A 57,671-nucleotide genomic window follows, 5' to 3' on the forward strand; every position below is an offset into this window, starting at 1 on the left:
GTCCGGCTTCAAATCGGAATCGTGTCCGGTATGCGATCGGAATACCTGTCCGGCTTCAGATTGGAATAGCCGTCCGGCATCATCGGAATACGCAGTCCATCACGAAAATGAATCGGTGAGGCCTGATCGATTCAAAAGTGTCGTTGGACAGGCGCGCTCGCACGCGCGACTCTGCATGCATAATCACACAGCCCTACCACCTGTACGTCGAACGCAAGAACGCGACCCGGAACCTGGCGCGTTTCGACGCGATCGAGATCGTGGCGCGCTCTTCGGTAACGTTTGCCTCAGGCGTCGTTGCGGACGGATCGGAGCCCGCGGGCAATCGGTGGATGATCACTTCAAAGACGAGAAGCAAGCGGTCTCGCTCTTTTTTCATCTCGCGCGACGAAGGCTCCGGCGCGGATATCCACCGCGGTAGCCAGAATGAAAACCCGGGGCGTAGTTGTGCTACGCCTGAAATTTCGCCCGCAGCGCCAGCTGCGGGCCGATTTTTTTGAGCACGACAGGTCGTTTCCCCAATTGCGGTATCGCGATCACGGCGCAGCAGGCGTAGTAACGTTCACACGGTGGTGACCGTGGGGATATTCGGGACACCGATACGAGGCGGCGCACTCGAATATCCCTTGGTTGTCTCTGCTCATGCGGCGCTCTGAGCAGACGCAGTTTCGTGATCGGTATGCGTGGCCGCCGCTGTCTGCAGCCCATGCAAGAATCCGACGGCGCGTTCGGCATGGGCGGCCATCTGGAAGACGGCGCGCTTGTCGTTCTTCAGGACCTTCAGCCAGGAAGCAATGTAGGCGGCGTGATCCTCGCGCGGCTCGATCGCAAGTCCGAGATCGGCAGCCAGAAACACGGCTCCAAGTTCGGCAACGAGCTCCTCCTTCGCATAGCCTTCATCGCCCCACTTCTCGCGCCCGAGATCGCGATCAAGCCGCGTCCGGTTCATCGTCCAATGGACGCACTCATGTCCGAGCGTCGTTGCGTGGGCCTCGGCTGAAACAAAAGACTGGAAAGGCGGCATCTGAATAAAATCGCCACCGAGATGGTAGAACGCCCTGTTGCCACCTTCCCGGATATCGGCGCCGAGGCCCGCGAAAAACCGGTCGGCCGCCTCAATACGCTCGTTCATCGTCGCCGAGGCTCCCGCCGGCTTTGCATGGAAGCGCTCAGGTATCCCGTCGATCTGATCGGCATTGAAAACACTGTATCCCTTCATGAAAGGAATACGACGGTCGACTTCTGCGCCTTCGTCGTCGGTTTCTTTGCGATCAATGGCGTTGGCATAGACGACAAGCGTTCCCTTCTCACCCTTGCGCACATTGCCGCCGATTTCCTGCGCCTGCCGAAACGTCATCCAGTAGCTTGAACTGTAGCCGTGTTCGGCAGCCGTCATCCAAAGCAGGACCGTGTTGATGCCGCGATAGGCAACGCCGTTGTGCCGCAGCGGCCGGACGGGCGACCCACAAGCACCCCATGGCTGCATCCACGGCCGCGTGCCGCCCTCCAACTGCTCGATGATGCGCTGGGTGACGCGCTCATAGATGTCACTGACACCAGTCGTGGTCTCGTTTGCTTTTGCCTTGCCCATGTCCTTGCCCTTTCCGTGGTCTCGCGAAGCGGGAGCCCTTCGCTCCTGCTTCCGAGCTCGTGCGGAACAGCGAGGGATTGGGGTGCAAGCGCCTGCGCGGGGAACCGGCTGCACGGAACGGAACGTCAGTGGAGTGGAGGAAGCTGGGCGGCAGGTGCTTGAAGGGGCGAAGGGGGCAGAGCCCCCCGGCCCCTCCCCTTCAAGAAAGGTGGCGGCATAAGCCGCACAACAGAAAATCACCACGTCCGACGAGACGAGGATCAATCGCGCTCGCCTGGCCGACTTGCCACAGTCTCGGCGATCGACGGAGGAGGCCTTCTGTGTGACGGTCAGAATGTCAGCTATGACGTCGGCCAGGACCGCATGACCGGAAAAACGAGAGCTGAGAACGCCAGGTCCGTCTGAGCCGCCCGTCAATCCGACCGATACGAGCATCGGGCAAGCGACCAGAGCGACCGCGGTAAAGCGGAACAGCGCTTTACCGCCTTGATCGTCTCGGGGCGCACCAGGGCGCTAGGCATTCGAAATTTGCGACAATATACTTGTAATTGCTCACCTACAAAGCACACGTTAGAGATGAATCTCGCTCCCCTGTGAAGGCTCAAGCATTTGCATGAGGCCACAACCGACTACGGTCAGCGTCCCCTCGTTTTGCTCCCTCTCCTCACTTGACCGGCCGCGCCAGCGACCGGGCAATGTCGATGATGTCGTCCCGTGACGCTGTTGGGTCTTCCTTGCTCCAAGCAACCCCAAGCCCGATCTTGAGATCGACGCCGCGCACGGGCCGTAGCTCGAAGTTGCGGTTCGGCAGATCCTTCGTCCATTCCGGAGCAAAACCGACACCAAGGCCGGCGGAGACGAGTGAGACCAGCGAGAAGGTGTCATCACAGCTGTACGCAATGTTGCCGGTCAGCCCATGGGTCTCGAACATCTCGGAGAAATACCGCTCGGAATAGGAGAGGTTCTGACGGGAAAAGGCGATGATCTTCTCTCCCCTCAGGTCATCGATGTCGATCTCGCTTCGAAGCGCCAGCGGACTGTTCTTCCCGACCGCCAGCAGATAGCGCTCATGCGCAATCGAGAAGAAGCGCAAGGAACCGATGTTTTCGACCGGACGGATGAAGCCGAGATTGATCTGGCCGTTCTCTAATCCGCGAATGATGTCGCTGGTCGAGCCGCTCGTCACATGCAGCGCGACATCCGGAAACTTCCGGCCGATACGAGAAAGAAACGCCGGCAGCACGCCGATAGTCGCTGGATAGACGGTTCCGATCTTGATCGTCCGCGCCCCTTTGCCGGCCACCGATCGCGCGACATCCATCGAAAGCCCGACATCACCAATAATCCGGACCGCCCGATCGTAGAACGCCTCCCCTGCCCGCGTGAGTTCGACCCGACGCGTCGACCGATCCAGCAGCCGAACCCCCAGCTCCTTCTCCAACGCCTGGATGTGCGCACTCAACGCCGGCTGGGCGATGCACATGCGCGCCGCCGCTCGATTGAAGTGCAGTTCCTCGGCCACCGCAACGAAGAACGAGAGTTGGCGCAGTTCCATCGTCTTTCCTCACTGGCGCGGATGCACACGGAGAAGACGGGATCAGACCGTCCCGGATGCTCCGATTGTCGAGAATACTCCGTGGATGAATACTCGACAAGTCCGCTGTGCTGAATGCATGGACATTCGAGAGATTTTCGCGAAGAACTTAAGGTTGGCACGCCAGGCAAAGGGCTTGTCGCAGGAGGAGCTTGCGCACCGCGCTGATATTGACCGCACCTACATCAGCTCTCTCGAACGATGTGTCTACAGCCCCAGTATCGAAGTGCTTGATCGCCTCGCGCAGGCTTTGGGGGTCGAGGCGGCCGATCTGATTAAGTCGCAGGAGAAGTAGCTTCCCGGCTTCCCACGCTATCAGTTTCAGTAGTTACATTATGCGATCATTTTGGCCTGAACCGTGAACAGTTCGGCAACGCGCTGTGGAATAGCGTCGTAACCCGAAGTCGCGCTAGCGGCCGGAAACTGGTTCGTCCATGCTAAATCGCTTAACGCGCCCGTGCTAGTCACGCGTGCCGGATCGAATTTCCGCTGACGTTGTTGTGCAGGACGACAACGAAAAAGGAAACAGCCACTGATTTTGAAGTCACTCGGGGTTGGTTGGTCAGCGGCCACGCACGGGTTCTGGGGTGTCGCCCTACCGGTTAACTTCGCAGTGCTTTTAGTATTGCACTGGCGCGCGCCAATGAGGCTTCGGCGGCTCGCAACTCAAGGGAGACCGAAAGTAGGTCTCGGCACGCCAGCGAGAGCACAACCTGCAACACCTTGTCGGAGTGCCTGGCCAGCAGAATGAGATGCCATCCGTCGGGTGCACGATCACCGGCTAACCAATACTTCGCCGTCCGACCACTCGCGCCTGTCCAGCGCATGATCGTCTTTATCGCACGGCCTCCCCCACCCAAGTCTTGATGCAGTGCCGCAGCAATGGCGGCAACGTAGTCGTCTCTAGCGGCGCGCGTTGGCGTTGGAACAATTGTGCCCGTATTCGGAACCATACTGCCCACCTCCCCGGTCTATACTCCGACATTCTGACCTCAACCACACGTGATTTACCGGCACGTCATGGTCATCGTTTGGACTGACAACGGCGACGAACAACCACCTCCGAGCGAGCGACCCGAGGTTCGCGCGGCTGCCTACGTTCGGATGTCGACCGAGCATCAAAAGTATTCGACCGACAATCAGCTCGCCGCCATCGGACGCTACGCTGCCAAACACCACTTCGAAATCGTGCGGACCTACGCCGACGAAGGCAAAAGCGGTTTGAGGCTCGTTGGGAGAGATGCACTGCAGGCGCTGCTTCGGGATGTTGAGGAGGAGGCCGACTATGAAGCCATCCTTGTCTACGATGTCAGCCGATGGGGTCGGTTCCAGGATCCTGACGAGGCGGCAGAAATCGAACTGCGCTGCAAACGTCAGGGCATTCGCGTGCACTACTGCGCCGAGCAGTTCAGCAATGACGGCAGCATCGGCTCTTCAATCATAAAGACCGTCAAGCGGGCGATGGCCGGCGAATATAGCCGCGAACTCTCAGTGAAAGTCTTCGCCGGCCAGGCAAATCTCATCCGGCTCGGCTTTCGCCAGGGCGGCGCTCCCGGGTACGGCCTAAGGCGTCGTCTTGTAGACCAGGCAGGGAACTCCAAGGCGCTTCTCACGCGAGGAGAGCATAAAAGCATCGCCACCGATCGCGTCATCCTCGTACCTGGTCCCTCAGACGAAATACGCGCGGTTCGCCAAATGTATGAGCTGTTCGTGGGTGAAGGACGCACCGAGGCCGAGATCGCCGAGGCCTTGAACAAGCAGGGCCTATGCACCGATTTGGGGCGTCCATGGTCCCGCGGATCGGTACATCAAGTCCTAATCAATGAGAAATATGTCGGGAACAACGTTTGGGGTCGAACCTCTTTCAAGCTGAAGCAGGAGCACGTGAAGAACCCCGAAGCGATTTGGGTTCGAGCCGACGGTGCGTTTGAGGCAATCGTCGACCTCGAGACCTTCTGCAAAGCACGTGAAATCATCGCGGCAAGGTCCGCACGGTTGTCTGATGAGGCCATGCTCGACAAATTGGCGACAGTGCTTGCGCACCACGGATATCTGACGGGATTAATCATCGACGAGTCGGAGGACTGTCCCTCGAGCAGTTCATACGCTGGGCGGTTCGGCACGCTTCTCAGAGCCTACGCCTTGGTCGGGTTTATCCCCGATCACGACTATCGCTATCTGGAGATTAACCGAGCTCTCCGCCGTCTGTTTCCTGACGTGCTGGCGACAATCGTCGCCGGCCTTCAATCAGCAGGTGGCACCGTTTCTCGTCACTCCGGCACGGATCTCCTGACGATCAATAGCGAGTTTACCGCCTCCGTCTTGATCTCACGATGCTTCCAGACGAGTGCGGGCACGTTGCGATGGAAGGTGCGACTGGACGCGGCCCTCAAGCCCGACGTGACGGTGGTGGTACGCATGGATGCGGAAAATGCCACGCCCTATGACTATTACCTACTTCCGCTGCTCGATATGCACGAGGCCGTTCTGCGCCTCTTTGACAGCAACGGACTATCCCTTGACGCCTACCGATGCGAATCGCTTGAGCGCTTCTATGCAATGGCCTCTCGCACGAGCCTTTCGGAGGTTGCCTAATGGTTGCAGTTCCAGCTCAGAAGATCGAAATGATCCCGATCGAGCGGGTGGTTGTGGTCAATCCGCGAATTCGCAACAAAAAACAGTTCAAGGAGATCATCGCCAACATCGGCCAAATTGGCCTGAAGCGGCCGATCACGGTAACACGCCGAATGGATTCGGAGGGCCCGTTCTACGATCTTGTGTGCGGACAAGGTCGTCTTGAGGCCTTCATTGCCCTGGATCAAAAGGAAGTACCCGCAATCGTCGTGAATGCAAACTCGCAGGATTGCCTGGTCGCGAGTCTTGTCGAGAACTGCGCACGGCGACGACATCGCGCCCTTGACCTTCTGCGTGATATCGGCGGTATGAAGGAGCGTGGACACAATGTCCCTGCTATCGCTCGGATGACGGGATTGTCGACCGAATACGTTTATGCGGTCGTCCGTCTGTTGGAAAAGGGCGAAGAACGCCTTCTGCGAGCCGCGGAAGCCGGGCAAATCCCATTCACTGTCGCATTGGAGATTGCTGAGGCTGAAGACCATGAGGTGCAGTCCGCTCTTCAAACTGCCTATGAAAACAAGCTTCTACGCGGCAAAAAGCTGATGGTTGCCAAACGGATTGTCGAATCACGCCGCAGTCAAGGGAAATCGCTCAACTATCGGCACAGCCCTTCCCCAAAATCCATCTCTTCGGAGGCCTTGCTGCGCGCATTCCAGGACGATGCTGACCGCAAGCGGATTCTCATTCGGCGAGCCGAGGCTGCAAAAGCGCGCCTGACCTTCATCACAGAAGCCGTGCGTCGGCTGATCTCGGACATCGCATTCAAGAACATTTTGGAGGAAGAAGGCCTCATCAGCCTTCCGGAGGCGCTCGCCAAGCGACTTACCGCCGAGAAGGGGTCGCAGCATGAAAGACACTGACCCCAGAAAACCTGTTTCGCTTGCGTTCGAGACCACGAGCCTGCGCATTCCCGTCGCGGAGATCTCACCACTCAAGGAACTCACCCAAACGGCAATCCGGTCGATCAAATACACCCAAATTGCAGCGTCGATTGCTGAGCTCGGTCTGATTGAGCCGCCCGTTGTCATCCGCGACCGCGAGGACCCCGCCGTCTTTCATTTGCTCGACGGCCATGTTCGTCTCGACGTGCTCAAAAAGCTTGGCCAAAGTGAAGTCGTTTGTCTGGTTGCGACGGAAGACGAGGCCTTCACCTATAATCGGCGCGTTAGCCGGCTGGCGACGATCCAGGAACATAAAATGATCCTGACTGCGATCGAGAAGGGCGTTTCAGAAGAGAGAATAGCACGCGTCCTCAACGTCAACCCTTCCAGCATTCGGCAAAAGAAGAACCTGCTCGATGGTATCTGCCCGGAGGCGGTAGAGCTGTTCAAGGACAAACACGTGCCGATCAACACGCTTGTCCAGTTCAAGAAGTTGAAGCCGCTGCGCCAGATCGAGGCGGCCCAACTGATGGCGGCAATGAACAAGTACACGATCGCCTATGCTCGCTCGCTGGTCGCAGCAACCCCAGAAGCCATGCTCGTGCGCCCGAAAAAGCCCATCAGAGGCCTAACCGTGGACCAAATCGCCTTGATGGAGAACGAAGCAGCCAGCCTTGACCGTGAATTCAAGGCGATCGAACATGACTATGGAACGGATCATCTCGATCTCGTGCTGACGACTGGGTATCTGGCCCGCCTACTCAGCAACGCGCGCGTCATTGGCTACCTCGCACAGAAATTCCCCGATATCTTGGCAGAGTTCCAAAAGATTTCGGAACTTCGGAAGGCGGCTTAGAGATCAACGTCCTGTTTTGTCCGCATCGCCAGCGGGAAATCTCTGCCCGCGATGTTCTATCTGCCCTCCCGCCTGGTGCACTGGTTCTCCTGCTTGATGCAGGCGATCTCCGCCGTCGAGCATTCGGCGACGCCGTTGACGACCGCACAATGCGAGCACTGATCGGTGAACTCCAGGCAATCCGGATTGGCCTTGATGAAGTCCTGAAGGTTGGCATTTTCGGTCTGTCGCGGCTCGGGAACGGCGTCGCCAACGGGCGCATCCGCCGCATGAGCGGTCGCCAGTCCCGTCGTGGCCATCGCTAGGCAAAGCGCGACACGAAAGCTGAAATGCCTCATTCCCGCTCCTTTGAGAAAGAGAAACAGTACCGGAAAGGCCTCAACATTTTTCCGTCCCGGGCTACACGTTTTCAGAGAGTGCCGTCCCGGCGGTCGCAGCGCAAGCGGCGACGAGCTCTCACCCCAGTTCGTTGCGGATCGCGCGCATGAAGACCTTGGCGCCAATGCCGATCAGGTCGTCGGGAAAGTCATAGTCCGGATTGTGCAGCCGCGCATGGTTTTCACCGGCGCCGAGGAAGAACATCGCGGCTGGCGCAACGCGCCCGAACAGGCCGAAATCCTCCGAACCCTTCATCGGCAGCACGCCCTCGCCCTTGTCATGGCTGACGCCCTCCTCGTCCATGGCCCGCTCAAGCGCCGTCACGGCGCGTTCCGCATTGCTGCACTGGTGGAACACGTCCTCGTAGCTGATCGCTACCTTCAACCCGGCAGCACCGGCCACTTTCGCAACCAGCGCCTCGGCACGGGCGACGAGATCGGTCATGCGTTCGTCGGTGAGCGTCCTGAGCGTCACCCAGATCTCGGCGTAGCCCGGGCTGATGCCGAAGGCGGCTTCGCCGAGACGCGCATGCGTCACCGTGACAAGCGTGTAATCGCGGTCAAGCGGCCCGTTGTTGCCAAGCGCCGTCAACCCGGAAAGCAACTCGGCCATCGCAAAGGTCGGCGCGACCCCGTCCTCCGGCGTCGAAGCATGCGCGGTCTTGCCGGAAAGCGATATCCGCATGCCGCGCGAGGCGCAATTGACCGGACCGCTGCGAAGCGCGGCATGGCCGAAGCTCAATCCCGGAAAATTGTGCAGCGAAAAGACGAGATCCGGCCTAATCTCTGAAAACTTCGGATCGGCAAGCACGGCAGCAGCACCGGCGCCGTTTTCCTCCGCCGGCTGGAACATCAGGATAGCCCTGCCTTTGGCCGGCCGCTTCTGCGCTAACACTTTGGCGAGCGCCATCAGGATCGTCATGTGCCCATCATGGCCGCAGAGATGCCCCTTGCCCGCAATCTCGGAACGATGGGCGACCTGTGAAATCTCCTCGATCGGCAGCCCGTCGAGCTCGGCCCGCACCATCACCGTCGGCCCCGGTTCGCGCCCTTCATAGATCGCCGCCACCCCGTGCCCGCCAAGACCGGTGATGACCGCATCTGGCTTCGTCTCGGCCAGCACCGCAACGATCGTTTCCGCCGTCTCGCTCTCCTCGCCCGAAACCTCCGGCCGCCGGTGCAGGTCGCGGCGAAACGCGGCAAGCGCCTCCAGTTCGTGCTCAATAAGATACAATATTGACCTCCGTTAGCGCTGTCCGCCATCTTAAAAACTCAGGCAGATACTAGCTTAAATCACCAATCCTCCACTGAATGAAGGGGCGCAAGGCAGTCGGCGTCGAGGATGCGTTGCAGCGAGATCACTCGCCACAGTTAGTTCAGAGCTTCCATGCTATTCTTGAGGGGATATCACAGTCAGTTAGACCCGCCGGAGACCGTTCGCCGCCGGCTGACAAGCCGGTCGATCCTAACCCGCTGGCGGGGCTTAAACGGTTCCTTCGACGGACCGTCGCTCAAGTCGGCGCTGCGTCTTGGCGTTCGCGCGAGCGGCCGGCCGCGGCAACGCAAGAGCAAAAAAGCGGTGACCGGCGATGTCCTGGAAAAGCTGCTGGACGCCAGCGAACGACTGGCGGCAAGCTATTACAACAACGCGGAACGAAAGAATGGACGAGCGGCCCGGCTCATCGTCCAGGCGGAGACTACGCGCCGAACAATGTATCGGCTCGCTTCTCAAACGACTCCCATTCTTCTCGCTCCGCTTCGCCTTCGATCTGTCGCGCGCGCCCGTGGCTATTGCGACCCGGATCAAGGGACACCATCTCTGCCTTCAGTTTGATGCGAGCGTTGGAGGTCGGCGGCGCGATCGGCATTCTGGCGGGGATCGTAGAACATGCCAATTGGCGCACCGGCCGCCTTGCGTTCCGCTTCCAACTGCGCGGCCAGTTCGGCTTTAGCCGCAAAGCATTGTCTCATCACGACGATGAGTTCACGGTCTTCAGTTTCCATGAAACCTCCCGCATGTTCAGATCGGCCTCCAATTGTCCGCCGACATCGCGCCTGACTTGCGATCCGCCGCCAGTTCGTAGGTAATCTTCTGACCATCTTTCAGCTCTCGCAGCCCCGCCGCTCTCCCGCAAAAAATGTGGACGAAGACATCAGCACCGCCTTCATCCAGCTGGATGAAGCCGAAACCCTTTTGTTCGACGCCTGTCGGTCGCAAGTTCAAGCAGCCTGCTTCCATTGCATGGCTGGCGTGCTTCATTGTGCATTGCAAAAAGACCGGCTGAACCCCATCTTTTGCTCATCAAAGAGTAAACGAAAGCGAGCAAGAAGATGACTACCACAACTTATCACAAGGGTTTCATCGGTCGTGCATTCGCAGTTCTCGGCGCTGCTAGCGCTGCCGCCGCGGCTGTTGAAGGTCACCGCCGCCCGAAGGCAAGCGACCTGCGCACGCTGGGCATTGATCCGGCGAACTTCCCGGACACGCGCCGCGGCTAACAAATTCCAGCGCCCCGAGGGGCGCGTTATCCTCCCAAGGATCAAAAAACGGCTCGGGGTCGAGAGACCACCGGGCCGCTTTGCATTTGAAGGTATCAGCGAGATTTTGCGAACGGCAGGAAATCCCGCAATCGCGTCCGAAGGATCTGGGACCAAGGAACCTCGGCATCGATTGCTGCGTAGCCGGCCCGCGTCAGCGAGAACTCGACACGACCGGCACTGTCTTGCCGACGGATCATGTACTGCATGTTGAGCGCACGGAAGACCGCCGCATGCAGGTCCTGCGGCCAATCGACGTCTTCGGCCGGCACGCGATGGGCACCTGCCCTGTATAGCTCCTCAAGCACATTCTTCAGATCGTCAGCCAGCATTCGTTACTTATCCGGTCTACTGTCTGATTTGGCAACGCGACGCGATCGATCCGGGCCCAAAGAAAAATGGCCCGGCGTTTCCGCCGGGCCGTTTCCGATTTGAAAGGGAGGCTCTCCGCTTAGGCTTCCGCGCGAGCGCGCTCTTCCTGATGTGCGCCAGCAAGCTCTTCCTCGCGTTCCCGCTTGTTGTAGCGGATCGACGACCAGAGCGAGATGCCGATGAGCGCAGCACCACCGAGGCCGGTGATGACTTCCGGAATGTGGACGAGCGTCTGGAAGTACATGACCACCGAGAGGATCAGGATCGCATAGAACGCGCCGTGCTCCAGGTAGCGATATTCGCTGAGCGTACCCTTTTCGACGAGCATGATTGTCATCGAGCGCACATACATGGCACCGATGCCGAGGCCGATCGCGATGATGAAGAGGTTCTGCGTCAGCGCGAAGGCGCCGATAACGCCGTCGAACGAGAAGCTGGCATCGAGAACTTCGAGATAAAGGAAGGCACCGAAGCCGCCCTTTGCTGCAGCGCTCATGGTTTCCTGCTGCGCATCGAGCAGGCCACCGACCACTTCGACCACGAGGAAGGTCAGGAGGCCATAGATCGCCGAATAGACGAAGGTGTGAACGTCTGCCGGCTCAAGCAGCGTCGAGAAGCCGAGGATAAGCGCGAGGACAAACGCGATCTCGACGCCCTTGATGGTCGCAAAACGCGCCATCTTGGTTTCGACCCACTTGATCCAGTGCACGTCTTTCTCATGGTCGAAGAAGTAGCTGAGGCCGACCATCATCAGGAAGGTGCCGCCGAAAGCCGCGATCGGCAGGTGCGCGTCGTTCATGATGCGCGCGTATTCTTCCGGCTTGCTTGCCGCCAGAACGATCGCTTCGATCGGACCGATCTTCGCTGCGATAACGACGATCAAGAGCGGGAAGACGATACGCATGCCGAAGACGGCGATGAGAATGCCCCAGGTCAGGAAGCGATGCTGCCACTCGGGCGTCATGTCCTTGAGCTTGTTGGCATTGACGATCGCGTTATCGAATGACAGGGAGATTTCGAGCACCGCAAGCACGGTGCAGATGAAGAAGACGGAGGCCATGCCACCGATGGTGCCGGTCGACTGCCAGCCGAGCCAGGCGCCGAGCAAGAGGCCGACGCCGGTGACGATGAAGGCCCAGGTGAAATAGCCGAGCGCGCTCGAATGCGATTGAGGCTGGTTCATCGACGTGCCTCCTTCGCGCGGACGACGCCGGATTCGGTGAAAAGATGGGGTTTCAAAACAGAAATGCGCACGGCCGAAGGGGCACATGCGTGAGGCATGAGATCAGTTTTCATGAGAGCTAATCCGCCGGCTAATTTGCTGGCGGTACCGACATCACGAGAGCGCCGTAAAAACTCTCGCCAGAGGGGCCCGGCACCAGTGTTCGACCCGCGATCCGATGTCTGGACGGCGGGAACGATTGACTAATTAGCAGTGTCGGGCGGAACGTCAAGGGGGCCGCTTCGCGCTTTGACAAAGGATCACAAAACGGTTGTTACCAAGCTCTGCCTTGGTTCTGCTACCGCCCCTGGGCGCCCGAGCCGATTCATTCGCAAAACTTATGGTTCCATATGCACACGGCAATGGATCGGCCGCGCTGAATGTGGCATGGCGTGCGCAACTTATTGAAGGCCCTGACATGACCGTGATCTCCGCCCCCATAACCGCCCCGAACGCCGCCCGTACCGGCGTTCTCATCATGCTCTTGGGCATGCTGATGTTTTCGCTGAACGACGTCATGGGCAAGTGGCTGGTCGCGACCTACTCCGTCAGCCAGCTGATGGTGATCCGAAGCGTTGCGGCCCTTCTGTTCCTGTCGCCCTTCATTCTCAGGCGCGGCCTGCGCTCGATGTTCCAGGTCGAACGTCCCGGCCTCCAGGCTCTTCGCTCGCTGCTCTTTGCCATCGACGCCTCGGCCTTTTATTTCGCGGTCGCCTACATGCCGCTTGCCGATACCATGACCTACTGGCTGGCAGCGCCGATCTATGTGGCGGCGGCCTCGCCGTTCCTGCTTGGCGAGAAGGTCGGCTGGCGGCGCTGGACGGCGATCCTCATCGGCTTTGCCGGCGTCTTGATCGCGCTCGAACCCTCCAAGGAAAGCCTCGGCCTTCCGGCCCTGATTGCGCTTGCCGGCAGCACCGCCTTCGCCTTTGCCCTCATGCTCGGTCGCACGCTTCGCTCCACGCCTGACACCACGCTGGTCTTCTGGCAGATCGTCGGCGCGCTCATCTTCTCGCTCGTCGGCGTTGCCGCCAATCCCTCCGGCTGGGCACCGGTCGATGGCGAGGCGCTGCTGCAGCTCGGAGCACTCGGCATCGTCGCAATGCTCGCGCATATCCTCGTCAATCGGTCGCTCAAGCTCGCCGATGCCGCCACCGTCGTCCCGCTGCAATATACGCTGCTCTTCTGGGCCGTCGTCTTCGGCTGGTTCTTCTTCGGCGACACACCACGTCCGACCGTGCTCGTCGGCGCGGCACTAATCGTCGCCTCGGGCCTCTTCATCTTCTTCCGCGAACAGCAGTTGAAGAAGCGAAAGGCAAAAGCCTGACCTCCACCCCCGGCGGGGTTCCATCATCGGCGACACTCTGCTACGCCGCCGAGGTCAAAGCGTGAAGGAGATGCCCGTGGCCAAAGCGATCCATTCGATGATCCGTGTTCTCGACGAGAAGCGATCGATCGATTTCTATCGTGTGGCCTTCGGGCTCGAAGTCGCCGAACGGCTGGAGTTCGAAACTTTTGTGCTGATCTATCTCAGCAACGAGGAAGGCGAATTCGAGCTGGAGCTGACGGTCAACAAGGACCGGACCGAGCCCTATGCGCTCGGTGACGGCTATGGCCATCTGGCGCTGTCGGTCGACGACCTCGGTGCCGAGCACCAGCGGTTGACGGACGCTGGCCTTAACCCGGGCAAGATCGTCGATTTCAACCGCGACGGCGCCCTGCTTGCGCGCTTCTTCTTCCTGGTCGATCCGGACGGTTACAAGGTCGAGGTACTGCAGCGCCACGGTCGCTACAAGTGACCGGGCGGGCCATGGCAATCAACGAAAACAATAGCGATTATCGCGCCTATCTATTTCGCTTATAGGCGAGCGCGACTTAGTCTTCCCTGGAAGCATCAAGAATGATGCACAACAGGGGAACGCGAATGAAGAAGCGGATTGCAGCAGCAGTGCTCGCCATCATGGCGACAACGGCGGTCACGGCCCAGGCCGCCGAGAAGATCAAGATCGGCACGGAGGGCGCCTATCCGCCCTTCAACTTCATCGATCCCGCCGGCAAGATCGGCGGCTTCGACGTCGATATCGGACTTGCGCTTTGCGAGCGCATGAAGGTCGAATGCGAAGTCGTTGCCCAGGACTGGGACGGCATCATTCCGGGTCTGGTCGCCAAGAAATACGACCTGATCATCGCCTCGATGTTCATCACCGAAGAACGCAAGAAGCAGGTCGCCTTCACCAACCCCTACTACCTGGCCGCCATGACCCATGCCGCCCCGAAGGGCGCCGGCATCACTGAGTTCACCAATGAAGCGCTCAAGGGCAAGGTGATCGGCGCGCAGTCGGGCACGACCCAGGCCGAATACATCACCGCCACCTATCCCGACGCGGAGATCAAGCTTTATCCGACCCAGGACGAGGCCAACCTCGACATGGTCAACGGCCGCCTCGACCTGCAGGTGGGCGACATGCTGCCGCTGCTCGACTGGGTGACGAAGAATGCCGACGGAAAGGCATGCTGCGAACTGATCGGCGAACCGATCACCGACAAGAAATTCGTCGGTGAAGGCGTCGGCATTGCCGTGCGCCAGGAGGACAACGACCTTCGCGAACGGCTGAACAAGGCGCTGGACGAAATCCGTGCCGACGGGACCTACAAGAAGATCAACGACAAGTACTTCACCATCGACGTCTATACGATGAAGTGACGCATGGATGGCCGGCCGACACGGCCCCTACGAAAGACCGGCCGCGCCCCAAGGGCGCGGCCGGCCTGTTATGGCTAGGCTTCGTTTACCGCGCGCTGCTTCGCCACGATCGCCTTGAATTCGGGATCGTCGACGAGCGATTGCACGGCCCAGTAGCCCTCGAGCCACTCGGCCTCGCCCTCCCAACCGCCATCGACAAGCTGGCGAAGATTGGCAAGCGCCCGGGTGCGGTCGCCGGCAAGCGCCCAGGCTCCGGTTGCGTGGAAGCGATACCAGTTGATGTGATCGCTTGCCCGCTCCAGATGCAGCCCCCATTCCCGGCAAGTATCGAGATCGAGATCGCCGACGTTCTCCGCCGGCAAGTTGCCGCTATAGGCGACATGCCGGTCGCGTTCGATGAGGCCGATGCCCCTGGCAATCGCGATCGATCCCTTGTTGGAGGCGTGCGTGTGCCATTCGATATCGGGCCGACCTCGCTTGACGCACTCGGCAATCGTCGCTGCCGCTGCCGCCTTGCCGAGCCCCAGGCGCCGATAGGCAGGCTCGGTCCCGACACCCACTTCGCAACGGGTGCCGCTGACGCTGTCGGTTGCGCAATGGCTGACGATGGATCCGTCGTGAAGGACGCAGAAGCCGATGGCGTTCTCCAGGAAGACTTCGGGGGAGGCCCAGCCTTCCATGAGATCGGTCACGGTCTCGATGTTGCCGGATCCCAGATCGAGCAGGGACTGGTCGATCGGCACGAGGCGGAAGCCGTCAGGCAACGCCGTCGCCGTGAGGCCATGACTTACTGCTGGCAAGCCCATCCTGACGCGCGGATGCGGGCGGGCGAAGCCATTGGACCAGATATCGCCCAGACGATTGGACCAGCGGTCTTCGACGAAGAAATAGGCCCAGTCGGGGATCAGTTCCTTCAGCTCGGCAAAGCTGTCGGCCGCCTCGTCCGGCACGCCCGCGAGATAGTAGGCATCGCCATTGGCGAGCAGCGCAACGCGCGGCTCTACCGCGCGATGGACCCAGACTTCACCTTCTATGATGCCGTCGAGTACGGCAGCGATGGCCACGTGGGTGGAGGAAAGGTCCTTTAGGAGGGATTGAGCAGCCGGATAGGCGGCTTGTTCGAGTAGAAACATGAAAATGCAATCCTGTTGCGGCGGGATATCCCATCCCTGCCGCCAGAAGAAAGAGTGGAGACGATCAGGTCGTCCCGTTTCAGACCGGCTTCAGCCGACCGGCGCACGGCGTTGGACACTGTCATCTTGCTACCTCTCTCTACCTGCGCCCTCGGATCGGGCGCGATTGCAATCGCCGAACTAGACAGCCGGGCCGTGCAGCGCAAGCGCTTTACGGTACCCGCGCCCGACTGGTCTGCGGTCCAGCGGGCTAGCGCCATTGGCGGCGGCAACGGCAGGCGCTAAAGCTCTCCTGCCCGGATTTGGTGTAGCCTCACCCCAGAATCGGCGGAAAGCATCGGAGACCGACATGTTCGACCTCAGCGGAATGACGGCATTGGTAACGGGCGGTGGCCGCGGTCTCGGCCTTGAAATGGCAAAGGCGCTCGCGCGGGCCGGCGCGGTCGTTACGATCAACGGCCGCAATGAAGCGGCCCTCGATCTGGCGCGCCACGAGGCCGCCGCCGAAGGCATCGCACTCGACCTTGTCGCCGGCGACGTTTCGAGGGATGCGGAAGAGATCGTCGCGGCGGCCGCGGCCAAGACCGGCCAACTCGACATCCTCATTCATGCCGTGGGCGAGCGCGATCGGCGTGGGACCGACGTCATGGACCCTGCGGCCTTTGCCGCCCTCGTCAACACGGACCTGACGGCCGCCTATGCCATGGCGCGCGCGGCACTTCCCCATTTTCGCCGATCCTCGTCCGCCCGGCTGATCTTCGTCACCTCCATCGCCGCCTCCGTGGCGCGGCCTGGCGACCCCGCCTATACCGCGGCCAAGGGTGGTCTCGATGCCCTCACCCGTTCGCTGGCGGTGGAGCTTGGATCGGCGACACTCACGGTCAATGCGATCGCGCCCGGCTGGTTTGCAACCGAGACCAATGCCGCCCTTGCCGCCGATCCGGCGCTGCAGGCCTTCGTCAATGTCCGCATTCCCCTGAAACGCTGGGGCCGACCGGAGGAGATCGCGCCAGCCGCCGTGTTCCTGGCCTCGCCCGTCGCCAGCTTCGTCAATGGCATCACCCTGACCGTGGACGGCGGTATGACCGCGCAGATGTGAGCGTCATCGTCGACAATTTTCCGGTGCAGCGGCGGCTTCGGATCTCGCTTTGTCGCTGTGTGCTCGGATCTGAAGTGCCCGTAGATCAGCGCGGCCGCGCCGCAGTCTTTCCGGGCGATCGTCGTCATCACCGCTCGATACCAACCGCCAAGCCTTCGGCAAGCAGTGCCGCCAGGCTCGACGCCGGCTTATCGGCCTTTGCTTTCAGCCGCAGGCTGAATTCCGCATTCGGCAATGCCGGTAGCGAAAGTGCCGGGGGTGCAAGCGCTATGCCTTCTCCGAGGAAGCGCGGCGTGCGCGCGGTAACGGCGATGCCGCTTCGCACCGCTGCGCGCAGACCAGAAAGGCTCGGGCTAGTCGCCGCGATGCGATAGTGGCGCCCCGCCTCGTCGAGGGCCGCCGTCGCAGCCGCGCGGAAGCCGCAAGGCGGATCCAGCACAGCAATCGGCAATTCGCCGTCAGCCATGGATGGAACATCCGATGCCGATAGCCACAGCATCGGTTCGCGCAGAATGGCGATCTCGTCAGGTGTCGGCCCTTCCCGCATCACGATCAGCACGTCGATCAGCCCCTGATCGTAGGCCGACGCCAGTTCACGGGACCGGCCGACCCTCAAGTCCAGCCGCACACGGGGGTGGGTGCGCCCAAAGCGGCGCAGGAGATCCGGCAAGTTGCTGTCGGCGAAATCCTGGGTGCAGCCAAGCGCCAGACGGCCGTCGGTGCTGGCGCCCTTGAGGCTCAGCCACGCGTCCCGGTGAACCTCGAGGATCCGGCGCGCATGAACGACCAGTTCCTCACCGGCCGGCGTCAGGATCCTCCCTCTGCCTGAGGGTGCAAGCAGCGGCTCGCCGATCATCGCTTCAAGGCGCTGCATCTGGGCGGTCACTGCCGAAGGTGTCCGCCCCACGGCCGCAGCCGCATTCGCGAGAGATCCGCTCTCGGCGAAAGCAAGAAAGGTGCGAAGCAGGTCAGGATCGAAGGTTTGCATTACTTCAATTTAGTCGAATTTATAATGCCAAACAATTCGATTTTTCCGAAGATAGGGGCATGGCAGATTGGGCTCACACAATAAATGGGAAACCCGAAAGGAACCAGCCAATGCCCATCATCAACGTCACCGTCAGCGGCAAGCCGGATCCGGCACTCTCGTCGCGGATTGCCGCCTCGGTCAGCGAACTGACAGCTGCCCACCTGCGCAAGGATCCGACGATCACAGCAATCGTCGTCACCTATGCGGACCCGGAACATTGGTTCGCCGGCGGAAAGTCGCTTGCCGAGCAGGATGCCAACGGCTTCTGGCTGGACATCAAGGTCGTCGACGGCACCAACACCAAGCAGGAAATGGCTGCCTATCTCGAAGCCATCTTCGGACGCTTTGAACAGTTGCTCGGGCGGGTGCACCACGAGAGCTACGTTCTCGTCCACGAGGTTTCGGCCGCCGCCTATGGTTATGGCGGTAAGACGCAGGAGTTCCGCTACATCAGCGGCAAGCTCAAATCCGGCATCTGAAGCCCTTCGGCCCGCTTTCTGCGGCCTTCATTCAGGCGCAGGCGAAGCCTGACCATGGCGAGCCGGTTACCCGGCAAACCCAAATGGAAACGCTCATAGCATGGAGCCAATGGTCGCCGGTAAGTCGCCGGTCAATCGAAGTTCGGTCGATCGCAACGGACGTATCGCCCAAGCGCCACCCATCCATCGGTATCGCGTCGAGCGCAACGCGATACCGCCGTATCGTGGCCGTCAGAACCGGACGCGGGCGCCGACTTTGGCGCCGGCGGCTTGTGAGCCGTCACCCTCGATGTTGAACAACAGCGAGAAGTCGAGGTCCCAGTTGTCGTTGTTGGAAAGGGCAAGCCCGGCCGAGACCCGGCCAAACGGGCCTTCGCCATCGAGCGACGCAAAGCCGACATCGGCGCCGATCGTCGGCGACAGGATCAGGCCGTTTTCCAGCTCCAGCGTCCGCTCGACATCAAAGCCGATGCTGAAGCGGGCCTGTTCCTCGATGAACCCCTCGAGGTCGATCGTCTCTCCAAGCGCGTTCTTGACGGTGTAATCGTCGACCTCTTCGTTAAAGTAGACGGCTCTGAGCTTCGGTGTCAGCACGGTGATCTCGTCGAGCTGCCACTCGCCGGTCAGCTTGACGTCCGCCATCCAGCGGGTCGTGTCGAAGGTGCCGGTGAAGATGCCGGTGTCGATGTCGTTCGACGAGCCGCCATAGAGCAGGTTGGCATCAAGGAAGACGCCCTGGCCGATTTCGAACGAGGCATAGGGACCGGCGAGCCAGCCATTGCCGGTCAGTTCGGCATCCTCGTCGGTCGGATCGCTCATGTAGTCGTAGTGGAAGGACAGGCCGACCAGCGCCCGCTCGCTGACGAGATAGTCCGCGCCGATCGAGAACAGGGCGAAATTGCCCCACTTGTCGCTGTCGTCATCCTTGTCCTTGTGGAACAGGAAGCTGCCGTCCATCCAGACGTCGAAGGGCTGATCGGTCTTCACGAAGGTCTGGCCGGCTGCCGCCGCGTCGGCGGCATCGCGCGCCGCCTGGATCTGCGTGAGGCTGGTCGAGAAGCCAAGGCGCGCGCCCCGTTCGGACGGTGCGACAGCCGTCGTCACCGGATCGGTGCTGGCCGCCGCCCGACGGCGCTCGATCAGCCCCGGAACCTTGACCGTCGACGACAAAAGGCTCTGCCGGTTGCGTACGAAATCGCGCACCAGGCCGTCGATCTCCTCGCCGGCTGCGACACGGTCGAGCGCTATTCTGTAGGTGACGGTTCCCGCACCCGACGTACCAAGCGCACTCCTCAAGGTGTAACCGACAACGGCCGAGCCGGAAAACGACGGATTGGGGGTAAACTTGAGATAATAGCCAACCGGCGTAAAGCCGCCGGCGGCCGCCAGTTCACCTTCGATGATCTCGGCGCGGCCGGCGATCGCAGGAACGACGGAAACGACCAGCGCACTCAGGATTGGGCCGCCGGTTGCGCCACGGTTGAGATAGACGTTGTTCGGTGCCGTGCCGGCGGGCACGTCGATGACGATGCTTGGCGCCGTCACCGCACGGGCGTTGAGCTTCAGCGTATAGGCAGCCGTTCCGCTGGCGCCACGGCTGTCGGTCACGGCGATCACGAAGCTGTAGCTGTCGGGCACCGCATCTGCGGCAACCGGTCCGGTCAGCTCGCCGGTCGTAATGTTGAGCACCATGCCCTTTGGCAGGACGCCGCTCTTCAAGCTGTAGACCAGCGCGCCGGTGCCACCGGTGGCCGAGATGCGTTGCGAATAGGCCTCGCCGACCATCGCGTCGGCAAGATTGCCGGGCGCAGGCGTGAAGACGAAGCTGGCGGATGCCACGGCGATCCGATAGCTCGCCTGCCCTGTCGCACCATTGGCATCGGTCGCCGTCACGGTGAAGCTGAAATCGCCGTCGGCTGCCGGCCGTCCCGAAATCGCCCCGCTTGATCCATCCAGCGTCAAACCACCGGGCAGAGCACCCGACGTGACGACGTAGCTGTACGGCGCCATGCCGGCGCTGGCGGCGATGGTTTGGCTGTAGGCGACGCCGGGCACGCCGTTGGCCAGCGTCCCGCCTGCCGGCGCAAACACCAGCACCGGCGGCGAGACCGTCACCGTGACGGTTGCCGGCGTGGATGTGCCGGTCGCATTCGATGCGGTGTAGGTGAAGCTTTCGGTGCCCGAATAGCCTGGCTCAGGTGTATAGAGGATCTGCAAGCCGGAGATCGACGCCGCACCGCGCGACGGCGGACTTGCGATCGCCACCGATGCGGACGCGCCGCCCGAGAGGCTGAGCGAAATGGTGTTTGCCGTCGAATTGGCGGCAACTGTGGCAGCGACGGCGCCGGCCGACGGCGCCTCGACCGCGACTGCCAGGCTATAGGTGGCAGAGCCGGTTGCGCCGTTCGCGTCGGTCGCCTCGATCGTGAAGCTGTATTTGCCGTCCGTCGTCGGCGTGCCCGACAGGCGGCCGTCGGCTGCAAGCGTCAGGCCCGGCGGCTGCGAACCGGTGATCGCGTAGCTGTAAGGCCCGGTTCCGTTGGCCGCCGAAATCGTCTGATCGTAGGGCTGGGCAACGGTCGCCCCGGAAAGCGATCCAGGAACGGGCGTAAAGGCGAAGATCGGCGCAGACACCGTCACCGTAACCGTCGCCGGCGCTGATGTCCCGGTCGCGTTCGTTGCGGTGTAACTGAAGCTGTCAGTACCGGAGAAACCCGCGGTCGGCGTATAGTTGAACGACGTCCCGGCCACCGTGGCTGTGCCGTGCGATGGCGCGCCGGTGATGGTTACGGAAGCGGCGGCGCCACCGGAAAGATTGGGCGCAATCACATTCGCCGTCGAGTTGGCGGCAACCGTCTTCGTCGTAGCGCCGGCAACCGGCGCCTGCACCCGAACAATCAGGCTGTAGCTGCTGGTGCTGGACGCGCCGTAGGTATCCCTGGCGCTCACTGTGAAGTTGAAGGTTCCATCCGCCGTCGGTGTGCCGGACAGGGCACCTCCGGAGGAAAGGACCAGGCCGCTCGGCAAGGCACCGACCGCCACCGTATAGCTATGTGGCCCCGTTCCGCCGCTGACGCTGAAGGTTTGGCTATAGGCCGTCGCTGCCGTTGCCGTCGGAAGCGCGCCGGAAGCCGGAGTGAAAACGAAGTTCGGCGCGGAGACCTGGAACAGTTGACGGACGGAAGGAGCAGCGAGAAAAGCGCCGTTGCCAGCTTGCGAGACTTCGATCTCGCAATCGCCACCATTGCGGAAGGTTACCGCACCGCCTGAGGTGACGACGCAGACGCCGGGCGTCATGGATTGCCAGGCTACGGGAAGCCCGGAACTGGCGCTCGCCGTCAGGTTCACCGGCGCCGCATAGTTCTGCGGGCCGGGATTGGCGAAGGTGATCGTCTGCGCCCCCATGGGGGTGACCGCATTGGAGACGCCGGACGCCGGCCCCAGTCCCCCGTTGCCGGTCGCTGTCACCGTGAACGTATAGGGTGTGCCGTTGGAAAGACCCGTAACCGTGACTGGGCTCACATTGTTCGTCGCGACGTGGCCGCCGGGGCTCGACGTGACGGTGTAGAGGTTGATGCCCGAACCACCTGTGTTCGACGGCGCCGTGAACTGGACGATCGCTTCACCATCGCCTGGCGTCGCCGTCACCGCGGTCGGCGCGCCCGGAGCAACCGCATCGACGGTGAAGCTGTGGCTCACAGTTGGCGCCGGAAGATAAGTGCCGTCACCCTCCTGGTCCGCAGCAATCATGCAGTTCCCTGCGCTGTGGAAGGTCAGATCGCCGCCGGGGGTGATCGTGCACACGGCCGCGGTCGAGGATGTAAAGGCAACAGGCAAACTCGCGCTCGACGATGCCGTCAGTGTCGGCGTGGTGCCGAAGTTCTGCGCGCCCGGATTGACAAAGTTGATCGTCTGCGGCGATCGCGGCGTCACCGCATTGGAAGGGACCGACGCCGGGCCGGGAGCAGCGCTGCTATTGGTCGCCGTCACCGTAAACGTATAGGACGTGCCGTTTGTGAGCCCGCTCACCCTAATGGGGCTCGATGAACCGCTCATTGTAAAGCCACCCGGGCTTGACGTGACGGTGTAGCTGACGATCGCCGCACCGCCGGTGCTCGCCGGCGCAGTGAAGGCGACGTCCGCCCACGTATCACCGGCCGTCGCCGCGCCGATCGTCGGTGCGCCGGGCGAAACCGCATTGACGGTGAAGTGCTGGGTCACAAGCGGCGCCGGTCGAAAACTGGCATTGCCGACCTGCTCGGCGATGATGGTGCAGTTTCCAGCCGAATGGAACGTCAGTGTCCCGCCACTATCGGTCGTACAAACGGCCGTCGTCGACGACGTAAATGCAACAGGCAGACCGGAACTCGCGGTCGCGCTCAGCGTCGGGTTGGTGCCGAAGTTCTGTGCGCCGGGATTGGCAAACGAGATCGTCTGGTTGCCCTGAGGGATCACGGCGCCGGAGGGCGCTGACGCAGGGCCGACGCCGACGCTGTTGCTCGCGGTCACAGTAAAGGTGTAGCTGGTGCCGTTGGCAAGGCCGCTCACAGTGATCGGGCTCGTTGATCCGCTCCCGGTGAAGTTGCCTGGGCTTGATGTGACGACATAGCCTGTAATCGCGGTGCCGCCGTCGAAGGCGGGCGGCGTGAAGCTCACAGCGGCGCGGGTGTCATCTGCCGTGGCCATAACTGCCGTCGGCGCGCCCGGAGCCACTGCGGCGACATTGATGCTGTAGTTTTCGCTCGCCGTCCGGCTATGCGTGTCGGTCGCCGTAACGGTGACGTTGAAGGCGCCTGCAACCGTCGGCGTGCCTGTGATCGCGCCGCTTGACGAGGCCAGGCTAAGGCCGGGGGGCAGCGTTCCCGGGGCTGCGGCATAACTGACCGTCCCAAGCCCGTTCACGGCTGCGATCGACGTATCGGAGTAGGCCGTCCCGGCAGTCGCGGCCGTCAACGCGCCGCCCGCTGGCGTCAGGGTCATGGGCGGCGCGGAAATCGTGATGCTGTAGGCGGCCGCCGCCGAACCGGCGGTCGAGCCTGTCGCGGTGATCGTGAAATTTTTGGTGCCGTAAGCTGCCGCCGTCGGCGTGCCGGAAATCGCACCGGTCGAACTCAAGCTGAGGCCGTCTGGAAGGGTGCCGGCCGTGACCACATAGGTAAACGTCCCCACGCCGCCGGTCGCAGAGATCGATGCACCCGGATAGGCCACGTTCACGTCGCCGCCGGCAAGCGCTCCGGCAGGTGGCGTCAGCACTACGGGTGGCGCTGCAATGGCGATCGAATAGACTTTGGAATCGGTTCCGACGGTCGCAGCCGTCGCCGTCACCGTGAAAGGCGCGGAACCATAGGCGCCAGGAAGCGGCGTTCCGGTGATCGCGCCCGTCGAGGGATTGATGCTCAGACCCGCCGGCAGGGCGCCCGCCGACACCGAATAGGTGATCGCACCGACACCCCCTGTCGCCGAAATCGAGCTGTTTGAGTAGGCAACACCCACCGTTCCACCCGAAAGCGCGCCGGCCGCCGGCATCAACACCACTGGCGGCGCCGAAACGTTGATCGTGTAGGTTGCCGAGGCAGTGCCGGATGTCGCCGCCGTCGCCGTCACGGTGAACGTCGTTGCACCGATCGCCGCGTCCGTCGGTGTGCCCGTGATCGCTCCGGTCGTCGTGTTCAGACTCAGGCCGACCGGAAGCGCGCCGGGCGGAACCGAGTAACTGATTGCGCCCGAACCGCCAGAAGCCGAAACCGTGTGCGAGTAGGGGCTGCCGACCGTGCCGGCAGCGAGCGTGGAACCGCTCGGCGGAACAAAGGTTACCGGCGGAAAATTGTTGATGGTAATCGTCACCGATTGCGTTTTCGAATGGCTGCCGCCGGTCGCGATCGTGGTGCTGTCCTGCACCTTCAGCACGAAGGTCGCGCTCCCCGCAGCCGTCGGTGTGCCGGATAGCAGCCCCCCGGGCGACAGTGTCAGACCGCTTGGCAGCGCATTGCCGCTATCGCGCGTGAATGTATAGGGAGCCGTGCCGCCGCTTGCGTTGAACTGCACGCTGTAGGCCGCTCCGACGTTCCCGTCAGGCACCGTCGCCGGCGTCACGTTGAATACCGGCGCGGCAATGTTGACGCTGTAACTCTTGTCGACAAACAGCGCCGTCGGAGCAGTGGAATCGGTCACACGAAGCGTGAAGCCATAATTTCCGGATCCGGTCGGCGTTCCCGTGATCGCGCCCGCATTGACCGTCAGCCCCGGCGGCATTGTCCCGCCCACCTGCACATAATTGTAGGGCGCGACGCCACCGGTGGTGCTGAGAACTTGGCTGTAGGCGGTTCCGACAACTGGCGTCGGCATGCTTGCTGGCGTTACCGTCAGTGGCGAACTTGAAGGCGTAATCGTGATGTTGAACGTGACGGGCTCGGCGAGATCGTCCTCCACGATAAAGGTGTCCGACGTCGCCCCGTCTCCATTGTTGGTATAGACCAACGCATAAACGTTCTGTGGTGTGCCAAATGTCAGGCTTCCGTGCGACGGAGCCGTAATCGTACCGCCAAAGCCACCGGCCGCGCAGGTGAACATCACGGTGCCGCCGGAGGCGATCGTGGCCGACTGGGTCGGCGAGCAAGCTGCCCTCGCGACGGTCGCGGGCAAAAGGCTGGCCATACAGACAAGAACTGTAAATACGAGGAACGAAGCCCCCTGCGCCCACCGGGCGCGCGCGCCCCAGACTCGTCCCCGAAATCGTTGAAACATGTCGCCGCCCCCGCGCGCACCGTGCGCCGCATGGACGCTCGTCCATCGTCACGATCAGTCCGTTCACCGCCTCGTCCACTGATTGACATGTAAAATCGAGTCTCACAACCCAGAATCGCACTACCTGTGCGCGAATACGAATAAAAAGATCGCGTACCGTCACTTCCCAAGATGCTCGTTATGAGAGAGAGTGCGCCACAGGGGATATCCAGAGTCGTCGGGAATAGGGAGCGCGGCACGCATGACCGAAGTCTTCATCGGGCAGATAATGATGGGCGGATTCAATTTTGCGCCGCGAGGGTTCGCGCTCTGCAACGGTCAGATTATGCCGATCGCCCAGTACCAGGCACTGTTCTCTCTGCTGATGACCAAATATGGCGGCAACGGAACGAACAATTTCGCGCTTCCCGACCTGCGCGGCCGAACGCCCGTTGCTTTCGGACCATCCGCCGACGCGGGTTGGCAACCGCCGACACCTTATGGGATCGGCAACCACGACGGCGAAGAAGCGGTGGCGCTCACCTCTGCCGAAATCCCGCCGCACACGCATCAGGGCAAGGGGACGACCGCCCCCGGCAAGTTGCGCGTGCCCGCAAACATGCTCTATGCCACCACAACTTTGCCGATCTACGCACCGACGGGAGAAACCCAGGTGCAACTCTCTCAGCCAAGCGTGGCGCCGGCAGGCGACGGACAGGCTCATTCCAACATGCAACCCTACTCCGCCATCAATTTTAGCATCGCACTGACGGGCATCTACCCATCACGCAACTGAGCCAGTCGCCGGAGGTTTAACATGAGCGCTCCCTATGTTGGAGAAATTCGAATGTTCGGGTTTCCACGTGTGCCGATCGGGTGGCAAGCCTGTGATGGTACGCTGTTGCCGATCGCCGACAACGAACTGCTGTTCAATCTGATCGGAACCACCTACGGCGGCGATGGCCAATCGAATTTCCGTGTTCCGGACCTGCGCGGCCGTGTGCCGCTTCACTTCGGCAGCGCACCAAACCGCTCGCCATACGCGATCGGCGCAGTCGGCGGCACCGAAAGCGTCACGCTTTTGAGCACGCATTTGCCGACGCACAGCCACCCGATGTACGCAACGAACGCCGCTGCAAATGCCACGACCATCGGCGCGGGCGTCGAACTCGGGGCGCTTAGCAGCAATACGATGTATGCCACGGACGTCTCCGGTCTTGACGCGCAGAAAACCAACCCGAGTTCAACCGAGCCGGCCGGTGGCAACCTCCCTCATGACAACACAATGCCGACGTTGCCGGTGCAGTTCTGCATAGCAGTCGTCGGCATCTACCCGACGCAAAGCTGATACGAGCGGCCATTTCACAATTAGGGGGAAAGAATGACAGAGCCTTTCGTTGGTGAAATCCAATTGTTCGGTTTCGATTTTGCGCCAAGAGATTGGGCTTTCTGCAACGGCACCACAATTCTGATCCGCCAGAATACCACGCTCTACTCGCTCATTGGCGTCACGTACGGAGGAGACGGTCGAAACACCTTCCAACTGCCGAATTTCTCCGGCCGAGCCAGCTGCGGTTCGGGAACCGGACCCGGCCTTTCGCCGCGATCGGCCGGACTGGCTTTTGGCGCGGACAATGTCACCCTGCACACTCCGGAAATGCCGGGACACACCCATTCATTTACCGCCTATCTGCAGCCGGACTCGACGAAAAGGGCAAGTGCCCCGTCAGCCGGGAACTCACTGACCTTGCCTCTCGACAGCCCGGTCATGGCCAAGGACGCCACGGCGGATGCAAAGTTCGCCGCGGGTATGATCGGCCCCACGGGAGGCGGTTCGTCGCATGAAAACCGTCAACCCTTTCTCGCGGTGAACTTCAGTATCGCCCTTCAAGGCGTGTTTCCGCAATTCTCGTGACGACATCCGACACCATGCCCCTGGTGGACTTTCCAGTGCGGACTGTCCCCGCTCGCATCACTGTCGCAGGCCTGTCTTTGCGCCATGCCACGTCGGAAGACGTTCCGTTCCTGCTGGAACTCTACCGATCGTTTCGGGCGGACGAACTGGCGCCGGTACCCTGGCCGCCCGAGCGGAAACTCGCCTTTCTCGATCAGCAGTTCCTGTTCCAGCATCGCCACTACATGGCGACCTTTGCCGATGCGGATTATCTGGTCGCCGAGGCCGAATCCCAGCCGATTGGGCGCGTCTATCTGGATTGGAACAAGGACCGATGGCTGATCGTCGACATTGGGTTTCTTCCGCAATGGCGCCGCCAGGGCCTGGGGACGAGGCTTATCGCAGCCATCCAGCAACAGGCTGCCCTCGCGGCGGCCACAGCCATAAGCCTGCACGTCGAACAGCACAATTTCCGGGCTCAAGCGCTCTATTACCGCCTTGGGTTCCGAGCGGTTGAAAACGGCCCGTCACACGTCCGCATGGAATGGCCTTGCAGCAACCACGCCGAAGCAGGTGACCGCTGACCGCCGTCGTGGCTTAATTGAAAACAGCCTGATAGACGATGCCCTGCTTGTCACGGGCGACCGGCACGAGAAAAATATCGAGCGCCCCGAGCGACGCATTTTTCAGCCGATAGATCTGCTGCGGCAGCACGATCGCCGAACCGCTGCGGAAGACGAGGGAAAAGGGGGCGCGAAGCATGCCGGGCATGATGTGCGTCGTGCCGGGCGTGGCTTCTGCCAGGGTCAAGGGCATCGTGCTCTCTCCCAAAGACAGATCGAACGCCTGACCGACGCAACCCGCGAAATGTTGAAGCGTCAGCAGTTCCATGCGCGGATCCCCTTGATGATTCCCGTCTGGGTCGTTCCCGACGTTTCTACACCATGGAAGTTGAACACAAAAGCCTCAGCCAGCGAGGATTGGCACGTCGCGATTTGAGAACGGCAAAAGCCGGGAGCGGCGCGAGCAACGCACTCCGCAGCCGCGAACATCGCCGCCCGGTCTGCCATCGCGATCACTGCAGCAATCGCGCGAGCCCGGTTCGAAGGTCGGTTGCGCAGCGATAGTCGAGTTTTGCCTGGAGCGCTTCAACACACCCGCGCGATCGCCTGACTTCACCCAGTAGGCCGTCGATATAGGTGAGATCCGAGCGGCTGCCGGTTTCCTCGATCATGATCCGCGCAAGGTCGCTGATCGATGTCTCAACACCGCTGCAAACATTGACGATGCGCGCGCCCGTGTCCCAGCGGCCAAGCGCGTGCAGCAATGCCTCCACGACGTCATCGACGTGGACGAAATCACGGGTCTGGCGACCATCGCCATGGATGGTGATGTTTTCACCGCGCTCCAGCCGTTCGGCAAACTTCGCGATCACGCCGGAATAGGGAGACGATGGATCCTGCCCCGGCCCGTACACATTGAAGAAACGCAAGCCCAGGCTCGCGATACCATAGACCTCGTAGGCAGATCGCGCGTGAAGCTCGCAGGAAAGCTTGTCCGCACCGTAAGGCGAAAGCGGGATACAACGTCCGGTTTCGGAAAGCGGCAATTCCTGGCTCGCCCCGTAAACCGCGGCCGATGAGGCGTAGACAAGCGGAAGATGCGCCTGGGAATGGGCAAGCTCCTCAATGATCGTGAGGAAACCGGTTATGTTGATTGCGTGCGATGACGTCAGTTGGCGCTTGCACCGTTCCACCGAGGAGATCGCCGCCAAATGGATGCAGGCGTCCACATTGGCGAGCGCGCGGCGCAAGGCGTCGCGGTCGAGCACCGACCCCTCGATGAAGGTCGCAGCCTGCGGAACGTTTTCTCGCTTTCCCGAACTCAGATCGTCGAGGATGGTGACGTCGTGGCCGGCCTTCACCAGCCGCCGGGCAAGGTGGGCGCCAATAAACCCGGCTCCACCGGTAACCAATATCCTTTTCAAGTCGATTTCCCTCGCGACACCTCATCGCGATCGGAGGCGCCTGGATCTTAAGTGCAGGTGGTTTCCTTGAGCCGCCGAGCCGGCCCGGAGCGCGACCGGCCCTCGGCCAGTGCGTCCGTGACCGGACCTTCCGTCTGGGTTGCAATCTTCCTTGTCGCCCGGGCGGCGTCAAGGCTCTGGCCATCAGGTTTACCGTTTCGCTGAGATGTCGTCGCTTGGGAAAGCGACAAAGCCGAGGCGTGTCCTAGGTGAGACCGGTTGAACCGCCCAGTGCCTCAGGGCGCGGGGCAACCAAGGATCAGGTCTTCCACTTCGGATCCTGAGCCGACGCGCATCAGGACCTTGAACCGGCCGTCGGCGCCGACCTCGAAAAGCGTTCCCCCGTTTTCGCCCTTCTCGTTCGTCCGGGTCACGATCAGCAGGCTTCCGGCGCCGCTCAGATAGGATCGAATGTTGGACACGGCCAAGCGGATCTGCGCGTTGGAGAAGTAACTCCTGTTGAGAATGTTCGCGGCTCTGACGAGATCGAAGCGGCCGGCGAAGTCCGGCGAGCGCCGCATGATGTCATCCTCGACGAATGCGATGGAATCGTCGCGCGACAACGACCGCGTGATCATCTGGACCGGCTCGCTCCTTCCGCTGCGGATCAGCGCGCGTAGGCGCGGCTGCAGCATCGATTTCGCCAGTTGGCGCGGAATGAAGGCAAGGGACACATAGTCGAGCCGTCGGATCCAGGGTCGGATCGCAAGACCGGCGACATCATATTGCAGCGGCCAACCTTCCGGATCGGCAAGAACGCGGACCCCTGGCGCCACGTCGACGATGTGCGCGTCGATGAAGAGATCGGTGGCGGTGATCTTCGGTTTCGCCCCGCAGGCCTCCAGGTATCGCAAAAGCTCGACCGTCGTCACGCCGGTGGAAACGCCGACATCGAGCACCTCCCGCAACTGCCCTGCCCTCTGCGAAAGCAAGGGCCTGAATGCCGTTTCCAGCTCGCGAAAGCGCGACGGCTGTGTGAGCTTGAAGGTGCCGTTTCGCATCTTCAGTCTCGCGAAGAACTCCGACTCCCGGACCCAGTCCGTCGAGCCGTCGTTTCCCGAATAAAACTGCCGGGCGCTCATCACCATGGTCGGACAACCTATAAAAATTGCCTGCGGCTCTCGAACCCTGGGGGGCGTCTGGCAGCGGCCGATTGCTCTGCCGCCTGCCTTTCCAGACAGGGGCTCAGCGCCCGCTAAAGCGATCCTGAGGGTAAACTGGCCGACATCGGCTCCCAAAACATGAAAACGACAACAGTTAATTTCAGTATATTCGAAAACAATGCAGGGATAATACCAACTCCCCCGGAGATTCCAAGTTACATTTCAGCAGTTGCTTTCGAATGGGCCGCTGCGTGATGCCACGATCCCGGTGGCCCGATCGTGTCGCCTCGTGCTTTCTCCACATCCCCCGACAGAACGCCGCGACTGCTCAGGGCAGATCCTGTGACGGGTGCGAGGAACGGCGGTACCGAGAGGCGCCGGTATCTGCGCCGGCCGTCGTCAATGTCGGCGGACCGGGCTTGATCAGATCGTAAAGATCCTCGTAGCACGAGACGGTCCGGTCGATCGAAAAGCCCTGCGCACGGCGGCGCGCATAGGCTGTTGCATTGCGATACTTCTCCTCATCGCTGGAAAGTTCTCGAATGCGGTCGGCAAGCTGCCCGTGGTTTTTCGCCGGGAAGCGGTAGTCGTCGTTGTCTACGACGACGGCCAACCCTCCGACATCGCTGACCAGGACCGGCAGGTCCGACGCCATCGCCTCGACCACCGCCACCCCGAAGCCTTCCCAGTGGGACGATTGCACATAGAGATCAAGGCGGCCGAGGAACGCCGGGATATCCCGGACCAAGCCGGAAAAGTGGACGCGCTCGCGCACGCCCAGAGCGCCGGCGAGTTCTTCGACGATCGGACGGCGGTCCCCCACACCGGCAAAGACCGCATGGACATTGCCCGGAAGCCGCTGGAGGGCGCGCACGATGGTTTCCTGGTCCTTCTTCTCGGTGAAGCTTCCGACCATGCCGATGTAGAAGAGGCCATCCTGTCTCGGCTTGCGGTCGCGCGCCGACGCAAACCGGTCCAGGCTGACGCCGTTTTCGACGATGTGGATTTTCGCGGCCATAGGCGCCAGCCATTCGGACAGGTGGTCGCGGACAGGTGTGCTGATCGCCGCAACACAGTCGTAACGGCCATAGACCCAGCGTTCGATACCGCGCAACCAACGCCTCGCCCTTCGGCGGTTCCAGGTGTTGTGCTCGGTGTAGATTTTCCGAAAGGGCAGGAGCGCGCAAAAATAGAGGGACGGAAAAAGGTGGACGTGCACGACGTCCGCTGCGCGCATCGCGCGCCATGCTTTGGCGATCGAACGGGGGCTCGACAGCTTGACCGCGATAATCGTCACGGCAGCGAAGGCCGTGTCTTCCAGGAGCTCGTTATTGGCTCCCTTCCACACGATTACCGTTGCCGAAAACCGCGTCTGTCGCTGCGCCATTTCCACGACCAGGCGCTCGGCGCCGCCGTTTCCGTTAAGGTCGTTGATGATGTGAACGACGCTGCCTGCCATCGTAAGACAATCGCCTCAAATATCCCTCGAAGGCGATTATGCATAGCAACCGTCAATTCAACAACTATTAGTAATGTATACATCGAAAATTATGAGTTTCTCATTGAAGCGCTAGAAACACGTGCAACCGAAAGGTTCTAGAAAAGCATCGTCGCGGTTGTTCTTTTCTTGGAGAACACTCGCGACTATTCTGAAAAAGGTGAAATGTGCCCGTCAGATCAATGCCATGCGCTCAAGAAGCAGCTTGTTGACGGCATGCACGTCGAACTTTGATTGGGCGAGTTCACGTGACCTGAGCCCCATGTCCGCAATCAGCGAAGGCGCTCTCAGGAAGCGGCACATGGCTTCGGCCAGTTGCTTGGCGTTGCGCGGCTCCACCAGGTAACCATTGAGCCCGTCGACCACCGTCTCGTCGCAGCCCGGCAGATCGGTGGTGACCACCGCGCGCCCCGTCGACATCGCCTCGAGAATGCTGCGCGGTATGCCCTCGCGATAATAGGACGGTAGGACGAAAACGCTGCAATTGGTGAGATGCGGACGCACATCCGTGGTTTCGCCGAGATAGTTCAGGCTGCCGTCCTTGACCCATCCGTCGATGGTCTCAGCCGAGATCGCCGCCGGACTGGGATCGAACTGCCCCAGAAGGCGAAATTCGGCCTCCGGAAATTGTTGGCGGACGAGGCGCGCGGCCTCGACATATTCGCTGATCCCCTTGTCCTTCAGCAGGCGGGCGACAAGCAGAAAGACCGGGCGCCCGCTGGGCGGGCTCGAAAAGGCATAGTGGTCGAGATCGACCCCAGAGCCCGGGACCAGCGTCAGTTCGCGCTGATCGGAGATCAGCCTGCAGCTCTCGATGTCGGCGGAATCCGCACGGTTATAGGCAAAGACCCCGCCAGCCCCCTTGAGCGCCAGCCGGTAGAGCAGCACGCTCAGCTGCTTGATGCGGCGCCCGACCCACCGCTTGCTTGCGGCATCCGAGTAGACGTGGCCAAGGCCGGTCACGAGAAAATACCGTCGCTTGACGCCGGCCAGCCGGGCGGCAATGCCGCCGTAAACGATCGGCTTCATCGTATAGGGGATCACGACATCGATCTGCCGTGAACGAAAGAGCCGCCAGTAGGACCAGAGCGTCGTCAGATCCGTCAGGGGATTGAGCCCCGTGCGTGCCATCGGCGAGCGGACGAACTCCACACCGATCGCGGCAAGCTGACGGACGACGTCCTCGTCCTCTTCCGGCCCGACGGCCAGAACCGAATGGCCGGCCTCGACCAGGCGCCGCAGCAGCTCCAGCCGAAAATTGGTGAGCGAACGGCTGTAGCTCGAAAGCACCGCGATCCGTTGTTTCGGCACCACGCCGGCAACCGCCGATCCCGCGGCAACGGCCACCCGCTGTGGCGGCTGCCTGACCGGAGAATAGTCGCTCGCGTCAATCAACATCAGGCCGCGCTCCATACAAGCGTTCGAAAGATCGCACAGATCACATCGGCATCGGCGTCGAAGGCGGGCCCCGCCTAAGGCTCGACAGCGCTGCTTGCAGGACATCGTCAGTCAGATGCGCGACATCGGCGTCGGCGGCCCCTTCCTCCCCGTCATCCGACGAGAGCGCCCCAGCCGTACCTTCGGCCGGATGCTTGTCGAAGCCGGGAATGAGGCTGTTCATGATCGCAAAAACCATCGCCTGGTCGCCGAGTTCGGCAAAAAGCTTCAGGCGCGCGAACATCTCCTTGAGTGTCGTCAAGGGCACGGCATTCGGGATCGCGCCGAGCACGCCCGGAATGGGAGAGCTGATGCGTTGCTCGCCGCTATCGAACAGCTCCTCATAGAGCTTTTCGCCGGGCCTCAGGCCGATGATCTCGATGTCGATGTCCTTGCCCGGCGTGAGACCGGCAAGCCGGATCATCCGCTTGGCGATGTCGATGATCTTGATCGGTTCATTCATATCGAGAACGAAAATCTCGCCCTTGCCGATTTCGCCTTCCAGACCGTAGGCGGAAGCCTGTAGCGTCAGTTCGACGGCTTCGCGAATGGTCATGAAGAAGCGTGTCATGCGCGGATCCGTCACCGTCAGCGGGCCACCCTTGGCGATCTGCCGCTTGAACAACGGGATCAGCGAGCCGCTCGAACCGAGCACGTTGCCGAAGCGAACGGTCATGAAACGCGGGCCGGAGCCCTTCTTCAGGCAATGAAGGTCGAGCGCCTGGCAATAGAGTTCGGCCAGCCGCTTGGTCCCGCCCATCACGCTGGTCGGGTTGACGACCTTATCGGTCGACACCTGCACCATCGCCTGCACCTTGAAGCGGCGGGCGGCATTCGCCACGTTCATCGTGCCGATCACATTGGTCAGCACGCCCTCGCAGGGGTTAAGCTCCACCATCGGCACATGCTTGAGTGCGGCAGCATGGAAGACGAGTTCCGGCCGATACTTGGCAAAGACGTCGTTGACACGATTGGCCCGGCGGACGTTGCAAAGGTTTGCGGTTCGTTTGACGGCCGGATAGCGCTCTCCGAGCTCCATATCGATCGCATAGAGATTGTACTCGCAGTTCTCGACCAGGATGAGCTCGGCCGGTTCGCGCGCTGCCACCTGCAAGGTAAGCTCACTGCCGATCGAACCACCGGCGCCGGTGATCAGGACGCGACGGCCGCGGATGAGGCGCAGAATTGCCTCGTTGTCGAGGGCTGCCTGCGGGCGCTCCAGAAGATCCGTCAGCTCGATCGAGCGCAGCTCGAAACGGCTTTCCTGCTTGGCGCTCTTGAGTTCCGTGATCTGCGTCAGGCGCGATACGGTCATGCCACGCGCTTCAGCGCGCCGCATCACATCCTCCGCACCATCGCCGAACGCCGAAAGCGCTTCGGTAAAGACGACATGGCGCGGCAGCTGCCCACTCTCTGCGAGCGCACAGACCACACTATCGAAATCGCTGAGCGCGCCGAGGATCGGAATGCCGCGCAACGTCATATCCGTATGCTCCGGCGTCACTTCCAGGCAGCCGACCGGCTTATGGCTGCAATGCGGATCGCGGCGGAGCGCTCTTAGATAGAGGTCTGCCGCATGGCCGCTGCCGACGAGCAAGGTCGGGATCTGCTCGGCATTGTCCTCGGCGACCGGCTGGCGCCGGCTTGGGCGCAACGCCAGTTCGTCAAGCCGGAAGCTCAGCCGCGAAGCCGACAAGAATGCGGTCAAAAGCAGCGCCTCGAGCGGCACGACGCTTCGCGGCATATCCTGCAGACGGTTCGCAAAGAACGACATCAAAACCAGCGCCGCCGAACTGATCAAGACGGCCTGTAGGATCGAGCGCAGATCCGAAACGGAGCAGTAGCGCCAATCGCGGGCGTACAATCCGGCGACCGGAAAGGCGAGCGCACAGGCCAGAAGATATAGCGGCCCGGTCGATACCAGCGCCCAGATCAACTCCGGACGGGTCGACATCGCGTCGAAACCGTAGCGCAGGAAAAAGGCTGCCACGAGCGCCAAAGCTGCAGACGCTATGTCCATCGCATAGAGCACACGCGATCGACGAACCTGCTTGACCGAGGATACGGCCGTTCTTGCCGCCAGGCGCAAAAGTGCGCGTCCGACAGCGGCAAACCAGGTGAATATGGTGAGGAACCTTGCCCAGTATCTCGCCATGGACGGCGGAGACGGGGCGACGGCTTGCGTGGGCTGGGCAGCGGCCTCGTTGCGATGCATGCGACACCCTTCGATCCATAGAACGCCATTCAACCGCCGCGCCGAGAACGGACGGACGAATGATGCGCCTTGAGACGTCATGTCTCGTTGAATTTGTTTGGAATAAACTTCTGATACCGATCAGATCATACAAAGTTACCTGAAATTTATTTTATCTATGCACGGATACAAGCTTTGGTCTTCGCAATAAAATACGTCAACTTCGCCCAAACTCTCGCACGCCAAAAACTGCGTGTAAATTATCTTTTCGTTTTATCGGAAGCAATTTACCTAATTATCTTAGAACTCAATAGTATTACCTCAAATTAATCCATAGCCCTTTAGGATTAACCAGCGACCACTCCGCTCCTCGGGGAACAGAACGCAGCACTTGAAATATAGAAATAAAATCCAAATTCCGAAAACAAACTCACCCATTCTTACGTATAAAAGAGATACTATTTTCATTTCCAAAATTAGATAAAGAACATCTTGCAGTACATCCAAAAATATACAATTGACAAATCTTAGCGCGATTGGAGAAGGCGCTTCCACACTCCCCAGCACGCACCCCGGAACCGCTCTCGGGTGACGGGCGAGCGACGCCGACAGCCCCCAGACAACCGGAGGCGGCCCATGCCAAGGTGGCGCCCTGCGTATCAGCAGACACGCCGGTTCAGCACAATCTTGCGCGGGAAAGACCTTGTGGGCTCATTCCCCGGCAAAGGCACGGCGATAGGAGTCGGAAATCGGCCGGATCAAATACTCAAGGAAGGTGCGGTCGCCGAGTTCGATGAAGGCGTCGATCGGCATCCCCGGATGCAGTTGCTCCATGCGAACGCCGGCCGGCAGCGGCGTATCCAGGCGCAGCACAGCCCGGTAATAGGGCTCGCGGGTCGCCGGATCGGTCAGGCGGTCGGCCGAGACATGGGCAACCGTCGCTGAAACCTCCGGCGTCAGACTGGTATTGAGCGCCGAGAGGCGGACCCTCGCCGGCTGGCCGACATGGACGACGTCGATGTCCTGCGGATGAATACGCGCATCGACGACCAGGTCCCCTGTCGGCAGGATCTCCATAATCTTTTCGCCGGGACCGACGACACTGCCGACGGCGTTGTAGACCGAGGCGACGACAACGCCATCCACCGGCGCCTTGACGACGGTGCGTTCGAGCACCCGGCGTGCGGCCTCGACCTGTTCTTCGACGTCAGCGAGCCCGGTCTTCACCTCGTTCATCGCGGTCACCGCCTGCTCGACGCGCTGGGTCTTCAGCCGTTCGATCTGCTCACGCGCTTCCGCAACCTGCGTGCGGCTCGACGAGGCTTCCGCCTGCAGCATGCCGACCTGGCCGAGCAGGTCCGCTTCGACGCGGAGAAGCTGCGTGTACTCCGTGCGGTTCGTCAGCCCCTTTTCCAGGAGATTGAACTTGCGCTCGGCTTCGCTGCGCACGATCTGCGTCTGTTTCTCGACCGCCGCCTTCTGCGCGGCCAGACCATCAAGCCCATCGTTCAGGCTTTCGACGCGCTGCTGCAGAATGACGGTTTCGGAGGTGAAGCGGGCAAGCCGGGTCTGAAACTCCTTGACCTGCTCTTCCGTCAGGTCGCGGCTTGCGGCCGACATCGTGGCCGGCGCATTGCCGATCGCGATCGTCAGATCCCGCTTCCCGTCCCGCTCGGCGGCAAGCCGCGCCTCCCGCGCCTTCAGTGCCACCCATTGCTTGGCAAGGCGGTTGAGCTGGGTGCGGGCCACGGTGTCGTCGAGGACCACGAGCGTCTGCCCCCTTGCGACGGCATCCCCTTCACGAACCGCGATCTCGCTGACGATCCCGCCTTCCAGATGCTGCACGAGGACATTGCGGCCCGTGGCCGTGATCGTACCGGAAGCGACGGCAGCGCCGGAGAGCGGCGCCGTCGCCGCCCAATAGCCGAAGCCGACAAGGATAAGGGCAAGCGTCCCATAGCCGAGCCGGGCGACAAACCCGGTATCGGTCACGATCGTCTCCCGCCAGGAGCGCCGGGCACCCGCCGCCGTCATGGCCGGTCCCCGGTTCTGCCAGGCAGGAAGGCGGAGATGTTTGCCGGCGGGAGGTTCGACGGCCGCTTGGCAGCGGCTGCCTTCGCTGCCCGATCCGCCCGCTCAGACTGCGCGCGCCGCGCCACCTCGTCCGTTGGGCCGAAGTCATCGATCCTGCCATTCTTCATCACCAGGACCCGGTCACATGTCGTTGCGATCGAAATGCGGTGCGTGACGATGACGACCGTGACGCCGCGCTCCTTCGCGTCTCTGAGCGCCCGTCCGAGTGCCGCTTCCCCCTCACTGTCGAGGTTGGCGTTCGGCTCGTCGAGAACGAGAAGACGCGGAGAGCCGTAGAAGGCGCGCGCAAGCCCGATGCGCTGCCGTTCGCCGCCGGAGAGATTGTTGGAGCCGGGCCCGATCGGCGTCTGATAGCCCTTCGTTTGCGCCAGGATGAGATCATTGGCATGAGCCGCGCGCGCGGCCGCAACCACCGCCTCGTCGGCCGCATCCGGCTCGAAGCGCGAGATATTGGCAGCGATCGTGCCGGGCAGAAGCTGCACGTCCTGTGCAAGATAGCCGATGAGGCTGCCAAGCTGCGTTGAGTCCCAGGTTCTCAGGTCCGCACCGTCGATGGTGATCGAACCCGCGGTCGGGGCAACGGCGCCGGTCAAAAGCCGCGCAAGCGTCGACTTGCCCGCCCGGCTCGGGCCGACAACAGCAACGCTTTCGCCGGCAGCGATCGTGAAATTCAGCCGTTTGAGGATCGGCTCGGGGTCGGCTCCCGCGTCCGGCGAAACATAGAGCAGATCGCGCACGGCGATATCGCCTGCGGGGTTTGGCAGCAGAAGCTTGCGTCCATCGGCATTGCCGGCCTCGATCACCTTTTCGAACCGCGTCCAGGCGCTGCGCGCTTCCATCGCCTGCTTCCAGATTCCGACCAGCTGATCGAGCGGCTGCAGCGCGCGGCCCGACAGGATCGAGGAAGCAAAGATCATGCCGGCGGTCATCTGCCCCTTCAGGACAAGGGTCGCGCCGACGGCGAGGATCGCCATCTGCAGGATCATTCTGATCGATCGCGATATGCCTCCGAAGATGGCGTTGACGACGAGATTTCCGTCGGCGGCCGCAGTCGCGGCGGCAAACTGGCGGCCCCAGACCTCGCTGACATTGTTCGTCATGCCCATCGCGCGCACCGTCTCGGCACTGCGGCTGAACATCTGCGCCGTCAGATTGGCGCTGGTAATCCGCTCCTGCGCGAACTGCGACGCCTTCTTGTTCATGTACTGATTGAGGAAAACCAGGAGCAGGATCACGATCGCGCCGATCGTCGTCATCAGGAAGAGCATTGGATGCAGGAGATAAAGCAGTGCCGCGAACACCGGCGAGAACGGCAAATCGAAGAGGACCGGCGTGCCGCGTGAAGCGATGAAGCCTCTGACGGTCGCAAGATCGCGCAAGGGCTGGATGTCGCCCGGCTCCCGGCCCGTTGCCGCGACCACGTTTGCAAAGGCCGCCGCCCCGAGCTCGCTATCGAGCTTGGCCGCCATGCGCACGGCGTAGATCGCCCGAATCACATCGAGCAGGCCGAGGAATGCGAAGGCGAGAAACGCAATAATCGTCAGATAGACGAGCGTTTCGATGCTCGAAGACGGCAAAACCCGATCATAAACCTGGATCAGAAACAGAGGCGACGTCAGCGCCAGCACGTTGACGACCGTCGAGAACAAGCCGAGATCGATAACGCTGCGCCGGAACGCAGAGCGTAAACTGCCGCTTGTGATTCTGTTGTCTACCATGCTGCAACGACACCGTTTCCAGGAATTTGAGTGGGGCCGTATCGATGGAAGTGTTCCCCGATGTCAACGTGCCGGGGGTTGAGTAGATACTATACATCTGTTGTAGCGGTTGCTTATAGATGCTATTTTAAGCCCCCACCATTCAACGCGACAGATCACAGTTTTCACACGCTCCGGTCGCTTGCTGTCTTTGCGCGGCGGTCGGTAAAAGCAACGGCGCGTATTCTGCCCCACTAATAAAGGATGGAAACATGATCGTTAAGGGAAGACCCGTAGCTGACACGCTTTATGGCACGAACGTAGCTGACACAATTTATGGATATGGCGGCGACGACAGCCTTTGGGGCTATGCCGGAGACGACTATCTCGACGGTGGCGACGGCAACGACCGCATGTACGGTGGCGACGGCAACGACTTCTTCAAGGCCGGTCCAGGCGACGATTATGCTGAAGGCGGCGTCGGCAACGACTCCTTTGATGGCGGCCTTGGCAACGACCACTTCGTCGGTGGCCTGGGCAACGACATCTTCGACGGTGAGGACGGCGACGACATCCTCGACGGCGGCGATGGCCACGACACCATGCTCGGCGGCGCCGGCAACGATACCTTCTACGGCGGCGCCGGCGAAGAATACATCGACGGTGGCGCCGGCAACGACATCATCTATGCCGGCGACGGCAATGACGGCTTCGTCAACCGCATCAACCCGGCGACCGGCAAATTGACGACGCAGGCCGTCGGCGGCGGCGCCGGCGACGACTACATCTATGGCGAAGGCGGCAACGACGCGCTCAAGGGCCAGTCCGGCAATGACCACGTCTATGGCGGCATCGGCGATGACCGGGTCGACGGCGGCGACGGCGACAACTATCTCGACGGCGGCGACGGCAACGACATTCTCGATTCCGAGAGCGGTCGTGACGAGGCCCATGGCGGTGCCGGCGTCGACAGGATCAGCGTCGGCGCAGGCGACGACCTCGTCTATGGTGATGGCGGCAACGACAGCATCAGCGGTGAAGACGGCAACGACACGCTGAACGGCGGCGATGGCGATGACCTGTTCTATGGCGGCAACGGCAACGACACGATCCGTGGCGATGCCGGCAAGGACACGCTTATCGGCGAGAGCGGCTCAGACTTCCTCTGGGGCGGCGCCGACGCCGACCGCTTCGTGCTCAAGGGCGCCGGCGCGCTCGTCGGCCAAGATACCATCATGGACTACCAGGATGGTCTCGATCGCATCGTTCTCGAAAAGCTCGGCATCACCCGCTACGCCAACACCGGCGGTCCCGGCACCGTGTTTGCCTATGACGACCCGAGTGGCGACGTGATCCTCAAGGCACAGGATTCGGCTGGTCACGCCTTCCAGATCGTTGTCGACGATCCGAACGGTACTCTGTCTGCGGCCAACTTCAGCGCCGCGGACTTCACCTTCGCATAAAATACCGGCGGCCGCGGGTTTGAATACGCGCTCCGCGGCCGCCACCCGTCCCTGCCCGTGTTAGCGGTCCAGTCCGCGAAAGCTCAGCGCGAGACCGCTTCGCCCGAGGCGAGTGATCGCAAGGCGTCGTCCAGTTCATCGAGATCGCTGATCCGCCTGTCGGCCTGGTGCGCCTCGTCCGGTGCCGCCGTGCGGTGGACCCGCGCTTCGCGCGCCACCATCACAGTTTGCCATCCGCGTCGGCGCGGCGTGACGAAATCCTTGAGCGGATTGTCGGCGATGTAGACGAGAGTGTCCGGCTTGACGTTGGTCCAGGCCTCGATCGCCTCATACGCCCGTGCGTGCGGCTTCCAGAATTCTCTCCCCCAAAGGTCGGTGAAGATCACCCGGTCGACCAGGGCTTCGAGCCCCAGCGCCTTGACCTTGGCCTGTTGCGTGGCCGCAGGCCCGTCGGTGATGATCGCCCTTCGGCCGACGCGCGCACGTTCCAGATAGCGGCGCGCATCGCTGGCCAAAGTGATTTCGGGCTGGTGTCCGCGATAGACGCCAACCAACTGGCTTACCAGCGCCTCGTCGGCAACAATACCCATCGCCGCCAGGGCCGTGTCGAAAACGCGCCCGCTATGTCCACGCGCGGCAGCGGCCTCGCAATGCCCGGCGAAGCCTTCTACGCCCAGATGGTGCGCCAGCCAGGCATCGACCGCCCTGAAGCCGCTTAGGGCGAAATCCCGCTCCAGATAGAGCGTATCGTCAAGATCGAAGACAAGCACCTGCTCGCCCATCTGCCTATCCCCTGAAGACCGCTGCATCGTATCGCAGCATCAGCACGCCTTCGCGCCAATCGTCGTGAACCGTTCTCGGCAAGCCCGCTACTTCCTCCAGCAGCCATTGGGCAAAGGTCGCGCCGGCGTGGTCCACGAGCGGATAGCCACCGCCGAAACGGGCATTGATTTCGATCACCCGCGGGCCGGTGAGCCGATCGTCCATGACCTGAAAACAGAACGCGCCGCGCAAGTCCGGTAACGCCCGCAAGATGCCCTCGGCCATCGCCCGATGCACCGGATTACGCTCGGTGACTCCCTTTTCGACTTCGCCTGCCCTTATGCGCAAGCGCCGGTGCGAAATGACCGACTGCAAGGTGCCGCCGTCATCGACGAACGCATTGACCGTATGCTCCGGGCCGTCGAGATATTGCTGCAGGATCATCGGCTCTGCGGTCCTTTCCGGCAGATCGGCCATTGAGCGCACCATGCTGATCGAGCGGCTTGCGCTCCCGGCATTGGGCTTGAGGAACAGCGGCCAGTTCCAACGGGAAAGCTCGCCGCGAACCTCCTCCAGCATACCGGTTCGCGGGACCGGCACTCCGGCCGCGTCGAGCACGCGCATGGTTTCGAGCTTGTCGCGCACGACGTCGATGACAGGGGGAGTGCTCACATGCACGCGGCAATCGAAGCCGGCGAAATCGCCCGCCGCTGCCGCAAGCGGCACCAGTTCGGGATCGATCGTAGGCACGAGCAGGCGCACGTCATGCGCCCGCGCGATCTCCGCCAGGCGGCCGGTGAACCCCGGGTGATTATAGGCAGGGACCGCGAAGGCCCGGTCAGCGACGGCGCAGGCGGCGCTCAGATCGGGATCAAGGTCGCAGGCCAGAATCTGGATATCGATGTCCAGCGCGCGTGCTGCCCGACGAAAGCACTCGATCAGGCCAACACGCCTTCCCGCGGAAGAGACAAGGATCTTGAACGACCGGTACGCCATACACGCCTTCTCCTTGACTGTTAGGACGATTGGCCAAGGCAATCGCCGCGGCCCGCCTGACTGAACCCGATGCCAATGCCCGCGCGATCACGCTCCCAACTTGCTGTGCACCGGGGGGCGCCGGCCGTCGGCGGTGCGCCACGCGGTTACCTCGATGCACTGCCGGTCGCCGCACATGACGGTGAAACCATCTGCCGTATGGGTCTGAACTTGCGCGGCAAGGCCGATGTAGCGAAAGGAGTCCGCGAAGGCCCGCGCCGCGTCGAAATGGACGACCTTTCCGTCCTGACGCGAAAAGGCGCCAGGATACGGATCGCCTACCGCCCTGATCAGGCGCAGCACCTCAGCCGCAGGCCGCTGCCAGTCGATCAGGCCATCCTCGGCGAGACGTTTTGCGCAATAGTTCGCCAGGCTGTGGTCCTGCTCGACCCGCGGCGCCCTGCCCGCCGCCGCCAATTCAACAGCCTCCGGCACCATCTCCGCGAGATTGCGCACATGCTTGCCGTAAAGACTGCGCGCCGTCTCCTCCGGCGCGACCGAAAACAGACGCTGCAGGATGATGGGGCCGGAATCCGTGCCCTCGTCGATCCAGAACAGCGACGAGCCCGTCGTCTTTTCGTCAAGCAGGATGGTCCAGGGGATAACGCCCCTGCCCCGCAGGCGTGGCAGCGCCGACGGGTGAAAACCGATCACGCCGAGCCGTGGGATGGCGCGGAAGGCGTGGCGGCAGATCTGCGACCAGCCGAGGACCAGGACGAGGTCCGGGTCGCAGGCGCGAATGGCTGCAAGCGTGTCTTCGCCGTTCACATTGGTCGTATGGCAGACCGCGCTGCCCGCCGCGCGCGCCGGCACCGTCAAGTCCGCGAAATCGGAATGGCGATCCGCAGCCTCCGGCGGCAGCGTAACCACCAGGGAGGGCAGCATCCCCTTCGCCAACAGGGCATCGAGCGCGATCCGGGATCCTTCGACGGCACCAACCAGAGCAAAACGCATTTTGGTTCTCAAATGCACAATGTGTCAGAGCGCAATATACAACTCGGATCACAACCAAGGGAAGAAATAACCCATCCGGGCGATATAAATGTATTTCAAGTATGATATGACGGGATGCTATTTCAGAGCCGGGCTATACTGCAAGAGAATAATTGCATGACAGTGTCTGCCGTTGTATCTTGAAACCACTGCTTTTCTAGGGTGCGCCCTGGAAGGCCAATTTAGAGTACGAACCTATTTCAGAAATGATCGCATCCGATGTGCCCTCCAAAATCGAGGCAATAGGAAGTTGATGTCCTGGCGTGCATCGCGCGCCCAGGAATTTAATGCTTGTGACCAGCGCCGGGATACACGCCAGTGTGCCCTGTCGTCAGGCTCAGGGAATGCGGAGGAATGCCCTAACGGCGGCGCAACTTCGGATCCACGGTATGATTTTGCATTTGATCACCAATTTCAGCGCAAGCGCCGGAGCTGAGACGATGCTCGCGCGCCTGCTCAAGGCGTCATCTGACGAACGCGTCATGGTCGTGTCGCTACTCGATGTCTCGGCGCGAAACCGTGACCTCGCGGACAATCCGCGCGTCGAGTACGTGGCGCTTGGCGCGCATTCGCTCCCGGCCATTCTGCAGGGCACGATGCGGCTCGCCAACATCATCCGCCAGGAAAAGCCGAGCGTCATGCTCTGCTGGATGTACCACGCCATGGTGGTCGGCACGGTCGCTGCCAAACTTGCGCGCCGCGCCACCCCGGTCATCTGGAATGTTCGCCAGTCGCTGGATGACGTCGCCTCGCTGTCGCGAAGCTCGCACGTGGCGATCGCCGCTGCCCGGGTGCTCTCCGGTTCGGCCTCCGGCATTATCTACAATTCGTCGCGCGCCCGCGAAATGCACCGCGCCTACGGCTACCGTAACCTGAATTCGGTCGTCATCCCGAACGGCTTCGAAATCCCCGCGGTGGCGGCCGGCCATGAGGCACCGCCCCGGCGGATCGGGATCGTCGCGCGCTTTCACCCGCAAAAGGACCACGCCACCTTCTTTCGCGCCGCCGCTTCGGTGTTGCGCACCCATCCCGACACGCGCTTTCTCGCCGCCGGCCGTGGGCTTGCCTGGGACAATCCCGAAGTCGTGCGGCTGATTGCCGATGCCGGATTGCCAAGCGAGGCCATCGACCTCAGAGGCGAGGTCGCGGACATGGAGGATTTCTACCGCAGCATCGACATTCTCGCTTTGTCCTCCAGAACCGAGGGCTTTCCGAATGTTGTTGCCGAGGCGATGAGCTACGCGAAAATGGTGGTGGCAACGGACGTCGGAGACGCGGCGGAGGTTGCCGGCAATGCCGGGATCGTCGTGCCCGCGCGCAATCCCGAGGCCTTTGCCGACGCCATGCGCAAGGTGCTCGACCTCTCGCCGGAGGAATATGCCCGCTACGCGCATCTCGCCCGCGATCGCATCGAAAGCGAATACACGCTGCACAACATCGAACGGCGTTACTCCAATTTCCTGAGGAACTTCTAGCAAGCCACCGCACGGCTCAAGCTGCGGAAAGAGAATTCGGAGAGGGGGACCGACACATGAACGACAACGACAAGGGGGCTCGACCTACGCGAATGCCGGCGGACTTGGCGCCGACAGTCAGGCGGGCATCATGACGACGCCGATACGCACAGTCATCATCGACGACCATCCGCTCGTCATCGTCGGCGCCCGCGCGACGATCGATACGACCAGCGATATCGTCTGCGTCGGCTCGGCGGGAACAGGTGCGGACGCGCTGGCGCTGATCAAGGAAACCGGGCCGGACGTTTCGGTCATCGATATCGCCCTTCCCGACATGAGCGGCCTTACGCTCGCCGAACAAATCCTCAAGCAGCAGCTTTCGGCCTATGTGGTGGTGATGACCATTTACCCGGAACGTTCCTACGCACAGCAGGCGCTTCAGATCGGCGTCAAGGGCTTCATCCAGAAATGCTCCGCGCCCGAGCACCTGCTGCTTGCCGTTCGCTCCGTCACGCATGGCGGGCTCTATCTCGACCCGCCGACCGCCCAGGAATTGACCCGCGCGGCGCCAAGTCCCGGATCGCGTGCGTTGAAGACGGCCGGTGTGCCGGGGCTGACCCGTCGCGAGCAGGACGTTCTGCGCCTCGTCGCCCTTGGGTACTCCAATAAGGAAATCGGCGCGCGCGCCAATGTGAGCGTCAAATCGATCGAAACCTACAAGGCCCGTGCGACGGAGAAGCTGCAGCTCCACACGCGGGCGCAGATTGTCCATTTCGCCTTGACCCACGGCTGGATGAGCGCCGTCTAGGCCGTGGTCGGGTCGGGCGCAGGCGGGATTGTCCGCTTGCCCCAATCGAGACAGGAGCCGCCATTGCGAATTGTGTTCGTGCTTTCGGGGCTTGGTGCCGGCGGCGCAGAAAAGGTCGTCAACATCCTCGCGCGCCATCGCTCGGCCCGCGGTGACGACGTGCACGTGCTCGCGCTCAATGCGGAAACCCCTGAGACCTACTTCGCCTACGACCGCTCCGTCCGCATCGAAGCGCTCGGCGGCGGCTCGTCGGTGCCTGTGTTCAGGACGGCCGAGCGTATCGCCCGATTGCGCGCGCGCCTGCGCGCCCTGTCGCCCGACCTCGTCATCTCCTTTTTGACGAAGGTCAACATCATGGTCGTGCTTGCCAGCCGCGGCCTCGGCCTGCGGCTCGTCCTTTCCGAACGAAACAACTTCAACACGCAAGACATGAACGGGCTTTGGCGATTGGCGCGGCCGTTGGCGGCCCGCCTGGCGGAGCGGCTGGTGATGCAGACGACGGAAGCGGCCAATTCGCTGCCGCCGGTCCTCAAAGCCAAGGCCGTGATCATCCCCAACCCGATCACGCTTCAGCATGTGCGTGACAGACAATCAGGCACCGGCACCCGGGTGCTGGCCGTCGGCCGGCTGGACAGGCAGAAGGGCTTCGACCTGCTGATAGACGCCTTTGCCGTTGTCGCCGGACGCGCGCCGAACATGACGCTGACCATCTTCGGCGAGGGCCCGGAACGGCCGGCGCTCGACGAACAGGTCCGACGTCTCGGCCTTTCGAACCGCGTTCGGCTGCCCGGCACGACGAAATCCCCGGTCGAATGGATCAACGCCGGTGATATCTTCGTCCTCAGTTCGCGCTTCGAAGGGTTCCCGAACGTGCTGCTTGAGGCGATGTCCGCCGGCCTTGCCAGCATCGCCTTCGATTGCCCCTGGGGACCGTCGGAAATCATCGACACGCCGGCAGTAGGCATGCTCGTCCCCAAGGAGGACACGCACCGGCTGGCAGAGGCCATAGCCCGCCTGGCGGCCGACGCAACGCTCCGGCAGCAGATCGGCGCCATGGGCGCGCGCGCGGTTGCCGCGCGCTACGCCATCCAGTCGGTCCTTCAGCAATGGGACGATGTCATCGCGGCGCCCGACGAGGCCCAGGCGCTTTACCCGGCAGCACGCGTATCGACCTGACGCGGCGCCGCCTAGGACGGCGACGCCGCATCGCCCGATCACGATCCGGGCGGCGTCGCTGGCTTCAGATAGAGGGTCGGGATCCCATATCTGTCCTTGAAGCCAAGTGAGGCGGACTGCACGTAGCCGTGGCTTTCCGCAAAGGCACGCATCGGCTTTTCCAGCTCGTCTTCAAAGCCAAGCAGAAACGCCGCCGGCGGGTCTTTCTCGAACAGCGCTTCGATCGTCGATGGCGATGTCATCTTGTAGTACTTCGCCAGATCGGGGCTCGTCATGTCGGCGGTGCGGTAGGCAAACGGCCCTGTCGCCAGCTCGGCATAGACATCGAGGCCGCCTTCCAGCGGATAGATGGGCGCGAGCGTCGCAACCTTGCCGGTGACGCCGGCAGCCTGCATCCTCTCAGCAATCGTCACACCTCCCTCATGCACGCGCATTGTCGTCCACTGCTGCGGATGGGTCGCCTTGCCGAGGTATTGGCCAAGGCGCGGCGCGTTGACCGCAAGGACGACAAGCACGGCCGACAGCAGGATCGGCCGCACCATGGGCAGCGCGCGCGGCCCAAGTGCCTCGAGCAAAAGCCCAAACGCCAAAGGAAGGCAGACGAGCGGCGGCGCAAAATATTGCGGGAACCCGGGCGTCGGAACGAAGCTCAGCACAAAGCTGCAGAAGAGCACGCCGGCAAGGACCAGCACCTCCCCCATGCGCAGCCTTGGTTCGGCTGCTGCATTGTCCGTGCGCCGGGCAAAGGCGAAGAACGCGATGGCGATGAGTGCGGCAAGCGCAACGGCCACGGCCGGCGCAAGCCATATGTCCTGCGCCATGACCAGTTTCTGGGCGAGCGACATCGCCCCGCCCTCCCCGTCGCCGCTCATCAGCCGCCAGTATTGCGGATGCGGACCGGTATGGTAGCGCACCACGTGCGCCAGAAAGAGTTGGGGATCCCTGACGAGGTAGAAAAGGATTGGCGCCCCGCCGACAAGTCCACCGATGAGCAGCGGCGCCGCGACCTTTACGATGCGATCCTTCATCGCCAGCGAGCGCGGCAGAAGGAATGCGGCCAGGGCGACGGCCGGGATGAAGGCGATGGCGCTCAGCTTGAAGCACACGGCCAAGGCCAGCAGAAATCCGGCGAACGCCACCATCAACGAACGGCGCTGTTCGTTACGCAGGGCGAGAAGAAAGAGACTGAGGCCGAGAAAGGCGAACGGCCACGGCAGGAAATTGTTGGTGGCGCCAACACCCGTCTGTGTCAGGAACAACTCGTTCACTAGCGACAGGATGCCGACGCAGGCCGTTGCCCAGGCCGAGCGCGTCAACACATACACCACGCCGCCGACGGCGACGGCCATAAGGATCCAGGCCAGGAAGACACCGAGGCGACCGCTTAGAAGCAGGTCGCTCGACCCCGTCAACTTGCTAATGGCGTAGAAGTACCAGGCGGAGGCGGGCGGATGATTGTAGAAGAAATCGGCGTAGAGCGCATGGTCGTTCAAGAGCCTGGCCGGCGGGACGTACAGCTGCTCGTCTCGGCGCATCTCGAAATTCATGATCCGAAGAAACAGGAAATAAAAAACGAACAGGAAGAACAGGGCTGCGGCAACTTGATAGAAAATCCCGACTGACTTTCCTTCAACGGAGCCCGGTCTTTCCGAAGAAACACTTGCTGGATAGGTCATGTAAAAACTCCGAAAAAAATAGACGAAGTATAAATACAGGCTGGCGACGGGAACGATGCGGTCGCACACGGCTTCAAATGGGTCACACAGGATCGTAATGCGCAGTGGCGCACGGCCTAGCGGGACAACCCCGACAAGCGTGCAGGGATAAACCTGACACGTAAAAAGGCTTGCGGCCCAGCGGAATATAAGGTATTTCTTGTATATTAGTTACTTAACATAACGGAAACCCTGGGATTTATCCAGACATATTCCGTAGCACGCAGGTAACCGCCTGCCTTTATTGACGTGCATTTTTATCAGTTATTGAAAACGCTCAAATCGCGCATTGGATCGCGATTGCTCATGAATAAAACCTGAGACGTCAACACTATCCCAAACATATCTTCTTGGAGACCGCTATGAAAGTCGTTCTCTTTGCGGGAGGGCTTGGCTCGCGCCTGGCCGAGGAAACCACGCGTATTCCTAAGCCGATGGTTGAGATTGGTGGCAAACCCATCATTCTTCACGTCATGGATATTTACAGCCACTGGGGGCACCGCGACTTCGTCGTGGCCGGCGGCTATAAATGCATGTCGATCAAGAGCTTCTTCCATAACTTCCATCTGTCGACCGCGGACTTTACCGTCGCGCTCGGAAGCGGCTCGATGGTGCTGCACCCCAATCATCCGCTCGACTGGAATGTCTCTGTCGTGGACACCGGCCTGTCGACGATGACCGGCGGTCGACTCCTGCGCCTGCGCGAATGGCTCGACAACGAGCCCTTCATGGTGACCTATTCGGACGGCGTCGGAAACATCGACATCGAGGCGCTGCTGGCGTTTCACCGCTCGCACGGGCGCCTTGCGACGGTTACCGCCGTTCAGCCTCCGGCCCGCTTCGGCAACCTCGAGATCGAAGGCGACCAGGTCGTCGAGTTCACCGAGAAGGTGCAGAAGAAGGAAACCTGGATCAACGGCGGCTTCTTCGTCTTTGAACCCGGCGTGCTCGACTACATCCCGAGCCTTTCCGAACCGCTGGAAATGTCGCCGCTGACCAATCTCGCCAGGGACGGTCAACTGTTTGCCTACAAGCATCACGGCTTCTGGCATCCGATGGATACGGTGCGCGATCGCGATTATCTGAACGGCCTGTGCGAAAGCGAAGATCCGCCGTGGCTGCACTTCGAACGCGATCACCTGGCCGCCGCGACAGCCGCACCGTCCACCCATCACGTACGGATGTAGGACATGGCATTGATCACCAGCGAGGCCGACCTTGCCGAGGCATTCCGTGGTCGAAAGATCCTGGTCACGGGACACACCGGTTTCAAGGGAGGCTGGCTCTCGCTCTGGCTGAGGCGACTGGGTGCATCGGTGGTCGGCCTGTCGCTGCCACCGTCGACGCCGTCCTTCTACCTGGCGACCGGCCTCGGCGACGTCATCGACGGCCATGAGGGCGACATCCGCTCTGCCGCCGACGTGGCGCGGGCTATCGACGGACAGGATTTCGATCTCGTCATTCACATGGCCGCGCAGGCTGTGGTGCGGGCCTCCTTCGAGAGCCCGGTCGACACCTATGCGACCAACGTCGTCGGCACCGCCATCGTGCTCGATGCGGCAAGGCGCATGAAGTCCCTGAAGGGCGTGATCGTCGTCACCAGCGACAAGTGCTACGAGAACCGCGAATGGGTCTGGGGTTATCGGGAGAACGACCCGATGGGCGGGCGCGATCCCTACAGTTCGTCGAAAGGCTGCGCCGAACTCGTCGCAGCCGCCTATCGATCCTCGTTCTTCAATGACCCCAACGGGCCGCAACTTGTCAGCGTGCGCGCCGGCAACGTCATCGGCGGCGGCGACTGGGGCGCCGACAGGCTCGTGCCCGATCTGGTCCGGTCGGTGGAAGTCGGCAGTCCTGCGCGGCTGCGCAATCCGGCGAGCATCCGGCCATGGCAGCACGTCTTCGAGCCGCTTCGCGGTTACATGATGCTGGCGGCGCACCTGCTTCACGGCAGAACGCGCTTTGCCGGCGGCTGGAATTTCGGGCCCGACCAGGAAGCGACCGTCAATGTCGGAACGCTTGCCGACATGGTCGTCGGCCAATGGGGCGACGCGCCACCGAAATACATCGTCGAGCCGCAGGTAAACGCGCCGGTGGAATCGACCATCCTGCGCCTCGACAGCACCAAGGCTCGTACGGAACTCGGCTGGAAGCCGGTGCTGCGCCTGCGTGACACCGTGGCCATGACTGTCGCCTGGTACCGCAGGTACCGGGAGGATCCGAGAACCATCCGGTCGTTCTCGGAGCATCAGATCGAGCAATACGCCGCCGCCTGGAAACAGGAAGTCGAACACGAAGCAAGACCATTGCCATTGCGCGACATCGGAGATTGGAAAGATGCGAGTTAATTACGGACAGTCCGTTTACGGTCAGGAAGAGATCGATGCCGTTGTGGCAGTCCTGCGCTCATCGACACAGATGGGCGCGGCCGTCAGGACGATGCAGGAACGTGTCGCGACGCTCTTTGCGAAACGGCATGGCATCATGGTGAACTCCGGTTCGTCCGCGAACCATCTCGCCATCGAAATCGCCGATCTTCCGAAGGGATCCGAGGTCATCACGCCCGCATTGACCTTTGCGACGACGGTCGCCCCGATCGTGCGCGCCGGCCTTGTCCCGGCATTCGTCGATGTCGTCGAAGGCACCTACAATATCGATGTCGACGCGATCGAGCGGATGATCACCAGGAAGACGAAAGCGGTGATGATCCCATCCCTGATCGGGAATTTGCCTGACTGGGATCGCATTCGCGCCATCGCCGACGCACACAAACTGCTGGTGATCGAAGACAGCGCCGACACGCTGGGCGCGACGATCAGGGACACCAGCACCGGCGCGCGGTCCGATATCAGCACGACCAGCTTCTACGGCTCACACGTCATCACCGCGGCGGGCAACGGCGGCATGGTCTGCGTCAACGACGACGAACTGGCGCGCAAGGCAATGCTCTATCGCTCCTGGGGCCGCACATCCTCGCTCTTTGTCGAATCCGAGACCATCGAGAACCGGTTCAACATCGATCTCGACGGCTTCGACTACGACGCCAAGTTCGTGTTCGAGGTGCTGGGATTCAACATCGAACCGTCCGAAATGGGCGCAGCATTCGGGCTCGTCCAGCTCGACCGGCTGCAGCAGAACATCGACGCGCGCGAGCGCAACTTCGCCAAGCAGCGCGCCTTCTTCGAGACCTACGAGGACTGGTTCGTGCTGCCGGAGCAACTGCCGCTTTCGCGAACCGGATGGCTCGCCTACCCGATGACTGTGCGCGCCGATGCACCGTTCACCCGCCGGGAGATGCAGATCTTCCTGGAACAACGCGACATCCAGACCCGTCCGGTGTTTACCGGAAACATCCTGCGCCAGCCGGCGATGAGTGGCGTTCACAGCAAGGTCGAACCGCGCGGCTATCCGGTCGCCGACGACGTGATGCGCGGCGGCATCCTGCTTGCCTGCCACCACGGCCTGACGCAGGCGCACCTGGACCATATCCACCAGTCCTTCCGTGATTTCGCCCAGCGGTATGCGAGCTCCGGCGCCACGAAGCGCCGGGATCATCAGCCGGCCTCGTTCTTCTGAGCGAACACGAAACGCGCCTCTCCGACCAAGGGGAGGCGCGTCAGACGGATCTTCGGTCCTCGGCGGTCACGCGTAGATGAGAAGAGGCGCATGTCGAGAATATTGATAACCGGTGCCGCTGGCTTCATTGGTTCGCATCTGACGCGAACCTGCCTCGACGCGCGCCATGAAGTGCATGTGGTGGTGCGGCCCGGCTCGGAAGACAGCCGGCTCGAGGCCGTCGACGGTGCGTTCATCCGGCACAATTTCGACCTTCAGTCCGACGATGCCATGCGCCGTTGCCTGCAGGACGTCGAGCCGGAGATCGTCTTCCATCTCGCCGCCCGCACGCGCCGGCGCGAAGAGGCCGAACTCAACGACGCCAAGGCCGGCATCCGCGAACACCTCAATGCATTGCTCGGCCTGCTCGGCGCGGCAAGCGCGCTGCGCCATCCACCGCGAAAGATCATCCGAACCGGATCGCTTGCCGAATATGGTGCGACACCCGCCCCCTACGAGGAAGACAGCCGCGAAATACCGGTAAACGCCTATGGGGCCGAACTGACGGCCGCGACCCATTTCATCGGCGGGTTGCAGGCACGCCTGCCTTTCCCGGTGATTACCGCGCGGCTGGCGCTTGTCTTTGGCCCGAAGCAATCGACCGAATTCATGATCCCGTCCTTCATCGAGCGTTGCCTTGCCGGCCAGCGCTGCCTCGTCCGCCATCCCAGCGACCGGCGCGACCTGCTCTATGTCGACGATGTCGTCGAAGCGCTGCTGCGGATTGCCGATGCGCCGGTCAGCACCCGGCTCGTCAATGTCGCAACCGGCATCGCCCCGCCGATGCGCGAGGTCGCACGCCTGATCGTCGAACAAACCGGCGCCGACCCCGCCCTCATCGAATACGGCTCGGCCACCTCGACAGGCGGCATCCGCGATTTCCGGGCAGCGCCGGGGCGCGCCAAGGATCTGTTCGGCTGGAGCGCCCGCATACCGTTTGCGGAAGGGCTGGCCCGCACCATCGCATGGCACAGGGCCGTCGTGCCGCCGGCCTCGAGCGACAGCCACACTTCGCGCAAGACCGTCTGAGGGTGGTGACAACGAGATGAAGAAGAGACAGAAAATCTCGATCCTGGTACCGGCCTATAACGAGGAGGCCAATGTCCGGCGCGCCCACGAGGCGATCGTCGACATGTTCCGCAGCCTGCCCGAATACGACCGCGAGATCATCTTCACGGACAATCACTCCACCGACAGAACCTTTGAGATCCTGTCGGAGATTGCAAGCGAAGACCCAAGCGTTCGGGTCATCCGCTTCAGCCGCAACATCGGCTACCAGCGCTCGCTGCTGGTGGCCTACAAGGCGGCGACCGGTGATTGCTCGGTGCAGATCGACTGTGACCTGCAGGATCCGCCGCACTTGATACCCGGCATGATCGATCTCTGGCTACAGGGACACCAGGTGGTCTACGGCATTCGCCGGACGCTCACCGACGGCTGGCTGACAACCCATATTCGCCGCGCCTTCTACTGGTGCATCAATGCGCTCAGCGAGGACGATCTGCCGCTCAACGCCGGCGAGTTCAGGCTCGTCGACCGATGCATCCTCGACGAGCTGCGCAAGGTCGACGACACGTCTCCCTATCTACGCGGCCTCATCAGCGCCATGGGGTTTTCCCAGGTCGGCTTCGAATACGACCGTCACGCGCGCGTGGCCGGCGAAAGCAAGTTTCCGTTCAGGGCGATGCTGTCGCTTGCGGTCGATGGCATCCTCAACCATTCGCTGACACCCCTTCGGCTCGCCTCGATGGCGAGCCTGGTGATGGGCACCGCCACGCTGCTGCTTCTGTTCGGCTACCTCGTCGGCAAGCTTCTGTTCGGGCAGGATTGGCCCGCCGGCTTTGCCACGACCACGATGCTGCTTTTGCTCTCCATTACCTTGAACGCGATCTTCCTCGGCATCATGGGAGAATATGTCGGCCGCATCTTCATGCAATCGAAGCACCGTCCCGCCCCGATCATCGAAGCTTCAATCAACAACGACGAACACCGGCGACCGACGCCGGCGATGCCGGATTGGAGGCGCGGCGATGTCGCTGCCGACAACAAAAGACGCTAGCTCCCGGCAGCGCGCCGGCGAAACGCTTGCCCGCTTTGCGGCCGTGGGCGCCGTGACGACCCTGCTCGACATGGCGTTGTTCAATACGTTCTATTTCGCAGGGGCGCCGCCAACGCCGTCCAACCTCGTCTCCTATTCCTGCGGCATCGCGGTCAGCTACTTGCTCAATCGCGCCTGGACCTTCCGCGCCGCCCACAGCCATGTGCAGGCGGTGAAGTTCGTCGCCGCCACCCTGACGGGCCTCTTGATATCGACCGCGATCGTCGCAGGCCTTGCCCTCCTGATCCCGGCACCGGTCGCCAAGGTGGTCAGCGTCCCGATCGTCTTTGTCTGGAACTACCTGGCGTCGCGACATTGGGTCTTTCGCGGTTCAGAGGCGCCAAGTACAGCCACTGGAAATAACACTTAAAACAACAAGCGCAGTTCGGTTTTGAGTCTATTTAATACACGACACATCGACTGAAACAAAAGATATAAATTTGAGATTTTAGAATTTTTATTTTGAAGTTTTGGAGTATTCGCACCGATGTCCTTAACTCATTTGCAGCGCCTGGAAGCCGAGGCGATCCACATCTTCAGAGAGGTCGCCGCGACCTTCGCGAAGCCGGTCATGCTCTATTCGGTGGGCAAGGACTCCTCCGTCATGCTGCATCTCGCGATGAAAGCATTTTATCCCGGCAAGCCGCCCTTCCCCTTCCTGCATGTCGACACCACCTGGAAATTCCGCGAGATGATCGAGTTTCGCGACCGCACTGCGGCCGAACTCGGCATCGATCTCCTCGTTCATATCAATCGCGACGGCGTTGAGCAGAAGATCAACCCCTTCACCCACGGCTCCAACGTGCATACGCATGTGATGAAGACGATCGCGCTGCGCCAGGCGCTCGACAAATACGGCTTCGATGCGGCCTTCGGGGGCGCACGGCGGGACGAGGAAAAGAGCCGGGCAAAGGAGCGCATCTTCTCCTTCCGCAACGCTCAGCACGCCTGGGATCCGAAGAACCAACGGCCCGAGCTCTGGAAGAGCTACAACACACGTGTCGGCCCATCGGAATCCATTCGTGTCTTTCCCCTGTCCAACTGGACCGAACTCGACATCTGGCAATACATCCTCAAGGAAAACATCCCGATCGTGCCGCTCTACTTCGCCGCCCGTCGTCCGGTCGTCGAGCGGGACGGCATGCTGATCATGGTGGATGACGAGCGCATGCCGCTCCATGCGGACGAGAAGGTCGAGCAGCGACTGGTGCGGTTTCGCACGCTCGGCTGCTACCCGCTCACCGCTGCGATCGAATCCAACGCCACGACACTCCAGGACATCGTTCGCGAAATGCTGACCGCCCGCACGTCGGAGAGGCACGGCCGCCTGATCGACGCGGACGAAACCGCATCGATGGAGAAGAAAAAGCGGGAGGGGTATTTCTGATGACCGCCAGCATTCCCGCAACACCGGGCAGCGTGCTCGAATATCTGGCCAAGCAGGAGAAGAAATCGCTTCTGCGTTTCATGACCTGTGGTTCGGTCGACGACGGCAAGTCGACGCTGATCGGCCGCCTGCTTTATGACAGCAAGCTGCTCTTCGACGACCAGCTCGCAGCACTCAAGCGCGAGACCAAACGCAACAGCGCAAACCACGGCGACATCGATTTCGCACTCCTGATCGACGGCCTGGAGGCCGAAAGAGAACAGGGCATCACCATCGACGTTGCCTATCGCTTCTTTGCCACCTCGCGCCGCAAGTTCATCGTGGCCGACGCACCGGGGCACGAGGAATACACACGCAACATGGTCACGGCGGCGTCGACGGCGGCCCTTGCCGTCGTGCTCGTCGACAGCCGAAAGGGCATTCTTCGGCAGACGCGGCGCCATTCCTTCATCGCGTCCCTGCTCGGGGTGCGCCATGTCGTTCTTGCCGTCAACAAGATCGACCTTGTTGGTTTTGACCGCAGGGTCTTCGACACGATCGTCGCCGACTACAAGACGTTTGCCGAGAACCTCGGTTTCGCGACGATCACGCCGATCCCGATTTCGGCGCGCTTTGGCGACAACATGACGAGCCGTTCGCCGAACATGCCTTGGTTTGGCGGCCCGACTTTGCTGGAGCATCTCGAGACGGTGCCGATCGAGGAAGAGGCGGCCGAAGCGGAGTTCCGTTTCCCGGTCCAGCTTGTCCTTCGCCCAAATCTCGACTTCCGCGGCTTTGCCGGCCAGGTGGCATCGGGCAGCATCGCTGTCGGCGATCCGGTCGCGGTGGCAAAATCCGGCCAACTCTCCAGGATCAAGGAAATCGTCACTTACGACGGCAAGCTTGCGCGTGCGGTCGAGGGTCAGTCGGTCACGCTCGTGCTGGAGGACGAGCTCGACATCTCGCGCGGCAACATGCTCGTGCCGCCGGAAGATCGCCCGCATGTCGCCGATCAGTTCATGGCGCATGTGATCTGGCTTCACCCGGATGCGATGCTTCCCGGACGCAGCTACATCCTGCGCACGGAAGTCGACAGCGTCAGCGCGACAATCACCAGCCTCAAACACCAGATCGACGTGAACACCTTTGCCGAGGAAGCGGCAAAGTCGTTGCGCATGAACGAGATCGGCGTTTGCAATCTCTCCACCCAGGCACCGATCGTCTTCGACAGCTACAAGGACAACCGGACCACCGGAAACTTCGTGCTGATCGACCGCTTCACCAACGCCACCGTCGGCGCCGGCATGATCGACTTTCCGCTGCGTCGCGCGCTCAACGTGCATTGGCAGGCCCTCGACATCAACAAGAAGGCCCGTTCCGCGCTCAATCATCAGACGCCGCGCGTGCTGTGGTTCACGGGCTTCTCCGGCTCGGGGAAATCGACGATCGCCAACACCGTCGAGAAAATGCTGCACGCTCAAGGCAAGCACACGTTCCTGCTTGACGGCGACAATGTCCGCCATGGCCTCAACCGCGATCTCGGCTTCACTGAGGAAGACCGCGTCGAGAACATCCGTCGCGTGGCCGAAGTCGCGAAACTCATGACCGAGGCGGGCCTGATCGTGCTCGTGTCCTTCATCTCGCCGTTCCGCTCGGAGCGCCGCATGGCCCGCGAGTTGTTCGGCCCCGGCGAATTCATCGAGATCTTCGTCGACACCCCGATCGAGGAATGCGCTCGCCGCGATCCCAAGGGCCTCTACAAGAAGGCGCTCGCCGGTGAGATCAGCAATTTCACCGGCATCAGCTCGCCTTACGAGCGCCCGGAGACGCCGGAAATCCATCTGCACACCATGGGCCGCGAAGTCACGGCGCTTGCAGGCGAAATCGAGGCCTATCTCGACAATCAATAGGCGCCAGTCCGGCGCGGTGAAGACAACGCCGCTTGCGGCAGCACGGAGAGTGATGATGATCGATACGCTCACGGCAGCAGCGATAGAGGCCGGC

51 protein-coding genes and 1 pseudogene (1 of these 52 running past the window's edge) are annotated in these 57,671 nt (G+C 61.8%); 29 read left to right on the forward strand and 23 right to left on the reverse strand.

What is annotated here, in order from left to right:
* Nucleotides 1-175: 175 nt before the first annotated feature.
* On the forward strand, nt 176-421 hold the full coding sequence (locus M2267_RS29060; RefSeq protein ID WP_429119416.1) for a WGR domain-containing protein: 246 nt from the start codon (nt 176-178) through the stop codon (nt 419-421).
* Nucleotides 422-640: 219 nt separating this feature from the next.
* Here M2267_RS29060 and M2267_RS29065 read toward each other — a convergent pair whose 3' ends face one another.
* Entirely contained in the window at nt 641-1,855 is a 1,215-nt protein-coding gene (locus tag M2267_RS29065) for an ArdC family protein (protein WP_429119365.1), read from the reverse strand.
* A gap of 400 nt (nt 1,856-2,255) precedes the next feature.
* The gene (locus tag M2267_RS29070) at nt 2,256-3,146 is read right to left on the reverse strand and encodes a LysR family transcriptional regulator (RefSeq protein ID WP_429119366.1); all 891 of its coding nucleotides are present in this window, start codon (nt 3,144-3,146) and stop codon (nt 2,256-2,258) included.
* A 118-nt stretch (nt 3,147-3,264) separates the two neighbouring features.
* On the opposite strand from M2267_RS29070, the gene M2267_RS29075 reads away from it, so the two are divergent.
* The 4 genes from M2267_RS29075 to M2267_RS29090 all read left to right on the forward strand — a co-directional run bounded on the left by M2267_RS29075 (nt 3,265) and on the right by M2267_RS29090 (nt 7,559).
* A complete protein-coding gene (locus M2267_RS29075; RefSeq protein WP_113554551.1) occupies nt 3,265-3,480 on the forward strand; it encodes a helix-turn-helix domain-containing protein in 216 nt (71 codons plus the stop codon).
* A 725-nt stretch (nt 3,481-4,205) separates the two neighbouring features.
* Nucleotides 4,206-5,780, forward strand: a complete 1,575-nt coding sequence (locus M2267_RS29080) for a recombinase family protein (RefSeq protein ID WP_429119367.1) — start codon at nt 4,206-4,208, stop codon at nt 5,778-5,780.
* A complete protein-coding gene (locus tag M2267_RS29085; RefSeq protein ID WP_429119368.1) occupies nt 5,780-6,682 on the forward strand; it encodes a plasmid partitioning protein RepB C-terminal domain-containing protein in 903 nt (300 codons plus the stop codon). Before M2267_RS29080 ends, M2267_RS29085 begins: the two co-directional genes overlap by 1 nt.
* Nucleotides 6,669-7,559 (forward strand): plasmid partitioning protein RepB C-terminal domain-containing protein, encoded by an 891-nt coding sequence (locus M2267_RS29090; protein WP_113294988.1) that lies wholly within the window; start codon nt 6,669-6,671, stop codon nt 7,557-7,559. The genes M2267_RS29085 and M2267_RS29090 overlap by 14 nt, the downstream gene beginning before the upstream one ends.
* Before the next feature lie 56 nt (nt 7,560-7,615).
* Here M2267_RS29090 and M2267_RS29095 read toward each other — a convergent pair whose 3' ends face one another.
* Nucleotides 7,616-7,897, reverse strand: coding sequence for a hypothetical protein (locus M2267_RS29095; protein WP_110819764.1), 282 nt, complete (start codon nt 7,895-7,897; stop codon nt 7,616-7,618).
* A gap of 118 nt (nt 7,898-8,015) precedes the next feature.
* On the reverse strand, nt 8,016-9,170 hold the full coding sequence (locus M2267_RS29100) for an amidohydrolase (RefSeq protein WP_192439140.1): 1,155 nt from the start codon (nt 9,168-9,170) through the stop codon (nt 8,016-8,018).
* Between the two features lie 192 nt (nt 9,171-9,362).
* Here M2267_RS29100 and M2267_RS29105 point away from each other — a divergent pair.
* Nucleotides 9,363-9,563 (forward strand): annotated as a pseudogene (locus M2267_RS29105) (integrase); the annotation flags it as partial.
* Nucleotides 9,564-9,739: 176 nt separating this feature from the next.
* On the opposite strand, the gene M2267_RS29110 reads toward M2267_RS29105, so the two are convergent.
* Entirely contained in the window at nt 9,740-9,940 is a 201-nt protein-coding gene (locus M2267_RS29110; protein WP_429119369.1) for a hypothetical protein, read from the reverse strand.
* Nucleotides 9,941-9,956: 16 nt separating this feature from the next.
* A complete protein-coding gene (locus M2267_RS29115; protein WP_429119417.1) occupies nt 9,957-10,175 on the reverse strand; it encodes a cold-shock protein in 219 nt (72 codons plus the stop codon).
* A 92-nt stretch (nt 10,176-10,267) separates the two neighbouring features.
* Between M2267_RS29115 and M2267_RS29120 the strand changes: the two genes are divergently transcribed.
* Complete coding sequence (locus tag M2267_RS29120; protein ID WP_110819761.1) at nt 10,268-10,435, forward strand: hypothetical protein; 168 nt, start codon at nt 10,268-10,270, stop codon at nt 10,433-10,435.
* Nucleotides 10,436-10,530: 95 nt separating this feature from the next.
* Here M2267_RS29120 and M2267_RS29125 read toward each other — a convergent pair whose 3' ends face one another.
* Complete coding sequence (locus M2267_RS29125; protein ID WP_060521018.1) at nt 10,531-10,806, reverse strand: hypothetical protein; 276 nt, start codon at nt 10,804-10,806, stop codon at nt 10,531-10,533.
* A 119-nt stretch (nt 10,807-10,925) separates the two neighbouring features.
* Nucleotides 10,926-12,029 (reverse strand): DUF475 domain-containing protein, encoded by a 1,104-nt coding sequence (locus M2267_RS29130; RefSeq protein WP_429119370.1) that lies wholly within the window; start codon nt 12,027-12,029, stop codon nt 10,926-10,928.
* Between the two features lie 457 nt (nt 12,030-12,486).
* Between M2267_RS29130 and M2267_RS29135 the strand changes: the two genes are divergently transcribed.
* From M2267_RS29135 to M2267_RS29145, 3 genes are all read left to right on the forward strand, one after another.
* Nucleotides 12,487-13,395, forward strand: coding sequence for a DMT family transporter (locus M2267_RS29135; protein ID WP_429119371.1), 909 nt, complete (start codon nt 12,487-12,489; stop codon nt 13,393-13,395).
* A 76-nt stretch (nt 13,396-13,471) separates the two neighbouring features.
* On the forward strand, nt 13,472-13,867 hold the full coding sequence (locus M2267_RS29140; RefSeq protein ID WP_429119372.1) for a VOC family protein: 396 nt from the start codon (nt 13,472-13,474) through the stop codon (nt 13,865-13,867).
* Nucleotides 13,868-13,992: 125 nt separating this feature from the next.
* Nucleotides 13,993-14,772, forward strand: a complete 780-nt coding sequence (locus tag M2267_RS29145) for an ABC transporter substrate-binding protein (RefSeq protein ID WP_429119373.1) — start codon at nt 13,993-13,995, stop codon at nt 14,770-14,772.
* A 74-nt stretch (nt 14,773-14,846) separates the two neighbouring features.
* On the opposite strand, the gene M2267_RS29150 is transcribed toward M2267_RS29145, so the two are convergent.
* The gene (locus M2267_RS29150; protein WP_429119374.1) at nt 14,847-15,905 is read right to left on the reverse strand and encodes a GNAT family N-acetyltransferase; all 1,059 of its coding nucleotides are present in this window, start codon (nt 15,903-15,905) and stop codon (nt 14,847-14,849) included.
* A gap of 349 nt (nt 15,906-16,254) precedes the next feature.
* Between M2267_RS29150 and M2267_RS29155 the strand changes: the two genes are divergently transcribed.
* Nucleotides 16,255-17,004 (forward strand): SDR family oxidoreductase, encoded by a 750-nt coding sequence (locus tag M2267_RS29155; RefSeq protein WP_429119375.1) that lies wholly within the window; start codon nt 16,255-16,257, stop codon nt 17,002-17,004.
* A gap of 127 nt (nt 17,005-17,131) precedes the next feature.
* Here M2267_RS29155 and M2267_RS29160 read toward each other — a convergent pair whose 3' ends face one another.
* Nucleotides 17,132-17,992: a LysR substrate-binding domain-containing protein gene (locus tag M2267_RS29160; protein WP_429119376.1), complete on the reverse strand. Its 861-nt coding sequence runs from the start codon at nt 17,990-17,992 to the stop codon at nt 17,132-17,134.
* Between the two features lie 110 nt (nt 17,993-18,102).
* Here M2267_RS29160 and M2267_RS29165 point away from each other — a divergent pair, with 110 nt between their 5' ends.
* Nucleotides 18,103-18,513, forward strand: coding sequence for a tautomerase family protein (locus tag M2267_RS29165; RefSeq protein ID WP_429119377.1), 411 nt, complete (start codon nt 18,103-18,105; stop codon nt 18,511-18,513).
* Between the two features lie 231 nt (nt 18,514-18,744).
* Here M2267_RS29165 and M2267_RS29170 read toward each other — a convergent pair whose 3' ends face one another.
* A complete protein-coding gene (locus M2267_RS29170; RefSeq protein WP_429119378.1) occupies nt 18,745-25,155 on the reverse strand; it encodes a putative Ig domain-containing protein in 6,411 nt (2,136 codons plus the stop codon).
* Between the two features lie 343 nt (nt 25,156-25,498).
* Here M2267_RS29170 and M2267_RS29175 point away from each other — a divergent pair, with 343 nt between their 5' ends.
* The 4 genes from M2267_RS29175 to M2267_RS29190 are packed head-to-tail and all read left to right on the forward strand — an operon-like array spanning nt 25,499 to nt 27,714.
* The gene (locus tag M2267_RS29175) at nt 25,499-26,032 is read left to right on the forward strand and encodes a phage tail protein (RefSeq protein ID WP_429119379.1); all 534 of its coding nucleotides are present in this window, start codon (nt 25,499-25,501) and stop codon (nt 26,030-26,032) included.
* A 21-nt stretch (nt 26,033-26,053) separates the two neighbouring features.
* On the forward strand, nt 26,054-26,584 hold the full coding sequence (locus M2267_RS29180) for a phage tail protein (protein ID WP_429119380.1): 531 nt from the start codon (nt 26,054-26,056) through the stop codon (nt 26,582-26,584).
* A gap of 33 nt (nt 26,585-26,617) precedes the next feature.
* Complete coding sequence (locus M2267_RS29185; RefSeq protein WP_043610789.1) at nt 26,618-27,151, forward strand: phage tail protein; 534 nt, start codon at nt 26,618-26,620, stop codon at nt 27,149-27,151.
* Nucleotides 27,152-27,165: 14 nt separating this feature from the next.
* On the forward strand, nt 27,166-27,714 hold the full coding sequence (locus M2267_RS29190; protein WP_429119381.1) for an N-acetyltransferase family protein: 549 nt from the start codon (nt 27,166-27,168) through the stop codon (nt 27,712-27,714).
* A gap of 13 nt (nt 27,715-27,727) precedes the next feature.
* Here the strand turns inward: M2267_RS29190 and M2267_RS29195 are convergent, their stop codons facing one another.
* The 8 genes from M2267_RS29195 to M2267_RS29230 form a co-directional block, all read right to left on the reverse strand.
* Nucleotides 27,728-28,021: a DUF6916 family protein gene (locus M2267_RS29195; RefSeq protein WP_043610790.1), complete on the reverse strand. Its 294-nt coding sequence runs from the start codon at nt 28,019-28,021 to the stop codon at nt 27,728-27,730.
* 184 nt (nt 28,022-28,205) lie between these two features.
* Entirely contained in the window at nt 28,206-29,117 is a 912-nt protein-coding gene (locus M2267_RS29200) for an NAD-dependent epimerase/dehydratase family protein (RefSeq protein WP_429119382.1), read from the reverse strand.
* Nucleotides 29,118-29,392: 275 nt separating this feature from the next.
* Nucleotides 29,393-30,244 carry an ATP-binding protein gene (locus M2267_RS29205; protein ID WP_429119383.1) on the reverse strand — a complete coding sequence of 284 codons (852 nt, stop codon included), beginning with the start codon at nt 30,242-30,244 and terminating at the stop codon, nt 29,393-29,395.
* 343 nt (nt 30,245-30,587) lie between these two features.
* Nucleotides 30,588-31,718 carry a glycosyltransferase gene (locus M2267_RS29210; RefSeq protein WP_429119384.1) on the reverse strand — a complete coding sequence of 377 codons (1,131 nt, stop codon included), beginning with the start codon at nt 31,716-31,718 and terminating at the stop codon, nt 30,588-30,590.
* Nucleotides 31,719-31,931: 213 nt separating this feature from the next.
* Nucleotides 31,932-33,155, reverse strand: a complete 1,224-nt coding sequence (locus tag M2267_RS29215; RefSeq protein ID WP_429119385.1) for a glycosyltransferase family 4 protein — start codon at nt 33,153-33,155, stop codon at nt 31,932-31,934.
* A 40-nt stretch (nt 33,156-33,195) separates the two neighbouring features.
* Nucleotides 33,196-35,349 carry a polysaccharide biosynthesis protein gene (locus tag M2267_RS29220; protein WP_429119418.1) on the reverse strand — a complete coding sequence of 718 codons (2,154 nt, stop codon included), beginning with the start codon at nt 35,347-35,349 and terminating at the stop codon, nt 33,196-33,198.
* A gap of 750 nt (nt 35,350-36,099) precedes the next feature.
* Nucleotides 36,100-37,422 carry an HlyD family type I secretion periplasmic adaptor subunit gene (locus tag M2267_RS29225; RefSeq protein WP_429119386.1) on the reverse strand — a complete coding sequence of 441 codons (1,323 nt, stop codon included), beginning with the start codon at nt 37,420-37,422 and terminating at the stop codon, nt 36,100-36,102.
* Nucleotides 37,419-39,200 (reverse strand): type I secretion system permease/ATPase, encoded by a 1,782-nt coding sequence (locus M2267_RS29230; RefSeq protein ID WP_429119387.1) that lies wholly within the window; start codon nt 39,198-39,200, stop codon nt 37,419-37,421. Before M2267_RS29230 ends, M2267_RS29225 begins: the two co-directional genes overlap by 4 nt.
* Before the next feature lie 251 nt (nt 39,201-39,451).
* On the opposite strand from M2267_RS29230, the gene M2267_RS29235 reads away from it, so the two are divergent.
* A complete protein-coding gene (locus tag M2267_RS29235; protein WP_429119388.1) occupies nt 39,452-40,642 on the forward strand; it encodes a calcium-binding protein in 1,191 nt (396 codons plus the stop codon).
* Between the two features lie 83 nt (nt 40,643-40,725).
* Here M2267_RS29235 and M2267_RS29240 read toward each other — a convergent pair whose 3' ends face one another.
* Genes M2267_RS29240 through M2267_RS29250 form a run of 3 tightly spaced genes read right to left on the reverse strand, consistent with a single transcriptional unit; the run spans nt 40,726 to nt 43,393 of the window.
* A complete protein-coding gene (locus tag M2267_RS29240; RefSeq protein WP_429119389.1) occupies nt 40,726-41,424 on the reverse strand; it encodes an HAD family hydrolase in 699 nt (232 codons plus the stop codon).
* Nucleotides 41,425-41,428: 4 nt separating this feature from the next.
* A complete protein-coding gene (locus tag M2267_RS29245; protein WP_429119390.1) occupies nt 41,429-42,442 on the reverse strand; it encodes an ATP-grasp domain-containing protein in 1,014 nt (337 codons plus the stop codon).
* Nucleotides 42,443-42,487: 45 nt separating this feature from the next.
* The gene (locus tag M2267_RS29250) at nt 42,488-43,393 is read right to left on the reverse strand and encodes a methionyl-tRNA formyltransferase (RefSeq protein WP_429119391.1); all 906 of its coding nucleotides are present in this window, start codon (nt 43,391-43,393) and stop codon (nt 42,488-42,490) included.
* Nucleotides 43,394-43,821: 428 nt separating this feature from the next.
* On the opposite strand from M2267_RS29250, the gene M2267_RS29255 reads away from it, so the two are divergent.
* From M2267_RS29255 to M2267_RS29265, 3 genes are all read left to right on the forward strand, one after another.
* Entirely contained in the window at nt 43,822-44,907 is a 1,086-nt protein-coding gene (locus tag M2267_RS29255; RefSeq protein WP_043610801.1) for a glycosyltransferase, read from the forward strand.
* Between the two features lie 130 nt (nt 44,908-45,037).
* Nucleotides 45,038-45,697, forward strand: coding sequence for a response regulator (locus M2267_RS29260; protein ID WP_429119392.1), 660 nt, complete (start codon nt 45,038-45,040; stop codon nt 45,695-45,697).
* A gap of 72 nt (nt 45,698-45,769) precedes the next feature.
* Nucleotides 45,770-46,873, forward strand: a complete 1,104-nt coding sequence (locus tag M2267_RS29265; RefSeq protein ID WP_429119419.1) for a glycosyltransferase family 4 protein — start codon at nt 45,770-45,772, stop codon at nt 46,871-46,873.
* A 38-nt stretch (nt 46,874-46,911) separates the two neighbouring features.
* Here M2267_RS29265 and M2267_RS29270 read toward each other — a convergent pair whose 3' ends face one another.
* On the reverse strand, nt 46,912-48,549 hold the full coding sequence (locus tag M2267_RS29270) for a DUF7549 family protein (RefSeq protein ID WP_429119393.1): 1,638 nt from the start codon (nt 48,547-48,549) through the stop codon (nt 46,912-46,914).
* Nucleotides 48,550-48,950: 401 nt separating this feature from the next.
* Here M2267_RS29270 and rfbF point away from each other — a divergent pair, with 401 nt between their 5' ends.
* The 9 genes from rfbF to cysQ all read left to right on the forward strand — a co-directional run.
* Entirely contained in the window at nt 48,951-49,775 is an 825-nt protein-coding gene (gene rfbF, locus M2267_RS29275) for a glucose-1-phosphate cytidylyltransferase (protein ID WP_052201503.1), read from the forward strand.
* A 3-nt stretch (nt 49,776-49,778) separates the two neighbouring features.
* Nucleotides 49,779-50,936: a CDP-glucose 4,6-dehydratase gene (gene rfbG, locus M2267_RS29280; protein WP_429119394.1), complete on the forward strand. Its 1,158-nt coding sequence runs from the start codon at nt 49,779-49,781 to the stop codon at nt 50,934-50,936.
* Nucleotides 50,926-52,164, forward strand: coding sequence for a DegT/DnrJ/EryC1/StrS family aminotransferase (locus M2267_RS29285; protein ID WP_402326478.1), 1,239 nt, complete (start codon nt 50,926-50,928; stop codon nt 52,162-52,164). The genes rfbG and M2267_RS29285 overlap by 11 nt, the downstream gene beginning before the upstream one ends.
* A 90-nt stretch (nt 52,165-52,254) precedes the next feature.
* Complete coding sequence (locus M2267_RS29290; protein ID WP_429119395.1) at nt 52,255-53,232, forward strand: NAD-dependent epimerase/dehydratase family protein; 978 nt, start codon at nt 52,255-52,257, stop codon at nt 53,230-53,232.
* Between the two features lie 16 nt (nt 53,233-53,248).
* Nucleotides 53,249-54,262 carry a glycosyltransferase family 2 protein gene (locus M2267_RS29295; protein WP_402326476.1) on the forward strand — a complete coding sequence of 338 codons (1,014 nt, stop codon included), beginning with the start codon at nt 53,249-53,251 and terminating at the stop codon, nt 54,260-54,262.
* Nucleotides 54,234-54,671 carry a GtrA family protein gene (locus M2267_RS29300; protein WP_429119396.1) on the forward strand — a complete coding sequence of 146 codons (438 nt, stop codon included), beginning with the start codon at nt 54,234-54,236 and terminating at the stop codon, nt 54,669-54,671. The genes M2267_RS29295 and M2267_RS29300 overlap by 29 nt, the downstream gene beginning before the upstream one ends.
* Before the next feature lie 117 nt (nt 54,672-54,788).
* The gene (cysD, locus tag M2267_RS29305; protein ID WP_060520991.1) at nt 54,789-55,688 is read left to right on the forward strand and encodes a sulfate adenylyltransferase subunit CysD; all 900 of its coding nucleotides are present in this window, start codon (nt 54,789-54,791) and stop codon (nt 55,686-55,688) included.
* Nucleotides 55,688-57,577 (forward strand): sulfate adenylyltransferase subunit CysN, encoded by a 1,890-nt coding sequence (gene cysN, locus M2267_RS29310; protein WP_429119397.1) that lies wholly within the window; start codon nt 55,688-55,690, stop codon nt 57,575-57,577. Before cysD ends, cysN begins: the two co-directional genes overlap by 1 nt.
* Nucleotides 57,578-57,632: 55 nt before the next feature.
* Nucleotides 57,633-57,671, forward strand: the 5' end (the start) of a protein-coding gene (gene cysQ / locus M2267_RS29315) for a 3'(2'),5'-bisphosphate nucleotidase CysQ (protein WP_429119398.1). The gene runs 771 nt beyond the window's last position; only the first 39 of its 810 coding nucleotides appear in the window; it begins with the start codon at nt 57,633-57,635; its stop codon lies off the right edge, out of view.

Source organism: Ensifer sp. KUDG1 (assembly GCF_050434285.1).
In the GTDB taxonomy this organism is placed as follows: Bacteria; Pseudomonadota; Alphaproteobacteria; order Rhizobiales; family Rhizobiaceae; genus Ensifer.

Coding starts and splice junctions, on each gene's coding strand:
- M2267_RS29060 (WP_429119416.1), top strand. CDS start 176: ATGCATAATCACACAGCCCTACCACCTGTACGTCGAACGCAAGAACGC.
- M2267_RS29070 (WP_429119366.1), bottom strand. CDS start 3,146: ATGGAACTGCGCCAACTCTCGTTCTTCGTTGCGGTGGCCGAGGAACTG.
- M2267_RS29075 (WP_113554551.1), top strand. CDS start 3,265: ATGGACATTCGAGAGATTTTCGCGAAGAACTTAAGGTTGGCACGCCAG.
- M2267_RS29080 (WP_429119367.1), top strand. CDS start 4,206: ATGGTCATCGTTTGGACTGACAACGGCGACGAACAACCACCTCCGAGC.
- M2267_RS29085 (WP_429119368.1), top strand. CDS start 5,780: ATGGTTGCAGTTCCAGCTCAGAAGATCGAAATGATCCCGATCGAGCGG.
- M2267_RS29090 (WP_113294988.1), top strand. CDS start 6,669: ATGAAAGACACTGACCCCAGAAAACCTGTTTCGCTTGCGTTCGAGACC.
- M2267_RS29095 (WP_110819764.1), bottom strand. CDS start 7,897: ATGAGGCATTTCAGCTTTCGTGTCGCGCTTTGCCTAGCGATGGCCACG.
- M2267_RS29110 (WP_429119369.1), bottom strand. CDS start 9,940: ATGGAAACTGAAGACCGTGAACTCATCGTCGTGATGAGACAATGCTTT.
- M2267_RS29115 (WP_429119417.1), bottom strand. CDS start 10,175: ATGGAAGCAGGCTGCTTGAACTTGCGACCGACAGGCGTCGAACAAAAG.
- M2267_RS29120 (WP_110819761.1), top strand. CDS start 10,268: ATGACTACCACAACTTATCACAAGGGTTTCATCGGTCGTGCATTCGCA.
- M2267_RS29125 (WP_060521018.1), bottom strand. CDS start 10,806: ATGCTGGCTGACGATCTGAAGAATGTGCTTGAGGAGCTATACAGGGCA.
- M2267_RS29130 (WP_429119370.1), bottom strand. CDS start 12,029: ATGAACCAGCCTCAATCGCATTCGAGCGCGCTCGGCTATTTCACCTGG.
- M2267_RS29135 (WP_429119371.1), top strand. CDS start 12,487: ATGACCGTGATCTCCGCCCCCATAACCGCCCCGAACGCCGCCCGTACC.
- M2267_RS29145 (WP_429119373.1), top strand. CDS start 13,993: ATGAAGAAGCGGATTGCAGCAGCAGTGCTCGCCATCATGGCGACAACG.
- M2267_RS29150 (WP_429119374.1), bottom strand. CDS start 15,905: ATGTTTCTACTCGAACAAGCCGCCTATCCGGCTGCTCAATCCCTCCTA.
- M2267_RS29155 (WP_429119375.1), top strand. CDS start 16,255: ATGTTCGACCTCAGCGGAATGACGGCATTGGTAACGGGCGGTGGCCGC.
- M2267_RS29160 (WP_429119376.1), bottom strand. CDS start 17,992: ATGCAAACCTTCGATCCTGACCTGCTTCGCACCTTTCTTGCTTTCGCC.
- M2267_RS29165 (WP_429119377.1), top strand. CDS start 18,103: ATGCCCATCATCAACGTCACCGTCAGCGGCAAGCCGGATCCGGCACTC.
- M2267_RS29175 (WP_429119379.1), top strand. CDS start 25,499: ATGACCGAAGTCTTCATCGGGCAGATAATGATGGGCGGATTCAATTTT.
- M2267_RS29180 (WP_429119380.1), top strand. CDS start 26,054: ATGAGCGCTCCCTATGTTGGAGAAATTCGAATGTTCGGGTTTCCACGT.
- M2267_RS29185 (WP_043610789.1), top strand. CDS start 26,618: ATGACAGAGCCTTTCGTTGGTGAAATCCAATTGTTCGGTTTCGATTTT.
- M2267_RS29190 (WP_429119381.1), top strand. CDS start 27,166: ATGCCCCTGGTGGACTTTCCAGTGCGGACTGTCCCCGCTCGCATCACT.
- M2267_RS29195 (WP_043610790.1), bottom strand. CDS start 28,021: ATGGAACTGCTGACGCTTCAACATTTCGCGGGTTGCGTCGGTCAGGCG.
- M2267_RS29205 (WP_429119383.1), bottom strand. CDS start 30,244: ATGGTGATGAGCGCCCGGCAGTTTTATTCGGGAAACGACGGCTCGACG.
- M2267_RS29210 (WP_429119384.1), bottom strand. CDS start 31,718: ATGGCAGGCAGCGTCGTTCACATCATCAACGACCTTAACGGAAACGGC.
- M2267_RS29215 (WP_429119385.1), bottom strand. CDS start 33,155: ATGTTGATTGACGCGAGCGACTATTCTCCGGTCAGGCAGCCGCCACAG.
- M2267_RS29220 (WP_429119418.1), bottom strand. CDS start 35,349: ATGGCGAGATACTGGGCAAGGTTCCTCACCATATTCACCTGGTTTGCC.
- M2267_RS29225 (WP_429119386.1), bottom strand. CDS start 37,422: ATGACGGCGGCGGGTGCCCGGCGCTCCTGGCGGGAGACGATCGTGACC.
- M2267_RS29230 (WP_429119387.1), bottom strand. CDS start 39,200: ATGGTAGACAACAGAATCACAAGCGGCAGTTTACGCTCTGCGTTCCGG.
- M2267_RS29235 (WP_429119388.1), top strand. CDS start 39,452: ATGATCGTTAAGGGAAGACCCGTAGCTGACACGCTTTATGGCACGAAC.
- M2267_RS29240 (WP_429119389.1), bottom strand. CDS start 41,424: ATGGGCGAGCAGGTGCTTGTCTTCGATCTTGACGATACGCTCTATCTG.
- M2267_RS29250 (WP_429119391.1), bottom strand. CDS start 43,393: ATGCGTTTTGCTCTGGTTGGTGCCGTCGAAGGATCCCGGATCGCGCTC.
- M2267_RS29255 (WP_043610801.1), top strand. CDS start 43,822: ATGATTTTGCATTTGATCACCAATTTCAGCGCAAGCGCCGGAGCTGAG.
- M2267_RS29260 (WP_429119392.1), top strand. CDS start 45,038: ATGACGACGCCGATACGCACAGTCATCATCGACGACCATCCGCTCGTC.
- M2267_RS29270 (WP_429119393.1), bottom strand. CDS start 48,549: ATGACCTATCCAGCAAGTGTTTCTTCGGAAAGACCGGGCTCCGTTGAA.
- rfbF (WP_052201503.1), top strand. CDS start 48,951: ATGAAAGTCGTTCTCTTTGCGGGAGGGCTTGGCTCGCGCCTGGCCGAG.
- rfbG (WP_429119394.1), top strand. CDS start 49,779: ATGGCATTGATCACCAGCGAGGCCGACCTTGCCGAGGCATTCCGTGGT.
- M2267_RS29285 (WP_402326478.1), top strand. CDS start 50,926: ATGCGAGTTAATTACGGACAGTCCGTTTACGGTCAGGAAGAGATCGAT.
- M2267_RS29290 (WP_429119395.1), top strand. CDS start 52,255: ATGTCGAGAATATTGATAACCGGTGCCGCTGGCTTCATTGGTTCGCAT.
- M2267_RS29295 (WP_402326476.1), top strand. CDS start 53,249: ATGAAGAAGAGACAGAAAATCTCGATCCTGGTACCGGCCTATAACGAG.
- M2267_RS29300 (WP_429119396.1), top strand. CDS start 54,234: ATGTCGCTGCCGACAACAAAAGACGCTAGCTCCCGGCAGCGCGCCGGC.
- cysD (WP_060520991.1), top strand. CDS start 54,789: ATGTCCTTAACTCATTTGCAGCGCCTGGAAGCCGAGGCGATCCACATC.
- cysN (WP_429119397.1), top strand. CDS start 55,688: ATGACCGCCAGCATTCCCGCAACACCGGGCAGCGTGCTCGAATATCTG.